The sequence below is a fragment of the Streptomyces sp. WM4235 genome, from assembly GCF_001279725.1.
Classification (GTDB): Bacteria; Actinomycetota; Actinomycetes; order Streptomycetales; family Streptomycetaceae; genus Streptomyces.
In genome coordinates this window covers 1-57,075 of sequence record NZ_LGDE01000304.1, presented here as the reverse complement: position 1 = coordinate 57,075, position 57,075 = coordinate 1, and the positions used below count along the sequence as shown (strand labels likewise).

Sequence of the window (57,075 nt, the reverse complement as noted above, 5' to 3'; positions counted from 1 at the left end):
GCTGTCCGGTGGGGGTCGCGTCGGTCAGCTCCAGGTGCCTGCCCGTCACCGACACTCGCCCCGCCATGACCAGTTCGAGCAGGATTCCGCCCGCGACCGCCCACCCCGCGGCCTCTCGCTGCTTCGCCGCCCCGGACTCGTCGTCCAGGGAGAGCAGCATGATCTCCTCGGCCAGTGTGATCGTCATGTCCCGTCCCCCCGATGGTCCGTCGTCAGATGGTCAGACGTCCGGCGACCACGGAGAGTTCCCGCCCGTGTGACGACCGAGCCGGCGAGACCCCGCGGCCGGCCCGTACCCGCGGTCAGTGCACCCGCGGTCAGCCCACCCGGGGCCCGGCGACCGCCGCGGGCCGGATGACGGTGATCCCGCTTCCCGGGGCGGTGCCCATCGCGGCGAGCGCGTCCGACGCCCCGTCCAGCGTGATCGTCGCCGTCACCAGCAGGTCCGGGCGCAGTGCGCCGGAGCGGACGAGTTCCATCATCGGAGGGTAGGCGTGGGCGGCCATGCCGTGACTGCCGAGGATCTCCAACTCCCAGCCGATCACCCGTTCCATCGGCAGGACCGTCCGTCCGGCCGCCGACGGCAGCAGCCCGACCTGCACGTGCCGTCCGCGCCTGCGCAGCCCGGCGACCGACGCGGCCGCCGTCGCGGGGGACCCCAGGGCGTCGAGCGAGAGGTGGGCCCCGCCGCCGGTCAGTTCACGGACGGCCTCCGCCGTGTCGAGCGAACGGGCGTCCACACCGTGGGCGGCCCCGAACCGCCGCGCCAGGTCCAGAGCTCCCGGAGCGGTGTCCACGGCGACGACCCGGGCGCCGGCCGCCACCGCGATCATCACCGCGGACAGCCCTACCCCGCCGCACCCGTGTACGGCGACCCACTCGCCCGGCGCCACCCTGCCCCGCGCGACCACCGCCCGGAACGCCGTCGCGAACCGGCAGCCCAGCCCGGCGGCGGTGTCGTACGACAGCTCGTCCGGAAGCGGCACCAGGTTCACGTCGGCATGGTCCAGGGCCACGTACTCGGCGAACGACCCCCAGTGCGTGAAACCGGGCTGCGTCTGTCGAGCACATACCTGGTGGTCGCCGGCCGCGCAGTCGGCGCAGTTGCCGCAGGCGCAGACGAACGGCACCGTGACCCGGTCACCGACCCCGCGGCGGGTGACCCCCGCGCCCACCGCCTCGACGACCCCGGCGAGTTCGTGCCCGGGCACGTGGGGCAGCACGACGTCCGGGTCGTGCCCCACCAGCCGTGCCAGTCGCTGCGGCACAGGCCGGTGGCCTCCACACGGACCACGACGCCGCCCGCCGCCGGGGTCGGGTCCGGCACCTCGCGTACCTCGGCCGGCTGACCGAACCGCTCGAACACCACCGCGCGCATGGAATCCGCCCTCCGCCCTCGCTCGACTGTCCCGCACGCTACCGGCCGGCCGCACCCGAGGCCCCGTTCCGCGCCCGCCCGGCCGTACCCGCGCGGCGCGGGCAGCCCTTGTCCGGCGCGGACCCCGGTGGGAGGCTGCGGGCGCCGCCGGGAATCCGGCGGGAGCGTCCGAACCACCAGGGGGAACCGTGAACCGCAAGCGTGCCGCAGCCACCGTGGCCGTCCTGCTCGCGTTCGTCGTCACCGCGCTCGGCGTGAGCGCCCAGGCCCACGCCGCCGCCGGGGACAAGAAGGTCGAGGTCATCAAGTAGCTTCGGCGGGCCGACTCGTGGCGGCGGGGCTCAGACCGTCCCGTCGCCGGTCCCTTCCCCACTGCCGGCGCCGGCCGCCTCATCGACCCCGGCCCCCTCCTCGTCCTCGCCCGACCGGGCCAGCGCCAGGATGCCGACCGCGATCAGTGCGATGCCCGCGAGTTGGGGGAGCAGCCACCAGCCGGACCGCAGGTGCTCCTCGTACACCAGGACGCCCAGCGCCACGCTGATGCCGGCGTCGCCCAAGGTCAGCGCGGGCTGCGAGGCGATCAGTGGGCCGCCCTGCATGGCGTGTTCGAGGAGCAGGAGGGCGCAGATGCCGGTGGCGCCGAAGGCGTACGTCTGCCACGCGGTGAGGAACGCGCCGATGCCGCCCTCGGTGAGGATGTGCATCGAGGACTTCATCAGGCCGGCGGTGAGCGCGTAGCAGACGGCGGTGGCCGCTCCGAGGCATCCGGCCCGGGCCCGTCCCGGCGGCCGGCGCAGTCCGGCGGCGGCCAGTCCGGCCACGGCGACGGCGCACGCGAGAAGAACGGGGAGCCAGCGGTCGAGCGCCACGTGGGTGCGGTTCCCGGCCGGTGCGGCGCCGGCGAGGGCCAGCCCCAGCCCGGCGACCACCGCCACCACGGCGATCCAGAGCGGTGAGGGGAGCCGTCGCCGCGTCAGCAGCGTGGCGATGAGCAGCGCGAGCGGAAGTTCCAGCACGAAGAGCGGTTGTACGAGGGCCAGCGGGCCCGTCGCCAGCGCGGCGGCCTGTCCCGCCCCGGCCAGGATCACGGCCAGGATCCCGGCGAGCCACAGGGGTCGTCTCAGCAGGTCGAGGACCAGCCCGGGCCGGAATCCGGAGCTCTGCGGCACGGTGAGCGCGGCCCGGCGTTGGAGCACGGTGGCGAGGGCGTTGCTGAGCGCCGCGAAGAGCGCGAAGAGGACCGGCAGGACGAAGCCCATCCCGCGATCCTCACCGCGATGCCCGACCGTGTTCGGCCGGGACACGGCGCCTTCCCCCGTCCGGCCCCGCGCACGGGCTTTCCGCGCGGTGCGTCAGCCGTTGCCGCGCACGGGCTTTCCGCGCGGTGCGTCAGCCGTTCCCGCGGGCCCTGCGCACGGCCAGGGCGGCCAGTGCCTCAGGGGCTCCCGCCTGGCCGCGGATGCCGGGGAAGGCGTTGACGTCCACGATCAGGGGGGTGCCCTCGCCGGTGTCGATGACGTCCACCCCGTACACGTCGAGGCCGAAGACCTCGCCGACCCGCAGGGTCAGCTCCGCCCACTCCGGACGGGGTTCCTCCGGGGCGTGCTCCGCGGAGCTTTCCCCGTCGGCGAGTTCGGAGCGGCGCAGCGCGGTGAAGACCCGGTTGCCGATCGCCCACAGTTTGTGGTCCCAGCCGTTGTTGGGGGCGAAGCCCTGGACCACGACCGGCTCCTGGCCCCAGCCGCCGGCCAGCTTCCGCAGCCGTGCCGCGTCGTCGACCCGTGCCACCAGGTCGCCCTTGCGGCTTCGCCGGCTCTTGACCACGACCGGCCAGGGCATTCCGGGCAGACCCGGTCCGGTGGAGTGCAGGGCCAGCTGACCCAGCGAGCCGAAGGTCCGCGTGGTGGCGAAGGGCAGCCCGGCGCGTCGGGCCAACTCCGCCATCTCGGTGCGGTCCTGGCAGCGTTCCGTGGCCTCGGCCGAGTTCACCACCCGGGCGCCCTGTCGCTCCAGTTCGCGCGCCAGTTCCAGCGCCCTCGGGGTGCGCGCCTTCAACAGGTACACGTCGGCCCGGTCGGTGGCCGCGCACGCCGCCGCCCCGGGATCCGCCGGGTCCAGTACGCGGACCTCGTGCTCGGCTCCCAGCATCTCCGCCGCCGTCGCCAGCAGCGGGTGCCCCGGGTCCGGTGTGATCAGACCGATTCTCATACGCCTTCTCCCGCTCGCGCCGAGACCTGTGCCCCGATGGTCGCCGTCAGCGGCGCCGGAGCCGCGTACGGTCGCTGCTGCGGCCAGGAGGGTCCGAGTCCGGCGGGGTCCTCCGCCCGGACACCGCCCACCCGCGCCAGGTCGAGTACCGCCCGTGCCACCCGGGCCGCCGCTTCCGGGACCTGACGGAAACTGGGGAAGTCGTTCACGTCGACCACCACCGGCCCCTCGGGACCCAGCAGCACGTCCAGTCCGTACAGATCCAGTCCGTACACCGCGCCGACCTGGGCCGCGATGGCCGCCACCTCGGCCGACAGCGGTACCTGACGTTCGTGTACCGCGCGGTCGGGGTGAAGCGGTGAACAGCGTTCGGTGGCGAACAGTTCCCCGCCGACGCAGTACACCTTGATGTCGGTGCCCGAGTTGGGCACGTACGGCTGGGCGATGAGCATGCCCTCGCCCGCCAGTTCGGGGAGCAGGGCGGCGAGCCGGTCCGGGGTGGACAGCAGGTGCACCGACCGTCCGGAGCTCCCGTCGGCGGGCTTGACGACCAGGGGGTACTCCGAGGTCGGGATCTCCGCCAGCAGCTCGGGCCGCGCCACGGCGTACGTCGGGGGCAACGGAAGCCCCCGCACCCGCCCGATGGCGGCGGCGAGGGCCTTGTCCCGCACGCCCCGGATGGACCGGGCGTCGTTGACCGTCGTCATCCCCGCCGCCGCGGCGGCTTCGAGCAGGGTCAGCCCGGGGCCGCCGGAGACGGTCTTGAGCACCCAGGCGTCATGGGCACCCGCATCCACCAGGTCCGTCATGCGCAGCAGCGAGCCGCCCGGCCGCAGGACGTCCACGTGGTGCCCCCAAGCCGTCAGTTGCCGGATCACCTCGTTCGGCATGCCGTCGTGGCGGTAGTGCTCCTCCACCAGGAAGCAGAGCCTCATGGACCTTCCCCATATTCCCCGGACGTCCGCCGCCGATCCCGTCCGGCGAGTTGTGACGTCACAGGATGCCATGGCCGCAATGTGATGATCGTCCCGCAGGGTGCCATTCTTCGCGCCTTCCTCGGATCGGATTCGGGAACGAACCGTCACGGTGCGCAGGCGCACGGTGCACTGACGGTACGGGAGTCTCCGATGGCGGGAGTCGGGCGAGGCGGGACGGACGGCGTTCCGCCGTGACGGCACGGGGTCGTGGCGCGCGGGGAGTCGTAGCCCGGGGAAACGAATTGTGACCGAGCCCAATCAGGTTCAAATCTGGGCACAGTGGAATCTATCGCCCACTACGCAGGGTGATAGTGGTCAGGAGCTATCCAAAGTGATCAACGGTTCTCCTATAGTTACGCCTCGTTGCCACAGGAACCCTCTCTTCCATTTTCGCCCCGGTTTGAGGCTTTGATTGATGACGGCGTCGCCTTCCCCCCTTCGCCCCTCCCTGCTCGCCCTGCTCGTCACCGCGGCGGCATCGGGGACGCTCTGCACGGCGGCGGTGGCCGCGGCCCCCACCGCCGTCCGGGTCCCACTCGGCTGGTTCTCCGTCACCGGCGTGCTGCTGTTGTCGGTTTCGGCGTTCTCCGTGACCTGGTACAGCCGCACCGCCCGACTCCTGCGCGCCAGGCTCTCCGGCCTCAACGCCGAAGTCGTCGCCCGTGACGGCCACATCGCCCGGCTGACCGCCGACGCGAACCGCGACGCGGCCGCCCACACCGCCGAACGCGGCCGTGTCACCCAGGCGCACGTCGAGGAGTTGGAACGGCTGACGACCGCGCACTCCACCGAACTCGACGACCTCACCGCCGCACAACTCGTCTCCCGCGAGAAGCTCGGCGCCGACCTGCGGCGCGCCGAGTCCGGACGGGCCGCGGCCATGGCCGCCGCCGCCAACGCGGCCGGCCGCATGCAGGCCCTCGCCACCGGAATGCTGGCCGACCTGCGGGACATGGAGCACCGGCACGCCGACGAGGACGTCCTCGGCGACCTCCTCCACCTCGACCACCGCACCGCGCAGGCCGGCCGCCTCGCCGACTCGATCGCCGTCCTCACCGGAGCCCGCTCCGGGCGCCGTTGGGCGAAGCCGATCGTCATGGAGTCGATCCTGCGCGGCGCCATGGGCCGAATCGCCGGCTACCAGCGCGTCCGCCCGCACTCCACCAGCGACGCGGCCATCGCCGGACACGCCGCCGAGGGCGTCATGCACGCCCTCGCCGAACTCCTCGACAACGCCGCGAGCTTCTCGCCGCCCACCGCCGAGGTCCACGTGTACGTGGAGGAGGTCCCCTCCGGGATCATCATCACCGTCGAGGACAGCGGCCTCGTCATGAGCGAGGTGCAACTGCGCCGCGCCGAACAGGCCGTGACCGCCGAGTCGCTGGACCTGGCCGGGCTCTCCGGAACCCGTCTCGGGCTCGCCGTCGTCGGCCGCCTCGCCCGCAAACACGGACTGACGGTGTCCTTCCGGCCCTCCGCGCGCGGTGGCACCGGCGCCCTGATGATGATCCCCCAGGACCTGATCAGCAGTACCCGGAACGAGACCGCGCCCGCCGCCACACCCGCCGCGACCACCACGACGGCCACCACCGGGCCCGACGCGCACGACCGGCCCCCGGCCGACGCCACCGGACCGGCGGACCCCGGGCGCGCGAAGGACCGTACGGATCACGAGACCGGCACCCCGGCCACCGTGCGCACCGCCGCCCCGGAAGACCCCGCGTCCACCGGGCAGGACCCGAGCCCCGGCGTCAACGCACTGCCCCGACGGCGACGCGGCAAGACGCTCGCCGCGGCCCACCCCGAAGGACCCGACGAGGGCCGCCCGGCCCCCGGCAAGGCCGCGCCCACCGGTGCCTCCCGGTCGGCCGCCCGCTTCGGCAGCTTCCGACAGGCCGTGCGCGGCGCGTCGGCCGCGCCGTCGAACGCAGAGAACCCCCCGCACCCGGAAGGCAACACGGAATGACCGGCTCCACCACCGACGAGACGCTCAACTGGCTCCTGGAAGGGCTCCTGGAACGCACTCCCGGCGCCCGACACGCGCTCGTGCTCTCCCGCGACGGCCTCAAGCTGTGCCGCACCCCCGAGCTGTCGGTCGACCAGGCCGACCAGCTCGCCGCGATCTCCGCCGGCATCCAGAGCCTCTCGCACGGCGCGTCCATCGAGTTCGGCGACGGCACCGGCGGCGTCCGGTCCGCCATGACCGAGTTCTACGGCGGCATCCTCTTCATCGTCGAGGCCGGCGAGGGTGCCCATCTCGCGCTCGTCGCCGCCGAGGACGCGGACGCCGGACTCGTCGGCCACAACATGTCCGAGCTGGTGGAGCAGTTGAGCGAGCATCTGATCGCCAGGCCCCGGGGATGAGCCGCGGCAGGCCGGGCCGGGACGACTCCCCGGACCGGCTCTACACCCTCACCGGTGGCCGCAGCCGCTCCGGTTCGGACGCGTTCGACCTGGTGACCCTGATCGTCGCCGAATGCGACCCGGTGCCCGGCATGCAGTCGGAGCACGCGGCCATCCTGCGGATGTGCCCGTACCCGACGGCCGTCGTGGAGATCGCCGCCGAGCTGGGCCTCCCGGTGTCCATCGTGCGGATCCTGCTCGCCGACCTGCTGGGCACCGGGCGGATCAGCGCCCGCCATCCCCGTTCGACGTACCGCCTTCCCGACCTCGACATCCTGGAGCAGGTGCTCGTTGGACTCCGCAATCTCTGACGCGTCCCCCGAACCGCGGCAGCCTCGCCAGACCCTCGACAGCACCGCCGACAACGGCCTGAAGATCGTCATTGTCGGCGGATTCGGCGTCGGCAAGACCACGATGGTCCGCTCGGTCAGCGAGATCCGTCCGCTGAACACCGAGGAGACGATGACCAAGGCCGGTGAGTCCGTCGACGACACCGCCGGCGTCGCCGCCAAGACGGCCACCACCGTCGCCTTCGACTTCGGCCGGATCACCCTCGACGCGCGCAACGTGCTGTACCTCTTCGGCGCCCCCGGCCAGGAACGGTTCTGGTTCCTGTGGGACCGGCTCTTCGCCGGCACCCTCGGCGCCGTCGTCCTCGTCGACACCCGACGGCTCGCGGACTCCTGGTACGCCATCGACCGACTCGAACACCACGGCACGCCCTTCGTGGTGGCCTGCAACGACTTCGGTGGACCCGTCCACACCCCCGAGGACATCAGGGAGGCCCTCGACCTGCCGGACGAGGTGCCGCTCGTGTTCTGCGACGCCCGCTCCCGCGAGTCCGGCAAGCACGTCCTGATCTCCCTCGTACAACACCTTCAGAAGGCCGTCATGGCCAAGACCCCGGAGCCCGCCCCGTGACCACCCCCGACGCCCGCGAGCCGCAGCCCGTCTACCTCGGCGGGCCCCGGTTCCAGACCGACCCCGTCGAGCTGTACCGCGAGATGCGGCGCGACCACGGCTCCGTCGCACCGGTCGTGCTCGACGGCGACGTGCCGGCCTGGCTGGTCCTCGGCTACCGCGAACTGCACCAGGTCACCAGTGACCCGCAGCTCTTCTCCCGCGACTCCGACCTGTGGAACCAGTGGGACCGCATCCCCGCCGACTGGCCGCTCCTTCCGATGATCGGCCGCAAGCAGCCCTCCATCCTGTACACCGTGGGCGAGCGCCACCGCGAGCGCGCGGCCGTCATCTCCGACGCGCTGGAGTCCGTCGACCCCTTCGAACTCAAGGGTCACGCCGAACGGTTCGCCGATGAGCTGATCGACCAGCTCTGCGGCAAGGGGGCGTGCGACATCGTCGGCGAGTACGCCATGCTGCTGCCCCTGCGCGTCCTCGCCCGCATCTACGGATTCTCCGACGCGCAGGGCCCCGGCCTCGTCACCGCCATGAACGACATGATCAACGGGCGGGAGGGCGCCCTGGAGGGCCAGCGTCACCTCGGCGAGTCCATGTACGCGCTGCTCGCCGCGAAGTCCGCCGCGCCCGGCCCCGACGTGGCCTCCCGGATGCTCGCCAACCAGGCCGGCTTCACCGTGGACGAGATCGCCCAGGACCTGATGGTCATGATGGCCGCCGGCCACCAGCCCACCGCCGACTGGATCGGCAATACCCTGCGCCTGATGCTCACCGACGACCGGTTCGCCGCCTCCCTCGCGGGCGGCCGGCACAGCGTCGGCGAAGCCATGAACGAGGTCCTCTGGGAGGACACCCCCACCCAGAACGTGGCCGGCCGCTGGGCCTCCAGGGACACCCACCTCGGAGGCCGGCGCATCGCGGAGGGCGACATGCTCCTGCTGGGCCTCGCCGCCGCCAACTCCGACCCGCACGTGCGCACCGACGCGGGCGCCCTCACCGGCGGCAACAACGCCTTCTTCTCCTTCGGCCACGGGGAACACCGCTGCCCCTTCCCGGCCCAGGAGGTCGCCGAGGCCATCGCGAGGACCGGCATCGAGGTGCTCCTCGACCGGCTCCCCGACGTGGACCTCGCCGTGCCCGCGAACGATCTCGCCCGGCGTCCGTCGCCCTGGCTGCGCGGACTGTCCGCACTCCCCGTGACCTACACACCGACCCCCGCCCTTGGAGCCCTCCGATGACGTGCCCGATCGACCACGCCGGCCCCGCCGCCATCACGCTCGACCCGTTCGTCACCGACCTCGCCGCCGAGAGCGCCGCGCTGCGCGCCGCCGGCCCGCTCGTACGCGTCGTCCTGCCCGGCGGTGTCGGCGTATACGCGGTCACGCACCACGCCGAGGCCCGAAAACTCCTCACCGACACCAGAGTGGTCAAGGACATCGACGTGTGGGGGGCCTGGCAGCGCGGCGAGATCCCCCCGGACTGGCCGCTGATCGGCCTCGCCAACCCCGGCCGTTCCATGCTCACCGTCGACGGCGACGAGCACCGGCGGCTGCGCACCCTGGTCGCCCAGGCCCTCACGGTCCGCCGGGTGGAGAAGCTCCGCGCCGGCATAGAGGCCCTCACCACCGGCATGCTCGACCGGCTGGCGGAACTGCCCGCGGGGGAGAGCGTCGACCTGAAGGCGGAGTTCGCCTACCCGCTCCCGATGAACGTCATCAGCGAGCTGATGGGCGTCGAGGCCGCCGAACACCCGCGCCTCAAGGCGCTGTTCGAGAAGTTCTTCTCCACCCAGACGCTTCCCGAGGAAGTCCCCCAGATGATGGCGGACCTCGGCGCGCTCTTCTCCCGCATCGTCGAGTCCAAGCGCTCGACCCCCGGCGACGACCTCACCAGCGCCCTGATCGCGGCCTCGGAGGACGGCGACCACCTCAGCACCGAGGAGATCACCAACACCCTCCAGTTGATGGTCGCCGCCGGCCACGAGACCACGATCAGCCTGATCGTCAACGCGGTCGTCGCCCTGGAGACCCACCCCCAGCAGCGCGCCCTCGTCCTCAAGGGCGAGGTGCCGTGGGAGAACGTCATCGAGGAGACCCTGCGCTGGTCCACCCCCACCTCACACGTCCTGATCCGCTTCGCGAGCGAGGACGTCGAGGTCGGCGACCGGATCCTGCCGCAGGGCGAGGGCCTGATCGTCTCCTTCGGCGCCCTCGGCCGTGACGAGGCCCAACACGGCGCGACAGCAGGCGAGTTCGACATCACCCGCACCCCCAACCGGCACATCTCCTTCGGACACGGGCCGCACGTCTGCCCCGGCGCGGCGCTCTCCCGGCTGGAGGCCCTGGTGGCCCTCCCGGCCCTGTACGCCCGCTTCCCCGACCTGAGCCTCGCCGTCGCGGCCGAGGAACTCCGGAACAAGCCGATCCTCACCCAGAACGACCTCTTCGACCTCCCGGTCCGCCTGGCCTGACCCACGCGCCCCGCGCCGATGCCCCGCCCCCGACCGCCCGGGGGCGGGGAAACACGCGTGCGCCCACGACGAGTCCGCTGCTAGGTTGATCGCGTGCCGAAGCTGAATCAGATAATCGCCGTGGAAAAGGGCGTCAAGTCCAAGTCGCTCCAGGAACTGACGCAAGCCCACCAGGACGTCCAGAAGCCCGCCTTGATGGCCGGCATCTCGCGGACGTACCAGCCCAAGGACGAAGAGGGCGAGCAACTGCCCCCGGAATCCACCCGGGTCCAGCTCAAGGCCGAGGACGTGCTGCGCGCGACCGCCGGTACCCTCACGCGACTGTTCGACGTGACGGCGACCAAGGACTGGGCGAACCGCACCGCGGCGGCGGACGTCGTCGTCGACGGCCAGGTCCTGCTGCCCCAGGTCCCCGTCCCGTACCTGCTGTTCCTGGAGAAGCAACTCACGGACCTGCACACCTTCGTGCGCAAGCTCCCCGTGCTGGACGCGTCGGAGGCCTGGAACCTGGACCCCTCGACGGACTCCTGGAAGACGGACCCCGTGCGCACCATCCGTACGAAGAAGGTCCCGCGCAACCACGTGAAGGCCGAGGCCACGGAGAAGCACCCGGCGCAGGTCGAGGTGTACTACGAGGACGTGCCGGTCGGCTACTGGACCACCGTGAAGTTCTCCGGAGCCCTGCCCGCGCGGCGCGTGAACGAGCTCCTCGACCGGGTCGAGAAGATCCAGCAGGCGGTCAAGTTCGCCCGCGAGGAGGCCAACAGCGCCGACGTCACCGACCAGCGGGTCGGCGACGCGGTGTTCGGCTACCTCTTCAGGTAGCCTCCACAACGCCCCCCCGTGCGAGCGAGGGGGTGCGCTGAAGAGCGCAAGCTGAAACTGAATGTCGAAGCTGAACACGGGGTGTCAGATGGGGGTTCGAATCCCTCTCCCCGCACCACGTGCGGGGGTGGCCCAAGCCGGTAGAGGCGGCCCCATGAATCTCAGATTCTCGCTCCAGTCTCAGTATTCGCCGCCGAACACCGGATCGACCGGGCGCGGGCGATCATCGACGGATGGGGGTTCAAGTCCCCCCGGCGCCTCTGCCGCGGCGCTGTAGTTCAAAGGCAGAACACGTCGATCTCAAAATGATCCGCGGCCCTTAAAAGCCGCCGGTGTGCGCAAATGGGTGGCAAGCAGGAGCCCGGGAGCTGGATATGCTCCCGGGCTCCGTCACGTGTGCCCGGCCCCGACTACGCCTTCGCGGGCACGGGTACCGACACGTAGGCCTTGCCCGACTCGTTCTCGACCAGGATCTCCTTCACGTCCGCCGGGTCGACGGCCGCCGAGCCGTCCAACGCGGCCCCCTTGCCCTCGCCGTGCTCCGCCGAGCCCACGACCCAACCGCCCGCGATGGTCCGCTTGCCGTTGCGGGAGACCACGATCAACCGGCACCGTTCACCCGCCGGGATGTCCGCCACGGCCGCGTGCACCCGCACCCACTGGGGGGCCGGCGTCACCCGTACGGTCATCCGCGCACCCGTGCGCCGATCCGTCGCGGAAGCCACCCGGGTTCCGGGCGGCGGCGGTGACGGCGTCGCCGTCACGGCCGGGGACGGCACCGGGGGCGCCGCCTCCACCTGGCCCGGGCCCGACTGGGTCCCGGCCCAGAACACGGCGGCCAGCGAGGCGGCCGCGGCCAGACCGGCCAGTCCCACACGGCGCCGGGACGCCGAGGCCCGCTCATTGCGCACCTGCCGCAGCGTGCGCTGCAGCAACAGATCACCGCCCTGGGGCGGTCCCTCCAGGAACGCCTCCTCGGGCACCTCGCCGAGCGCGGCTTCCATCTCGCGCAACGCGGTCACCTCCTCCCGGCACTGCACGCAGTCGCCGATGTGCTCCTCGACGCGTCGCACGTCCTGTTCGTCCAGGACTCCGAGAACATAGGGGCCGAGCAGTTCCTCCTCGTGCCGCTGCCGGTTCATGCCACCACCTCCCGCAATCCGCCGGGCTGCTGGGGCGGCCTGCCCGATCGTCTGTCCCTGTTGCCGTCCCTGGTGCCGTCCATGAAGGCTTCGCGCAACGCCTTGAGGGCGTAGTGCGCGCGTGATTTGACCGTTCCCGCCGGAATCCCGAGGCGATCGGCCGCCTCGGCGACGCTGAGCTGTCGGTAGTACAACTCCGTCAGCACGTCCCGGTGTTCCGGGGTCAGCTGGTCGAGAGCTCCCAATACGGTCATGGCGTTCACGACCGAGTCGGCGTGATCCGCCTCCACCGGGGGAGCGGCCGCCGAGCCGGAGACCTCCGGAGGCCGCGCCGCCTTGGCCCGGAACCGGTCGGTGACGATGTTGCGCGCCACCGTGAGCAGCCAGCCGCGCACCGAGCCCTTCCCGTTGACCAGGACCTCGGAGTGCCGCCAGGCCCGTATCAGGGTCTCCTGGACCACGTCCTCGGCGGCCGCCCGGTCCCCGGTCAGCCGGGTGGCGTACGCGAGCAGGGCGTGGCCGTGCTCCTCGTACACCGACTTGATCAGTGCCTCATCGGTCGAGCCCCGCCGAGTGCGGGGCCACAGTGGTCCGGCCATCTCACCCTCTCCGTCTTTCGTGCTTCGCGTGGTGCGGTCGGAACACGCCGCCGGGGGCGGTCGGGTTCATGTGACCTGCGTCACCAAGGCCGCCCCGCGGGTCACATCCGGCACGTACGCCCCGTGTTCAGGCAGTCGACGACCGCCCGCATCCGGCCCTCGGTCATCACGTTCACGAACATCGCGTGGTCCGTCCTCGGACTGTGCCGTTGTTCCGGGAAGGAGTCCAACGCGATCGGCGCACCGGCCGGCACCTCGTAGGCCAGCGAGACGCGCAACTGCGGCACCGCGAAGGCACCCTGCGGGCAGACCCCGTTGGCGGCCGGGAACACCAGATGCGAACGGTGCCCGGGGCTCTCGGTGTCCAAGCCGTTCCAGCAGCTGGGGAAGACCAGCGTCCGGGTCAGCCGCTCGCCCGCCGGGCAGCGCGGATAGCGGGTCGTGGACCGGTCGGGCGAACCGGAGCAGCCCCACCGGGCCCGGACGTCGGCGTCGTCGGCGGCCGTGTACGCGACGGCGTCGCCGGTCACGCCGCGCAGGAACCGGGGCATCGGCACGACCTCGCTCACCGGGTTGCCGCGGAACTCCACGCCCACCGTCGTCTCCGGCAGGATCTCACCGCTGTTCCCGTGCCCCGCGGAGCTCTCGTGGCCGTCCGTGCCCGCACGGTCCGTGCGGCGCAGCACGGGCCAGTAGTACGTCGACCGGTCACCGCCCGTACAACTCGTCGGGGCCGCGGCCAGCGAGGCATCGGTGGACATGGCGTCCGTGGACAGGTTTCCCACGTACGCGTGCGTGTGGTGCGCGCCCGCGCGCAAGCCGGGCGAGACGACCAGGTTGTCCTCGTTGTAGTGGCGTTCCCGGTTGCGCCCGCAGTCGACCACCACCGATCCGGTGGAGGCCCCGGGGCCCGCGGCCGGCGGCGCCGGCGTGGGCGCCACGTCGCGCATGTCGACGAAGTCCTCCGCGGCGACGCCCGTGCCCCGCGGCCCGGCGGCCCGTGAGGCCCCGAGCGCGGCAGCGGTCAGGCCGCCGCCCAACACCAGGCAGACCAGCAGCACGAGCAGGCGGTTTTCGTTCCCCATGGCGGTCACCGTTGCCGCTGTCCACCACCCCCGTCAACCTGGCATCCGTACCGTGGTCTCCCCGGGTGTCCTCCGGGCCCGGCCGGATCGAGCCCAGGGTCCTTGCCGGGCCGGACCGGGACCGCGCAGAGTACCCCTCATGACTCCCACGGAACTCCTCCGGGCCCTCGCCCGCACCCGCGCCTCCCTCGACGGCGAGGAGGTCACCTTCTGGTGGACCGGCGACGTCCACGCGTGGGCGCCCGGGGAGCCGTACCGGCGACTCTTCGGCTTCGAGGGCGTCAACGTGGCCCGCCTCGTGGTGGAGGAGGAGGGCTACCGACTCCTGACCCGCGAGGCCGCCTTCTACCTCGACCCGCAGAGCCGCGAGATCCTGGACACCTGGCAGGGCAAACCGGTCGTCCACGTGTGGAACGATCCGGCCAATCAGAAGTGGCGCCCCTTCCGGGTCCCCATGACCGAGCTCGGCGACCAGGTCTGCTTCAGTCTGGAGATCCCGCTGGCCTACCCCTCGCCGCTGCCCGTCGACCAGTACCCCACCCAGTCGGCCGACGACACCTACCGGGCGCTGGAACTGTTCCAGTTCTTCGCCCCCGCGTCCGTCCTCACCACCGACGCGCCCGGTGTCCCCGCCACCATGTCGTGGACCCGCATGTCCCCGTGGCTGCCCTGGATGGAACAGGGGCAGCGCCCCGGCGGCCTCACCTTCCACTGCCGCGGACGCAAGCTCTCCTCCTACGCCGAGGTCCCCGAACGCACCCGCGCCCACATCGCCGCCCACCACCCGGAGTACGCCCACGCCCCGGAGAAGTGGACCGAGCCGAACGAGACGAGCTGGACCTACTTCCGCCGGCTCAACCCGCCCGCGTAGCCCGTCTCCCCGGGGTCCCGGGCAGGGCCCTCGGCCCCCCGCAGGGGCCCGACAAGGGTTTTCCCCGTATCGCGTTCATCCCCGCGTTGCCTACTGTCTGCCCACCGGCGATCTTCCCCACCTCGAACAGCCCCCGCACCCACCCCACATGGTGCGAAGCCGTCCGCAGGCCGGGCCGATCGTCGGCGCACCGCCGTCGCCCTGCCCCGCCGTCGCGGCCGGGCGACGCGGCGCTGCGGTGTCCGGGACGGGTCTGACCAGCCCGTCCCCGATCCGCGGCCGCCGGTTCACCTCCCACACAGTTCAGACCGGCCGCTCCGGCCTGCCCGGAAACGGCCCGCGAAAGGGAACACCGTGCACGCAACCAGACGTCGGCTCATATCCGTGGTGGCCATGTCCGTCACCCTCCTGGCGGGTTCCGCCACCGCCTCGGTGGCCCTGACCGGCACCTCGGACCCCGCCGCCACCCTCCCGGCCGCCGCGGCCCCCGCCGGGGCCCCCGGCGCGGCGCCGGTCGAGAACCTCATCGTCGGATACAAGTCGACTGCCAGCGAGGCCAGTTCGAACTCCGCCGCCGCCGACGACGCCGCCGCCAAGGGGAAGAAGGCCGGCAAGAAGGCGACCTTCGACCGTCGCCTCGGCACCGGCGCCGCCCTCGTCAACCTCGGAGGCGCCACCGCGCCCACCGCGGCCGCCGACGTGATCGCCCAGTTCCGCGCCGACCCCGACGTCGCCTACGTCGAGCCGGACTCCCGCGCCTACGCGCTGGCCACCCCGAACGACACCGAGTACGCCAAGCAGTGGGACCTCTTCGAGCCCACCGCCGGCATGAACGTGCCCGCCGCCTGGGACAAGACCACCGGCTCCGGCGTCACCGTCGCCGTGATCGACACCGGCTACGTGGCCCACTCCGACGTCGCCTCCAACATCGTCGCCGGCTACGACTTCATCACCAGCTCCTCCGCCGCCCGCGACGGCAACGGCCGCGACAACAACCCCGCCGACCAGGGTGACTGGAGCGGGGCCGGCGAGTGCGGCACCGGTTCCAAGGCCAGTGACTCCTCCTGGCACGGCACCCACGTCGCGGGCACCATCGCCGCGGCCACCAACAACTCCAAGGGCGTCGCGGGCATCGCCTACAACGCCAAGATCCAGCCCGTCCGCGTGCTCGGCAAGTGCGGCGGCGCCACCTCGGACATCGTCGACGCCATCACCTGGGCATCGGGCGGCTCCGTCCCCGGCGTCCCGGCGAACGCCACCCCCGCCAAGGTCATCAACATGAGCCTCGGCGGCTCGGGCACCTGCGGCACCAGCTACCAGAACGCCATCAACGCGGCCGTCTCCCGCGGCACCACCGTCGTGGTCGCCGCCGGCAACAGCAACGCGGACGCGGCCGGCTTCACGCCCGCCAGCTGCAACAACGTGATCAACGTGGCCGCCAGCAACCGCACCGGCGACCGCTCGTTCTACTCCAATTTCGGCACGATCATCGACATCGCCGCCCCGGGCGGTGAGACCCGCCGCGCCACCGACACGCCCGGCACCGTCACCACCCCCGAGAACGGCATCCTCTCCACGCTCAACGGTGGCACCACCACCCCGGGCGCCGAGATCTACAAGCCGTACCAGGGCACCAGCATGGCCGCCCCGCACGTCGCGGGTCTCGCCGCACTGCTGGCCGCCGCCAAGCCCTCGCTGACCCCGGCGCAGATCGAGGCGGCCATCAAGACCAACGCCCGCCCGCTCGCCGGCACCTGCACCGGTGGCTGCGGCGCCGGTCTCGCCGACGCGGCCGCGACCGTGAACGCCGTCACCTCCACGCCCACCACCCCGACCTTCGAGAACACCACCGACGTCGCGATCCCGGACAACGGCGGCGCCGTCTCGTCCTCGATCGCCGTCACCGGCCGCACCGGCAACGCCCCGGCCGCGCTCAAGGTCTCGGTCGACATCAAGCACACCTACCGCGGTGACCTCGTCATCGACCTGGTCGCCCCGAACGGCACCGTCAAGCGGCTGAAGAGCTCCTCGAGCGACAGCACCGCCAACCTGGTCACCACCTACACCGTCGACGCCTCCGCCCTGCCCGCCAACGGCACCTGGCAGCTGAAGGTCCAGGACGTGGCCGCCTCCGACACCGGCTACATCAACTCCTGGAGCCTCGGCTTCTGAGCCCGCCCGGCACCCGGTCCCCAAGCCGGACGCCACCCGGTCCCCGAACCGGCCGTCGAAGTGGCGGGGAGCCCCCCAACTCCCGGCTGACGGGCCGATAGTACGGACCAACCCACCCCGGTGGACCTGCCGATACCACTCGTACCGGCAGGTCCGCCGGGCATTCCTGTCCACCCACTGATTTCTGCGTCACAAACGGGGTCCGCCCGGCGGCTGACCTCGTATTGTCGCGTCTCACAGGAAAGGCACAGGAGCAGGGGCGCGAAAGGCTGGTGGCTGGGCGTGGCGGCGACGGGGAGCGCTGACACGACCGTCGGACACGGTGAACTCATCGAGGCGGTGGACCGCGCGCTGACCACGCACGGCCGCGCCATCCTCACCGGACCGGCGGGCGCGGGCAAGACGGAAGTGGTCCGGGCCGTCGTGGCCGCGGCGGAGGGCCGACGGGAGAGCGTGCTCCACCTCGCCCCGGACGCCGCCGACCAGTGGATACCCGAAGCCTCGGCCGCCGCCCTGCTCGCCTCCGTGCCCCTCGCCGTACTGGACGGGCTCGCCGGCCCCCAGCGCGCCGCCATCGCCCTGCTCCGGCGCGAGACCGACGAGCCCGGCGCCGGCCGCGACCACGTCGCGCTGCGCCTCGCCGTCGTCGAGGTGCTGCGGACCCTGGCCGCCCCGGGACCCGTCCTGCTCGTCCTCGACAACGCGCAGTGGCTCGACGACGAGAGCACCGACCTCCTCCGCTTCGCCCTGCGCCTCACCCCACCCGGAGTCCGGGTCCTCGTGGCCGAATGCGTACAGGGCGGGGCCCCCGTCGCCGTGCCCCTCTGCGGCCCCGACACCCCCGCGATCCGTGTTCCCCCGCTCGGGGCGGAGCAGGTCGCCGAACTCCTCTGCCGACACGGCCTGCCCGCCCGGCTGGCCGGCCGCATCCACCAGGCCAGTGGCGGCAACCCCCGCCTCGCCCTGGCCCTCGGCCACTCCCTCGCCGAAGCCGCCGGATCCCGCGACGGAGGCGCCCACCACGCCGACACGCTGCCCGTCTCCGGGCAGGCCCGCGAGGTCGCCCGCCGGCTGCTCGCCGAAGCCCCCGCCCGAGCCCGCCGCACCCTGCTGCTCGCCGCCCTCGCGACCCGCCCCACCACCGCCCTGCTCCGCCGGGCCGGCCGCCCCGACGCGGACGCGGAACTCGCCGAGGCCGAACGCGCCGCACTGGTCACCGTCGGCGAGGACGGCGCGGTGCGGTTCACCGCGGGCGCCCTCCCGACCGCACTCGCCGCCGACGCGGGCTGGCCCGAGCGGGCCGCCGGGCACGCCGCGCTCGCCACCGCCGTGGACGACCCCGTCCAGGCCGTACGGCACCGCGCGCTGGCCGTGGACACCCCCGACGCCCGCCTCGCCGCCGAGATCACCGAGGCCGCCGCGTCCTGCCGGCGCCGGGGACAGCGCGCCCTCGCCGCGGAACTCGGCCTGCTCGCCGCCGAACGCACCCCCGCGGACCTGCCCCGGGACGAACTGGCCCGGCTCGTCTGCGCCGCCGAGGACGCGGGATGGGCGGGCCGCGCCGACCTCGCCCGCCGCGCCACCCGCGCCGTGCTCGCCCGCGACGCCTCGCCCGCCGACCGGGTACGGGCCCGACTCGCCGTGATCGACGCAGCCGGGCAGGCCCTCGCCGATCTCGACGAGACCTTCGCGTACGCCGTGGACGACGCCGCCGGCGACCCCTCGCTGCGCGCCGCCGTCCAACTCCGCATCGCCTGGAAGCACAACCTCAGCGACGGGGACCCCGTCCGCTCCCGCGACGCCGCCGCCGAGGCGGGCACCCTCGCCGCCCTCGGCGGCGACCAGGTCGCCGAGGCCATGGCCCTGACCGTGCGGGCCCGCATGGGCCGCATCCTCGGTGACCGCGACGCCGAGGACATCCTGGCCGAGGCGCTGGCCCTGCCCGCTCCCGAGATGCCGCTCGGCATGCGCAACGCGCCGCAGTACCTGGCCGTCCGGCACGCCCTCTTCGACGACCGGCTCGACGACGCCCGTGGCCGGCTGCTCGTCCTGCTGCCCGCCGTCCAACGCACCGGCTCCGCCGAGGACGTCTTCGAGGTGCTGCGCAGCCTCTCCGAGGTCGAGCTGCGCCGCGGGAACTGCGCCGCGGGCGCCGCGCACGCCCGCCACGCCCTGGAACTCACCATCGAGGCCGGTCTGTCACCCGGCCCCGCCTGGTACGTCGCCGCGATGGCCGAGGCCACCGCCGGCAGCTTCGCCCGCGCCGCCGGCTACGCCCGCCGGGGTGTCCAGGCCTCGGAGGAGGAACAGGACCAGGTCTTCCTGTCCCGGGGCCTGTACGCCCTCGGGCTGGTCGAACTGGCCACCGGGGAAGCCGCGAAGGCGGTGGCCACCCTGCGCAGGGTGGCCGAGCTGGAGGAGGCCCAGCAGGTGGTGGACCCCTCCGTCCTGCGCTGGCACGGGGAACTCGCCGAGGCCCTGGTGGCCGCCGACGCCCCCGAGGAGGCCGACGCCCTGCTGGAGTCGACCCGTACGGTCGCCGACGCCCTCGGCCGTACCGGTGTGCTCGCCGCCCTGGACCGGGCCCGGGGCCTGTGCCTGTCCGCGCGGGGCGAGGCGGAGCCCGCCGTTGCCCTGCTGGAGGCCACGGCCCGCCGGTTCGGCGCCCTCGGACTCCCGCTGGAACGGGCCAGGACCCTGCTCGCGTTGGCCCGCGTCGAACGGCGCCGTCGGCGGCGCGCTCCCGCCCGCGCCGCCCTCGGGGAGGCGGCCGACGTGTTCGACCGGGCCGGCGCGAAGCCCTGGCTGGACCTGGCCAGAGAGGCCGCCCCCGACCCGGCCGCCGGCGGGCAGCCGGGGCAGGCGGCCCTGACCGAGGCCGAGACCCGACTGGCCCTGCTCGTCGGTCAGGGCGCCAGCAACCAGGAGGCGGCAGCGAAGCTGTTCCTCAGCGTCAAGACCGTGGAGGCCCGGCTGACCCGGATCTACCAGAAGCTCGACGTGCGCTCCCGCGCGCAGCTGGCCACCGCCCTGAGGACGGGACGCCTCAGCAGCTGAGGTTGTTCCCCGGCGTCACACCGAGCAGCTGGGTGAAGCTCTGGTACTTGCTCACCCGGCTCTGGACCTGCCCCGGGTTGCCGCCGTTGCACTCCAGGGCCCCGTTGATGGAGCGGATCGTCTCGCCGAAGCCCGCGCCGTTGACCATGGCGGCGTGCGCGGTCATCGTGCCCGGACCGTTCTGCGTGTTCCAGTACCAGAGGGCCGTCTTCATGGCCACCGCCGGATCCTGCTCCACGAGGTACGGGTTGGCGAGGAGGTTGATGCCCAGGGCGTCACCGGCCGCCTTGTAGTTGAAGTTCCAGCTGAGCTGGATGGGGCCGCGCCCGTAGTACGCGGCCTGCCCCGCCGGACATCCGTAGGGCTGGGTGGCGTCGCAGTAGTGCGGGTAGTTGGCCGTGTTCTGCTCGACGATGTAGAAGAGCCCGCCCGTCTCGTGCGAGACGTTGGCGAGGAAGGCGGCCGCCTCGCGCCGCTTGACCGTGTCGTCGCCGGTGTTGGCGAAAGCGGGGTACGCGGAGAGCGCCGCCACCAGCCCGTTGTAGGTGTAGAAGGGGTTCCGGTTCGGGAACATCTGGTTGAACTGGGCCTCGCTGACGACGAATCCGCTCCCGTTCCCCGGGTCCGGGTCCTGGCCCCCGCCGCCACCGCAGGCGCCCTGGTCGGACCAGACCCCCCACTGCCCGGTGGTGCCGGGCGTCTCGCCCTGCGTCCACCACTTGGCCTGCCAGTTGTGTCCGTTGTACGAGGCGTTCGTGCCGCCCGTGTACACCGCCGAGGCGGACCAGGAACCGGCGCAGGCGGGGGCGGCCGCGGCGGGGGAGGCGGGCAGGGCCACGGCGAGACCGAGGGTCACGGCGGCGGCCGCGGCCAGCGAAAGGGCACGGCGACGAAGCGTACGTATCACGTGACTGCTCCTAGGGTGGGGGGAATTGCCGGGTGGGGACGGCAACTGACGCCACTGAACCGAAGATGGTCTGGACCTGTCAAGGTCTAGACCAAACCTTTCGGTGCGAAGCAGAACGGTCACGGGTGGAACGGCCGCGCCGGAAACGCCGAACCGGCGTGACGAGCGAGTCGTCACGCCGGTTCGGTTCGACCGGGTCAGCTGCCGGCGGAGAGGTTCCCGGAGAGGACCGGGATGTTGTCCACGATGTGCGACAGGGACTCGTCGCCCTTCGCCTGGGTGGAGTTCTCCGCGCACTGCTGGTTCTGCGGGTTCGACAGGACGTTGATGTCCTGGACGCCGACGTTGATCGCGGCGAGGATCGACTGGGCGTTGACCTTCGCGGGCAGGCCCACGCAGAGCTTGTTCAGCGAACCCTGGATGGCGCTGAGCTGGGGGCTCATGGCGCCTTCGGTCTCCTGGTTGCCGTAGATCTGCGAGGCGTTGTTGCCGTTGACCGTGTTCACGCCGTTGTCGTTGCCGATCGCCATAGCCGGGGTGGCCGCAACGGCGCCCGCGCCGATGACGGAGGCGGTGACTGCGGCGGTGGCCATGAACTTCTTGAGCATTGAGGATCCTTCTGTCGCATGAGCTGTCCCCGGCGGGACGCCCTGATCAACTGTCCTCACGGCATGTGGTTATCGCCCGTCACCCATGCGGCCCAATCATCCGTTCCGGGGGCCCTGCGACGACCCGCCCCCGCGGTCGGCGCGGTCGCCGCCCACGCCGCCGGGTGGAGCCTCCCGGCGGGGCAGCGGTCGGTCCGTGGTCAGCCGGTCTTGCGACGGACCTTCTTGTTCTTGCCGCCGGGGCCGCTGCTGGAACCCTGCACCTTCGCCCGGCTCTGGTGCGACTGCTGGGACTGGGCATTCGCGGCGTTGCGCTCCAGGGCCTCCCGGAACTTGCGCTTGGCCTCGTCGGCCGGGGACTCGTTCTGCGGGGTGTCTGTTTCGTCTGCCATCTTGTCCTCCTGGGGTGATCGAGCCGTTTCAGTCTGTCAGGTGGCCGTCCCCCTGACCAGCGAGTTCGCTCTGAGAGGCATCCCAGGAGGCGGGGTGGGTCGACCAGGAGCCCCGGGGTGGGGTCATCGGACGCGCCGGGGCCGTCGGACTCGCCGCGACCTCGGGATCCCCGCCCAGGTCACCGCCCCGTGACCGGTCCCCGGACCCTCGGGGCGGCGCGGCGGGCGACCGGGGGGTCAGCCGGACGGGACCTCGGCCCCGCCGCCGACACGGACGGCCGCGAGGGCCGCGCGGTGCAGGGCGTGCGGGTCTCCGTGCGGGAGGGGGCTGCCCGTGAGCGTGTACCACTCGTCGGCGTCCAGGTACTGGATGTCGAACCGGATCTTGCCATCGGCTCCCGCGACCGTGCGGAGCGTCAGCTCACCGGTGATCACGCCGACCTCGTCGGTCATGGCGCCGCCGGGGCCGGCCACGACCGTGTCCGTCCACTCTTGCGCCGCGTCGTGCCGGTCCGCCTCGGTCATGAGCCCGCGCAGGTGTCGATCATGGTGGTGAGCATGGCTTTCTCCGGTTCGGTGACGGTCAGCTCGTAGTGCGACTTCACGGTGGTCCAGGCGCGTCCGTACTGGCACCAGCTCGCCTTGTCCGGCGGCTGCCACAGGTCCGGGCTCTGGTCGCCCTTGGAACGGTTCGACGCGGCCGAGACCGCCAGCAGCTGGGGGCGGGTCAGGTCGTTCGCGAACGCCTTGCGCCGGGCCGCGTCCCAGTCGGCGGCGCCGGAGCGCCAGCCCTCGGCGAGCGGGACCATGTGGTCGATGTCCAGCTTCGACGCCTCGCTGAACTCCAGCCCGTCGTACAGGCTCTTCCACGCACCGGACGAGGCGCGGCACTCGGAGTCCTGGGCGACGTCCTTGCCGTCGCGCTTGAGGACGACCTCGCGGGTGTCGCACTTGTTGCCCTGCTCGGCCCAGTGCGTGAACTTGGCGCGGCTGTAGCCGGCCATCGTGCCGGGCTTGCCGATCTTCAACGCGGCCAGCTGTGTCCGGGCGACGGCCGCGCTGACCATGCCGGGCAGTACGTCGCCCCGGGTCGGCTTCGCGTCGCCCCCGGACGGCGCGGAGGGTGAGGCCGAGGTGCGCGGCGCCCGCGTGTCGCCCTTCCCGTCGGTGCTCCCACCGGCGCCGGTCTGGCTGCATCCGGTCACCCCGAGCAGCAGCGCGACGGTCACCGCGAGGCCGCGCGCCCCTGTCTGACGTTCCATGAATCCACCCTGGTTCGAACTCCCGCACGCTGTCCCGGGGGAGCCTACCCATACCCGGACATTCGATCCGTGCGTGTCGCGCGGAGTGTCACGGGCCGTCAGGGAGGCGTCCCGGGACGGTCCGGCGGGCCGGGCGCGGGCGACCGGGGCAACCGCGCGCCCACGGGGCACGGTTGCCCCGGTACCGGGGCTTTCCACACGCTTCGTGATGCTCCGTCCGCCGCCGTCGGGTGTGTCCGATCTCGCACGATCGGCGGGCTCCGGCGTCTCCCGCGCCGCCGGCGCCCACGCGGGAGACGACCGGCTCAGGACCAGGAAGCCGCCACCAACGAGCGTTCCGCCGCACCGAGGTGGGTGGCCGAGGCGAGCCAGGCCCAGGCGTAGCGGTCGGCCGAGGCGTCGGTGAGGCGGCCGAAGGCATCCCGGGGGCGCCGGTCCGCCTCGACGGCCAGGGCGGTGGCCAGATCCGCCGCCGCCCCGAAGCCCGAACGGCGCAGCGGGCCGCGCAGGCCGAGCGGCTCCGGCCCCCTGGCGGCCTCCGCCACGGCCCGGCGACCGCCCGCCACCCCGGTCTCCAGAAGCCTGCGCACCCGCCACAGCGGGGACCCGGCCAACGGATCCGCCTCGCCCCCGATCGGACCGGCGAGGGGCCCGCCGTCACCCTCCGGGAGCTCGGGCGCCCCGTCCGGAAGGTGGGAACCCTGGAGGCGGTCGTAGCCCAGGTCGGCCCGGCCGAGCCACTCCTCGGGCAACCGCAGCGTGTACCGAGCCCCCGGCACCGGACCGACGGCCAGCGCACCCAGGGTGGCCGCCCGGTCCGGATCCGGACGGCCCAGCACCCGGATCGCCAGGCCCGGACACCCCGCCAACCGGCGCAGGTTGGCCGTGTGCGGCAACTCGGGATGCGGATGCGCCGGGCGCAGCCGGAGCACGGGCGCGTCCGCGCGCACGGTCCCGTCGGACGACAGCTCCCGTACCAACAGGTGCTCGCCGGCCCCGCCGACGACCCGGACGTCGCAGCCCAGCAGCTCGGGCTCGCCCTCGGGGTCGGCGAGCAGGCCTGCCACCGCCTCCGCCGCCGGACGGGCGAACAGCGCGGCGGCGGGCTCGTCGGTCCAGGCGATCCCGCGCAGCGGAGTCGCCTGGACCCCGCGTCCCGCACCCAGACGCCCGTCCGCGGACACCGTCGCGCCGACGACGCGCAGACCCCCGCGCGCCAGCCCGGCGTGGTCGAGGACGGCCCCACCGAGGGCCACGGACGCGGACCCGGCGCCCCGGGCCCGGGCGAGCCCGCCGGGGCGGACGTCCGACACGGAGTAGCGGGAGCCGTCCGCGCCCACCAGATGGGTGACCACACCGCCGTAGCCGGTGGCGGACAACACGGGCTCGCGGCACAGCCCGTGCACCCGCAGGCTCCCGCCCGCCTCGTAGGCGCGGCGGCCGGTGCCCGTGAGCGCGAGCCCGCCGGCTCCGGAGGCCGTCAGCCCCGCGACGTGCAGCAGTTCGCGGAAGGCCTCGGTGAGGGCCCCGAGCCGCTGGGCGGCACTGCGCTCCCGCGCCGCCCGCAACCCCCGTACGACGCGCAGGGCGGCGGCCTCGCCGCGCGGCAGCCCGGCGAGGCGGGCACTGTGCGCGGCCCGCAGCAGCTCGGCCTGCACCACCGCACCGCCGGCCGCGACCCCGGCGGCCAGAGCGGCGGCCGCCGCCTCCCACAGCGCCGCCGAGGCCCGCAGTTGCGCGGCGGTCGGCGGCTCGGGTGCGGTCGGCGGCGGAGCCCCGGCGGAGGCCCCGGGTGTCGTGGCCCCGGGCACCGCAGGCGCTTGCGGACCGGCCCCCACCACCACACCGCTCTCGGGCGGCGTCCCCGCCTGGGCCGGATCCGGTTCGGCGTCGGCCGCCGGCCCGGCGGGGGCGAGCTGCTCGGGATCGGCGAGCGGGGCCGCCCCCAGCACGGCGGCCCGATGCAGGCAGCGCGGTGCCAGCAGGCAACCGCAGACGGCCTCGTCGGCCGCCGTGACCACCCCCGAAGGGCCCGGACGCAGGGTCACCACGGCATCCTCGCCGAAGCGGACGCTCACGCTCCCGTCCGGCCCGGCCACCGCCTCCGAGGCGCACGCCTCGATGGCCGCGTCCAACTTCTTGCGCAGCCGCGCGGTGAGGTTCTCCACCGCCTCCGCGAGGACCTCGGGGACGACGGGCGGCAACAGATCGGTACTCAACGGACATCTCCACGGAGGCGTTCGCCCACCCAGCGGGCGAGAGCGAGGGGACTGAGAGCGGCCACCGGCATGCCGGCCGCGACGAGTTGCCGTGCGATGGCCGCCGAGTACCGGGGCGCGCCCGCGTCGTCGAGCGCGGCGCAACCCAACAGGTGCGCGCCGGAAGCGACCAGCGCACGCACCTCGCCGAGCAGCCCGCCGAGCGGCGCCCCCTCCTCGAAGTCGCTCACCACGACGACCAGGGTGCGGCTCGGAACGGTGATCAGCGACCGGGCGTGCGCGAGCCCGGCGGCGATGTGCGTACCGCCGCCGACCCGTACCTCCAACAGCAACGACAGCGGATCGTCGACGCGGTCCGTGAGGTCGACGACCTGGGTCGAGAACGCCAGGAAGTGGGTGGACAGGGTGGGAACCCCGCCCAGCACGGCCGCCGTCAGGGCCGACCAGACCACCGAGGCCTCCATCGAACCGGAGACGTCGACCACCAGGATCAGCCGCCAGTCGGCCTCCCGGCTCGCCCGCGTACTGAACACGGGCCGCTCCGGGACGACCACCACCCGCCCGTCCGCCGATCGCCGGGTGTGCGCCAGGTTGGCCCGCAGCGTCCTGGCCAGGTCCAGCTTCCCGCCGGGGCGTCGGGTCGGGCGCGGCGTCGCCAACCCCGACAGTGTCGGGCGCAGTCGGGTGGCCAGCTCCCGGGCCAGCTCGTCGACCAGACGCCGCACCAGGGGTCGCAGCCGCGCCAACTGCTGTTCGGGCATCCCGCCGGCCAGCGAGAGCACCGAGGTCAACAGCTCCATCGAGGGACGCACCGAGGTGGGGTCCAACTGGGCCAGCACATCGACCCGGCCCGCGTCCGCGGCGTCGGCCAACACCTCCTCCCGCACATCGGCGCCGAACAGGGCCTCCAACTCCTCGGACCACTCCCGGGCCGTGGGGAACGAGGCTTCCAGACCCCCGCCCGAGCCGCGGCCGTCGTCCAGATCGGCGGAGCCCTCGCCGCGCCCGGCGCCGTACAGCTCGTCGAGCGCCCGCGCGTAGCCCCGCGCACCGGACGGCAGCCGGTCGCGCTGCCGCCCGAGCAGCAGCCGCCACCGGTCGGCGGGGGACAGGCGCCGCGACCCGGGATCGACGGGCCGCGGGGCGGCCGTGCCCTCCGGGACGTCGGGCGCTTCGGTGTCCGCGGCGGGCAGCGGCAGGTCCTTGAGGGCGGCGAGGCCCGCCGCGTCCGCCGCCGCCCAGAGGGCGAGCAGCCCGGGCGGTGCGTCCAGCGAGAGGTCCAGGCGGTCCCCGAGCCGTTCGGTGACGGTGTCCAGCAGCCGGTCGCGGGCGGCGGGGGAGAGCGCGTCGAAGCCGCCGCGCAGCGCCGGCAGCCGGTCCAGGAACCGATCGTCCGCGAGGTCGTCCACCCGGTCCAGCAGGGGGGTGAGTACGGTCGGGGAGGAGCCGAGCAGCGGGCCGGCGGCCGTGAGCAGACCGGTCAGCCGGCGGGTCAGGGCACGCCGGGCGTCCGGCGTGCCGGCGCCGTCGACCCAACCCGCCGCGCGCTCGCCGAGCCCGTGCGCCGGATCCAGGTCCAGCAGGACCCGTACGGCCAGGGCCGCGCCCTGCATCAACGGGGACGCGGAGGAAGCCAGTTCCGCCAGGGCGGAATCCAGCCGCAGCCCCAGGTGCCGGCCGGCGGCCCGGTCGGCGAGGGCCACCAGGGCGCCCGCGTCGGCGGGGTCCTCGCTGCCGGCGAGCCCGGGCAGGGATCGTACGGAGGCCTCCACCAACTCCTCCGAGAGTGCCTCGGCGCGCACCCGCGCCCCCTCCGACGTCCCGGGGAGGTGGCCCCGGCCCAGTCCCTCCAACAGGTCCAGCGATTCGAGGAGTTCCGGCAGTCCGGCGGTCTCCGGGAGGATCGCGGCGGCCTCCTCCAGCCGTACGTCGACCAGCGCGGGCAGATCACACCGCGCGGCCGCGCGCAGCCCGGTCAGGATCTGCGCCGGGGTCGGGCCCCCCTCCTCGGCCGCGCGGCGCGCGACGTCACGCAGCGTCCCGGCGGCCGCCTGGGCGGCGGTCACGCCGCGGACGCCGACCAGGTCCAGCCGGGCGGGCACGGACGGGGTCCAGGACAGCCGCCACTTGCTCCCGAGCGCGGTGCCGTCGCCGGTGGCGGCCACGGCGACGGGCTCCCCGTACCCGGCGCCGCACACCAGCAGCCGTTGCAACATGACCTCGCGGCGGCCGTCCAGCTCGGAACGCAACGGATCCAGCCGGACTTCCCGGGGAGCGGGATCACGCGGCGACGGCAGTCGCAGCGCCGTCAACTCCTCCTCGACGGCGGGACCGAGCCCCGAACGCGGGGCGTGCGGGGTGATCCTGCCGCGCCCCGCCCCGATCAGCACGGCCTCCAGGGCGCGGGCCAACGCCCGCCCCCGACCCAGCGGTTCGCCCTGTCCGAGGACGGTCATGACCGCCTCCAGCAGTTCCCCGCGCCCGGGCGCGGTCAGCCCGCGCAGCATCGCCAGGTCGCAGGCGAGCCGCAGCGTCTCCGCCGCCTCCCCGGTGCCCGCCGTGTGCCCGGCCCGGCGCAGCTCCCGACAGACCCCGGTCACGGCGACCGAGGCCGCGTCCCGGACCCGCACCGGGTCCCCGCCGGCCTCGAACACGGCCTGCTGCCACAGCGGGTCCCGGATGCCGGCCGGATAACCGGAGCGGGAGTCGAGGAGGTCGAAGGAGTACGGCACGAACGAGGCCACCACGACGTCGTCGGCAGCCACCGCGGCATCGTCGCGGAAGCGCGCGCCGGCGGCGTCCGACCTCGACACGCCGGTGTCCTGCGTCGCCGCGCCGGTGTCCTTGCCGGCGCCCACCGCGACGTCGGCCACCGCGGCGTCGGTCGGCAGGAGGGCCGGGGCGTGGAAGGCGCCGATCAGCGCGGCGACCCGGCGCCCCCCGGCGGACGCGGCGGCGATGACGGCCCGCATGTGCGCCTCGCGGGCCAGGTCCCGCGCGGGCACGTCGCCGTCCGCGCGCAGCGCCCAGCCCACGCCGAGCGCCGCCCGACGCACGGCCTCGGGGGAGCAGCCCGGGGCCTGTACCTCGACCGCGCGGTCCCAGAGGTCGTCGCCCTCGCGCCCCGTGCCGGACGCGGCGAGCGCCTCGGCGAAGGAACGTCGGCCCGAGACCGGCCCGTCGCCCGACGGGACCACGGCGTCCGGGGCAGGCCCGTCGGGCGTGCCCGACGCCGGCACCGGCCGGTCCGGGCCCACCGGCAGCAGGCCCGCCGGCGCGTCCGGAAGGGACCATCCGCCATCGGCCAACGGCAGGTCACAGCAGACCACTTCCACACCGCGCTCCCGCGCCCAGCGGATCGCCGCCAGCTCGGGGGAGAAGTCGGCGAACGGGTAGAACGCCAGGCGCCCGTCCCGCCCCTGGCCCGCCAGCGCGACCGGGGCCACCGTCTCGGGATCCGCGACGTACTCCCACCACGATTGGAACTCGGCGGGAAGCTCCACGCAGAGCACCTCCGCGCCCGCCGCGTCCAGCAGCGCCGGCACCATCGCCGCGAGGGCCGGACTGTGATGCCGCACCCCCAGCAGGTACGGCTCCCGGCACGCGGCGAGCGCCTCCACGGCGTCCCTCGGATCGACCATCGTCACCGCAGGCTCCCGCGCAGGTCCCACAGCCGGCGCCACATCGCCGAACCGTCCTCGGCACGGCGGCGGACCGGGCCGTCCCAATACCCCAACAACCGGCCGTGGTCGGCGGGGTCGTCCTTGCGCACGACACCCAACAGGTGCCCCGGCAGCAGATCGAGGACGTCGCCGCCCGGCAGGTAGGCGGCGGCCACCCCCAGCGAGGCCGCCACCTGCACGGCCTCGGCGGTGGACATGACCGTACCGGGCCGCTCGACGTCCCAGCCCTCGGCGCTGCGCCCCGAGCGCAGGTCCCGGAAGACGGTGACGAGGGCGTCCAGCACCGCGTCGTCGACACCGAACGCGGCTCCGGCGCGCTGCACCGCGGCGACGGCCTGGCGCCGGATCAACGTGGCCTCGGCGTCGGCGTCCGCGATCGGCGCGACCGTCTCGAAGTTGAACCGCCGCTTCAGGGCGGCCGACATCTCGGAGACACCGCGGTCGCGGAGGTTGGCGGTGGCGATGACGGTGAAGCCGGGGGCGGCGGACACCACCGCGTCCTCGGTCGAGGTCAGTTCGGGCACGCTCACCCGACGGTCGGACAGGATCGACACCAGGGCGTCCTGTACCTCCGGCAGGCAGCGGGTGATCTCCTCGACCCGCACCACCCGGCCCGTGCGCATCGCGGCGAGTACGGGGGAGTCGACCAGGGCCTGCGAGGTGGGGCCCTGGGCCAGCAGCAGGGCGTAGTTCCAGCCGTACCGGAAGGCGTCCTCGGTGGTGCCCGCCGTGCCCTGCACGGTGAGGGCGCTGGTGCCGGACACGGCCGCGGCGAGCAGCTCGGACAGCATCGACTTGGCGGTGCCGGGCTCGCCGGTGAGCAGCAGACCCCGTTCGCCGGCGAGGGTGACCACGCACCGTTCGACCAGGGCGCGTTCGCCGACGAACTTCGACGCGATCACCAGCTTGGTGGGCAGTCCGGCGCGCCGCTTGGGCAGGGTCAGTTCGGCGCCCTCGCTGCCGCAGACGAACGTGACGACGGCGCGCGGGGTGAGGGCCCAGCCGGGCGGGCGCGGCCCGGTGTCGTGCGCGGCCAGGAAGGCGAGTTCGGCGGCGTGGCGTTCCTCCGCGGGCATGACCTGCCGGGCGGGGGCGGACGGTTCGGTGACGGTCATCGGGGTCCTCCGGGTGATACGGGAAGGAAGTGGGGCGCGGGGTGCCTCACGGCACCTCGCGCGGGTCGGGGCGCGCCGGGTGGGCTGCTCCCCGGGGCGGTCCGCCGGCAAGCGGCCGACGGTGGGCCGGTCCGGGCCGGGGCGAAGTGCCCCGGCCCGGACCGTTCAGGAGGGCGTCACCTCCGGCGTCGCGTCGTGCGCTTCACCTTCAGTTCCTCGAAGCGCGGCGTGTCGCCCTCGCGAACCCGTTCCCACGCGCGCCGGTACAGATCCGCGACCGGTTCGGTGGGCACGAGCACTCCCAGGACCGGGTTGCGTCCCGCGGCCGTTCCGTACATGGGCAGCTTCCACAGCTCCACCGGCAGCGTCGGGGAGGAGACGTCCGCCCACCCGCCCGGCAGGAACAGGGAGCGTCCGGCGCGGCTGCGGCTCGCCGTCACCACCAGGTCGGTCGCGCCCAGCTCCGCGCGGGCCGCCGTCAACCGGGCCGGCTTCCAGCCCGTCCAGCGCGCCGTGTTGCGGTCGGTGGGGTCCGGCATGGCGAGCAGCGCGAGGTAGAGGACGGCGGCGTCCGCACCCAGGCCGTACGTGTCGCTCACCTCCGCCACCAGGTCCGGCACCGAACGGCCCGCGTCCTGCGGCCACCAGGTCCCGTCCTTGTCCACCGATCCCGCGGCCGGCGCCCCCGGATCGGCGAGGAGCCGCGCGAAGCCCGGGTCCCGCGCGAGCCGCAGCGCCGTCTCCACGGCGAACGGCTGCTGCTCGGGGCCGCGCAGCGCCGGCAGGTACGGGTCGGAACCGGTGGAGTCCAGCAGCGCGGGCCGCAGCGCCGGATACGACCAGTGCGTACTCGTGCCGGGCAGCACCACCGCGCCGTAGCGCTCGTAGCCCTCGCCCGTCTCGGTCGGCGTGCCCGCCGCCTTACGGAACTCCGCGGGGTTGTGGTAGACGTCGATGCCGAGCAGCAACTCGGGCGCGGACAGCCGCCGGCGCAACGCCGTGAGCGCGGGGGGCAGCACGGCCCGGACCGGGTCGCCCGCCGGCAGCCGGTGCGCCAGCCACCCCGTGAGGGCGACCGCCCGGGTCAGCACCGCGGAGGTGAACGGGGCAGCCGCGGGCTCGCGGGGCGAGATCTGGTTCTCCCGCACCTCCCACGCCACATCGGTGTTCAGCTCCGGTGTCGCCGCCGGGTCGAGGAGCGCGGGCAGCGCCTTGTGCACCGACCACCGGTGGCCGTGGCTCGTCCCCGCGCCGACGGCGCGGGTCGCCTCCACGAGCAGCCAGTCCGGTACGGGCGTGCGTCGACCCACGCGCCGGTTCCACACCTCGGCGGCGGCCGTCACGTCCGGGCCCTCGCTCCACAGCCGCGCCGGCTCGGCGGGCAGCAGCGCCGCCACGAGCTCCCGTCGGACCTCGACGTCGAGGTCGCGCAGGTCGTCGCGGGCGTACGCCGAGTCCGTGGCCTTGACCCCGATGGCCGCACGGAGTTCGGCCGGCAGGAAGTTGCGGTCCCAGGTGTCGATGTCCGGGAGGCCGGCGAGCACCAGCCGGGCCGCGGGCCCGGAGACCCCGGTCAGGCGGGCGAACTCCTCGGCGGCCTCCGTGAACCACGGCGCCGCGCCGTGCTCGGCCGCCGCGGCGAGGAACGCGGCGAGCCAACCGGCCCCGCGCCCCCGGTCCCCGAGCGGGGCGTGACCGCGCGAGGTGTACGGCTGCGGCACCGCGAGCCGACCGCTGGGGTCGTGCAGCAGGGCCGTGAACTCGCGGCCCTCGTCGGTGGAGTCGCCGTGCTCGCCGGTGATCGCGAGCAGGGCGCCGCCACCGTACGGCAACACGGTCGAATGCCACTTCCCGCGGTCGCGGCCGTCCGGCTGCGTCGTGTGGTTGCGACCGAGGTGGACCAGTACGCGCAGCCACCGGCCGGCGGACGTCTCGGTGGAGTCCAGGCCCAGCGCGACCACCTGTTCGAGCATCGTGCACAGTGCCGCACGTCGCGCGTCGTCGGCGCCGGTGACCACCGCGCGGTAGGCGACGGCGGCGGCCCCGTCGAGGAACAGCTCCGTCCAGGGCATCGTCCGCGTCAGCCCCGGCACGTCGAAGTGCAGCCGTCCGGGCACCTCCCGCGCGTCGGTGTCGGCGGAGACGGACACCAGCTCCCGCAGGAACCGGTACGCGGCGTCGGAGTCCCCGCCGAACCGGCGGTGCCGGCCGGCGACGAGCCCTTCCAGCGCCTCGCCGACCAGCCTGTCGGACGGGCCCCGCTCGACCCGCGGCGCGGGCTCGCGTTCCGGGGTCGGGTTCAGGGCGGCGGCCACCTTGTCGAGCGCCGTCCGCTGCCGCAGGGCGTCCCGCAGCTTGTCGACCACGCCCCCGATCAGCTCGGGCGAGGTGATCCGGGGCAGAGCCGCGCTCACGATGGCGGGCAGCTCGTCCCGGTCGGCGGCTCCGGCCGCCTTCAGCAGCGCACCGCAGGTCTCCGCGTCGGCGGTCCGCAGCGCGGCCGAGCCCTCGGTGTCCCGGGCCCGCAGGCAGTACCAGTAGGGGAGCGGCGGGAGATCCACGGCGGGCGTGGAGTAGGCCGGGTTGTCGTGGTCGGAGCTGACCTGGGAGGTGACGACCCCGTCGTGGTCGCTGAGCGTCAGCGTGCGCCAGTCGCTGGACAGCACGCGCAGCCGGTCGTCACCGGGCAGGCGTAGCGCCCCCTGGGGCATGCGGCCTTCGGCCGCGGTCACCGAGCGACCGGCGGTGTCCGAGCCGTGCCAGCCCCGATCGGGAACGTGCACGACACGCCAGCCGAGCAGGCCGTCCACGGGCGCGCCGAACACCGAACCCTCCACGGTGGGCGTCGGCCGCAGCCAGTTGGCGCCCGCGTGCTGCGGCAGGCTGCTGCCCTCCGGGTGCCCGCGCAGGGCGTCGGCGAGGAAGGCGGGCTGCGAACGCCGTCCCAGGGCGCCGCTCGCGGGGTCGTACTCGTACCATCCTGCCGCGCCGGGCTCGCTCCCCGAGTCCCACACCCAGTACGAGGTGCCGTCGGACAGGACCGGGCGCTCGGTCGGGAGCTCGGTGTCGCCCGCGTGCAGGACACCGTGGCCGGTGAACCGGCCGCCGCCGGGCAGCGGCAGGGTGACCTGCTCGTTGCGGATCGACCAGTAGGAGCCCGGGTGGTCGAGGGTGAGGACGTCGTTCGGGGCGCTCAGCCAGTAGCCCTCCACGGCGCCGCCGTACGAGACCCAGAACACCAGCAGGTCGCCGTCCACGTGGTGGAAGCCGAGGCGGTAGTGATCGCCGCGCGGGACCCGCAGGTCGTGGGTGAGCACCGTCGAGTCGGCGTCGACGACGCGGACCTGCGTGGAGTTGGCCACGATCAGGTGGGGCCAGGCGTCCATGACGACGAGCCCGCGGTCGCGCCGCCCCCCGCGCGCCTTGGCGTTCGGCCGCAGCTCGGACACCGCCGTCTCCCAGGCGGGCCAGGTCAGTTCCTCGAACAGTCCGCCGCGCAGCGTCCGCGCGAGGATCCCGCCCACGTCGAGCGCCGCCGCCTTCGCGACGTCCTCGGGGGCCAGGGCCAGCGCCTCGGCCGGCAGCCAGGTCAGCCAGCGGATCGCCGCGGGCAGCGCCGGCAGTGCGGACGCCGTGGAGGAGGCGGCCACCTCGCGGACCCAGTCGGCGAGCAGCGCGCTGCTCCCGGGGGACAGGGCGAGTGCGCGGACGGCGCCCCGTCCGGTGGCCCGGCTCCCCAGCTCGTTCAGGGAACGGAACATCACCGGGCGGAAACGCTCGTCGGCGCACAGCGCGCGCAGTTCCCGGCGGGCGGTGTGGTCGCCCCAGGCCTGGAGTCCCAGCGTCCGGTTGTCCTTGGGGTCCGGGTCGGCGAGCGGCAGGTCCAGGGACAGCACCAGATCGAGGAGGTCCACGTCCTCGAAGCCGAGGCGCAGCCCCGTCTCGCGCTCCGGTGCGGCGAGCTCCGCGCGCAGCCGGTCCGCGGACCGCTCGACGAGTTCGAGCAGGTTCGGTAGTGCGGGGGGAGTGCCCCAACCGCTGTACCGGGCGGTCTGGAAGCGCTCCAGCCAGCCGGACGCGCCGTCGGAGCAGCGCTCCTCGGCCGGCGCGTCGGCGGCGGACAGCCCGACGGTGGCGCCCGAGTCGACGAGCAGCTCCAGCCACATCGCGGCCATGGCGCCCGCGTCGCCGCCGCTGGGCGGGGTCAGTCCGAGCAGGGTGCCCCGTACGGAGGGCACGCGCCGGGCGAGCGCGAGCAACGCCGGGCGGTGGGCCTTCCACCAGCCGGCGGCGGCGCGCAGGGTGGCGGGCAGCGGCAACAGCTCGGCGAGATAGTCCTGCTCGGGTTCGGTGCCGGTGAGGCCGGCGGCGCGGGCCAGTCGGCGCAGTTCGACGGCGACCTGCGCGGACGGCGGCAGCCCGCCCGCGGTGCGGCGCACGCACAGCCGGCGGAACCGGTCGAAGGCCTCGGCGGGGGAGACCCGCAGCGCCAGCGCCTTGCCGTACCCGGTCAGCACCTTCACCGGCAGGGCGCCGGCCAGGGCGAATTCGAGGAAGACGGCGTCCAGCCGGTCCTCGTCCACGGGCAGGCCGAACTCCGCCTCGCTCGCGCGGGCCTTGCCGAACAGCTGCGCGGCGTACGTGGTGTTCTCGACGGCGAGGAAGAGCCGTGCGGCCTGCTCGTGGAAGACCGGCAGGAAGTGCGGGACGGACACGGCGAGCCGGCCGGCCAGTTCCATACAGGCGTCGAGGGCGGCCTTCGGCTTGGTCTTCGCCTGACGGGCGGCCCGGTCCAACTCCGGTACGACGGCCAGCGCGTGGTGCCCGTCCTCGGGGTGGTGCACCAGGACCCACTCGGGGAAGCCGAGGGCCTGTCGCCGGCCGAGACCCACCACGGCCGGTTCGCCGTCGGGTTCGAGGCCCAGGAATCCGGCGGCGAGGTCCTCCGCGGCGCCCAGTTCGGCCGCGGCGAGCCGGATCACGACCCGGTCGTCCCCGAGGGCCGGGTGGCGGTAGGCCCGTGCGGTCAGTTCGACGGCTTCGTCGCCCGCCCCGGTGGTGTCGGCGGGCAGCACGGCGCCCGCGTCGAGCAGCGCCCGGGCCCCGCCGGTGTCGGTGGTCTTGGTGTTCACGCGTTCCCGCCCTCCTCGATCTTGCGCCCGGCGTACAGCGCCGCGGCCATCCGCATCCCCTCGGACCAGGCCACCGGTCCGACCTCGGCGAGCCGCACGGCCCGACCCTCCGCGTCGTGCCAGTTCAGCCCGCCGGTGCTCGACTCGTCCTCCCAGTACGGTTCGCCGATCCACACGGCCGCCTCCACGGCACCGCCGGCGTCGCGCACCTTGCAGGTGGCGTAGCCGCCGGAGACCCGGTAGCCGAGGCCGGTGGCCCGTGCCGCGAGGCTGAACCGGGAGGGGAACACCCCGCCCGCGTAGTCCCGTACCTCGGTCGCGTTCGCGGCGAGCCCGGCCGGCTTCTGCCAGGTCGCGCGGTGGATCTGCTCGACCTGCTGGGTGATGCCGAGTTCGGCGGCGAAGTCCCGTACGTCGTCCAGGTCGGGCAGCAGCACCGGGTGCGGCAGGGTCACGGTGCGCGGGGAGAGCCGTATGGTCTCGCCGTCGAGGTTGACCACCTTCAACTCGCCCGTCTCGGTGGCGTCGCGCAGGAAGCCCACCTCGTCGGGGTCGTCGTCGGCGACGATCGCCAGGTCGCGCAGGGCGCCCTGCCAGGCCTCGTCGGGCCAGACCCGGGCCAGCAGCGTGGTCGGCACCGGAAGCGAGGACACCATCCAGGCGTCCACCTGGGCGACACACGCGACCACGTGCCGATCGAGCCACTCCGAGAGCCGGCGCAGCCGGTCCACCTCGGGGTGGTCGCGCAGCGCCTTCGGCAATGTCTTCAACTGCCGTTTCGTCGATCCCCGGGCCACGACCCGCCCCTCCACGAGGGCGATCTCATAGCCCTCACCCGCCGCCAGCCAAGCCATCAGCCGTGCCTGCCCCTCTGTCGTACCCGCCCGATTCCGCGCAGCCCGAAGGAAGGCGCCAACGCCCTGTGAGCTGCGGTATGTCGGGAGACTAGCGAGGCCCACTGACAACGCGACGGTCAGGACCGGTGGGTGAGCGGGCCCTCCCGGATATTCGAGACAGTTGGCCTGAATTCGATGTTGTGGCGAGCCGGATGCCGGTCCGGGAAAGCAGTCGCGCCGTACGGGAACACGAAGAACCGCCCCCGGTCGCGAAGGACCGGAGGCGGTTGGGGTGGGGCGGGCGAGGGGTCAGACGGCGTCGGCCGTCTCCACCGCCTTCAGCAGCGGGGCCTCGCTCGACGGGACGGGCTCCTCCACCCGGGGGCCGTGGCCCGAGCGCAGGCCGAGCCAACTGATCAGCGCGACCAGGGCGAAGGCGACGGCCCCGATCCCGAAGGTGAGGGTGAAGCCGGACTCGGCGGGCAGCGCGGGAACGCCGGCCGGAAGGTGCTCGATGGTCTTCGAGGCCAGGATGGTGGTGACGATGGCGCTGCCGATCGCACTGCCGGTGGAGCGGGAGATCGAGTTGATGCCGTTGGCGATGCCGCTCTGGTGGTGCGGAACGCTCGACATGATCACGGCCGGCATGGCCGCGTACCCGAAGCTGACCGCCGCGCCGACGACGAGACCGGCGCCGATCACCGAGAAGGTGTGCGCGTGGTCCAGTGCCAACCAGCCGAAGCCGACGGCGCCGAGCACGGCGGCCAGACCCAGCGCGACGCGGGGCCCGCGGTGGCGCACCAGCTGCCCGCCGACGGGGGAGGCCAGCAGAGAGACGATCGCACCGGGGAGCAGGAACTGGACGGAGGCCCGCAGGATGGACGCGTCGAAGCCGTACCCGGTGAGGGCCTTCGGCATCTGCACCAGGTAGGAGACGCCCAGGAAGTTCGCGAACATGCCGAAGCCCACGAGGATGCCCGCCAGGTTGGCCATCAGGACGGGGCGGTGGACGAACATCCGCATGTCCACCAGGGGTTCGCGCACCTTGCGCTCCACCAGGACCCACACGGCCGTCATGACGGCGGCGCCGGCGAAGCTGCCCAGCGTCCGAGCGGAGGCCCAACCCCACTCGTGTCCCTGCGAGATGGGCAGCAGGAGCAGCAGGAGGGCGATGCCCAGGGTCAGCGCGCCGAGGAAGTCCGTCCGGCCGCCGGTCTTGTGGCGGGTGGCCGGGACCAGGAAGACGACGGCCAGTAGGGCCAGGGTCGCGAAGCCGGTCGCCATCCAGAAGGCGTTGCGGTAGTCGGCGTCGGAGCCGGAGGTCAGCAGGCCGGTGGCGACGAGCGCGAGACCGCTGCCGAACGCGAGCGTGCCGCTGACCAGCGCCATGGCGCCCGGCAGCTTCTGGGGCCGGACCTCTTCGCGCAGGACGGACAGGGCCAACGGGAAGATCGCGGTGGCCGCGCCCTGGAGGACCCGGCCGAGGATCAGCAGCGGAAGCGAGGTCGCGAGCGCGGCGATGACGGATCCCGCGACCATGACGCCGAGAACGGCCACCAGCGTGGGCTTCTTGCCGTGCTGGTCGCCGAAGCGGCCGAGCAGCGGGGTGAAGACGGCGGCGGACAGCAGGGTCGCGGTGGTGACCCAGCTGACGTTGGCGGTCGAGGTGCCGAGGTCGGTGCGGATCAGACCCAGGATCGGAACGGGCAGGGTCTGCATCATCGACACGACCATGGCGGCGAGGCTGAGGGCGAAGACGATGACCGTCTCGTTCCGGGGCCTGGCGGCGGCGGGGGCGGATGCGGCGGTGCTCATGGTTGGCGGGACCTTCTCAATGCTTCAGATCACAGATGTTTGATGTCCTCAAGTACTTGGATGAAGGTAGACGGCAATAGTTAAGGTGGTCAAGTAAAAGGTTGATAATATGAAGCTTGTGGGCGTACGCTCGCGCCATGAGCGCCACCGCCGCGGCCACCTCGCAGGGCCCCACCAAACTGCGACTGCTGGAACTGTTGGCTGCCATCGGCACCGCCCAATGGCGCGACTTCGCCACCGCCGCCGCCCGGCACGGGCTCACGTCCACGCAGGCCAAGGTCCTGGCCCAACTGGAGGGGCCGGTGCCGATGCGCGGCCTTGCCACCCTGCTCGCCTGCGACGCGTCCAACGTCACCGGCATCGTGGATCGGCTGGAGGCGCGGGAGCTGGTGCGGCGCGAGCCGTCCCCGGCGGACCGCCGGGTCAAGAACGTGGTGGCGACCGACGCGGGTCGCGAGACCATCCGCCGTGTGCGCGAGGAGATGCAGGCCACGCACGGAGCGCTGGACGCGCTGGACCAGGCGGAGAGCGCGACGCTCTACGCGCTGCTGGAGCGCCTGCGCCCCACGCTGGAGAAGGACGCCTGATCGAACGGGTCCGACCCGACGGCCGGGCCCGAGCCGACGCCCCGAGTGCTCACGCGCCCGGGGCGTCCGTGTTGCCGGTGGTCCCGGTGGTTCCGGCGTTCGTGGTGTCCGCGCCGTGCCCGACGTGCGCCGCCCCGTCGGCGATCGTGTCGCTCGCGGCCGCCGTGTCGAGCGCCTCGGTCAGTCGGCTCAGCCGCGCCTGGAGGTCACGGATCTCGCCGAGCTCGAACCCGGTGGCGGCGGCGATCCGGCGAGGTACCGCCACCGCCCGGGCGCGCAGAGCGGTGCCCTCGTCGGTGAGTACCGCGTGCACGGAGCGCTCGTCCTCGGTGCTCCGCTCGCGTCGGATCAGGCCGGCCGCCTCCAGCCGCTTGAGCAGCGGCGACAGGGTGCCGGAGTCGAGCCGCAGGTGCTCCCCGAGCTGCTTGACGGGCGTCGTGCCGTGTTCCCAGAGGACGAGCATCACGAGGTACTGCGGGTAGGTCAGGCCCAGGTCCTTCAGGACGACCCGGTACAGGCCGCCGAACGCGCGGCTCGCGGCGTTGAGCGCGAAGCAGATCTGCCCGTCCAGGCGGAGGAAGTCCGGCTCGGTGAGGGTCTCAGGCTGCTGCTCGGTCATGTCGGCCAGTGTACCCGGGAACTCTTGTCAGCGATTCAGTTGTGCACAATCAAGTTGCACACAACTCAAGCGTGTGCTTTATTGGTGGAGCGGTCGGACGACGGCCGCACCGATCCACCCCTCCGAGAGGAACCCCCGATGGACGCGCTGTACACCGCTGTCGCCACCGCCAACGGCCGTGAGGGCCGCGCCGTCAGCTCCGACGGTCAGATCGACCTCGCGCTGGCCATGCCCCCGGCGCTCGGTGGCAACGGCCAGGGCACCAACCCCGAGCAGCTCTTCGCCGCCGGCTACGCCGCCTGCTTCGCCAGCGCCCTCGGTCTCGTCGGTCGCCAGGCCAAGGTCGACACCAGCGAGGTGTCCGTGACCGCGGAGACCTCCATCGGCAAGGACACCGACGGCGGCTTCGCCCTCGCCGTCACCCTGCGCGTCGAACTCCCCGAGTCCCTCGCCGGTGCGACCGGCGCCGCGCTGGTCGAGCAGGCCCACCAGGTCTGCCCCTACTCCAAGGCCACCCGCGGCAACATCCCCGTCGAGCTCGTCGTCGAGTAGTCCGACCGGCGGCGCCGCACGCGCCGCCCGACCGCCCGCGGCGCCCCTTCCGAGGGGCGCCGCGGGCGTGTGCGCTCACGCCCCTCACTCACGCCCCTCACTCACGCCCCTCACTCACGCCCCTCACTCACGCCCCCCGCTCACGCCGGCCGACGAATCGCCACGACCGCGCAGACCGCGGCCAGCGGCAGTTCCGCCACCGCGGCGAGCGCCAGTGCCATCCCCTGGCCGCTCGTGCCGGCCGAGGTGGTGACGTCGAACCATGCGTCCATCACCAGCAGGGCGGCCGTCGCCCCCGCCACCGCCGACACCCGGGGGTCGCCCCTGCGCAGCAGCGCACCCGTACCGGCCAGACCGGCCACCAGCATCGCGTCGAGCCCGATCCACGCGGTGGACCAGTACGACACCTCGGTCGTGTGCGGCACCGACTTCGCCAACACCACCATCCACGGCACCAGCGCCAGCCCGGCGCCCGAGAGCACCGTCGAAAGGCGCGGGACGCGGACGTCGGCCCGGCGGCCCCGACCTGCCGCCGCCCGTCCGGTCGAGGGACGGGGTGCGACGCGCTGCGGGGAGACGAGGGCCATGGGTGCGGAACTCCTTCCGACCCGACGGTCCGTCCGCCGGGCACTCCACGACTCTCGTGCCCGGAGCGCGGAAGATCAGTAGCTCCAACGACCGAACCGGGGGTGGTGCCAGGTACACCCCGGGGCGGGCACCAGGGTGGTCGAACACCCCCTGACATGCGATTAACGTACGACGCATGGCATTTCGCGGCGCGTTGAGGCGTACGTACACCTGGATCGCCGCGCACGCACCGTGGTCGGCGTGGGCCCGCCGCAACACCGCCTTCTGCGCGGCCGCGATCCCACCCGCCCTGCCCGTCCTGCTCGGCGTGGTCTTCCTGTGGGCGTGGCCACGCAGCACCGTCCCGCTCCTCCTCGCCCTCGCCTGCGGTCCGCTCCTCACCAGGCTCCAACGCAGCCGCTTCCGGACGTTGGCGGACCGGGACGTGCCGGAGGTCGCCCGCACACACCCCCGGCACACCGCGCGCGGCATCGCCGAACGGCTGACCTCCGAGTCGACCTGGCGCCAGTACGGCTACCACCTGCTGGCCGGGCCGGCCGCGGCCCTCGGGGGAGCCGTGCTGGTCCTCCTCTGGATCGGCGGCTTCGCAGGCGCCTCCGTGTACGCCTGGTCCTGGATGCTGCCCACCGACGACCCGGAATTCGGGCAGGGCGGGTCGAGTTCGTACGACGTCCTCACGGTCGCGGGCGTCCTGCTGCTGCTCGCCGCCCCGTGGTGGGCGGCACTCGTCACCCGACTGGACACGCGCGCGGGCGCCGCCCTGCTCGGGCCCAGCCGGGCGGGCGAGTTGCTGCGCAGGGTCGAGGACCTGGCCGAGAGCCGGGCGGGTGTCCTGGACGCCGCCGACCTCGAACGTCGGCGCATCGAGAGGGACCTGCACGACGGAGCCCAACAGCGCCTGGTTTCCCTCGCCATGAACCTCGGCATCGCCCGCGCCACCCTGACCGATCTGCCGCCCGAGGTCAGGGCCGTCATCGACGAGGCGCACCGCGAGGCGAAGGAGGCCATCGAGGAACTCAACAACCTGGTACGGGGCCTTCACCCGGCCGTACTGGAGGACCGCGGGCTCGACGCCGCGCTCTCCGGGATCGCGGCCCGCGCCCCGCTCCCCGTCGAACTGGCGGTGGACATCGCCGTGCGCCCCGGCTCGACCATCGAGGCCGTCGCCTACTTCGTGGTGTCGGAGACGCTCGCCAACGTCGCCAAGCACGCCCGTGCCGGCCACTGTTCCGTGCGGATCCGCCGGATCCCCGGGCGCCGGGGAGACCTGCTGCGCGTCGTCGTCACCGACGACGGGGTGGGCGGAGCCGACCCGGCGGGCGGGACCGGCCTGACCGGACTGCGCAAACGCATAGGGTCCGTCGAGGGAACCATCATGATCGAAAGCCCTCCCGGGGGCCCGACCGTCATCACCGTGGAGCTGCCGTGCGTGCTGTGATCGCCGAGGACTCCGTCCTTCTTCGCATAGGACTCGTCAAACTCCTCGGCATGGCCGGATTCGAGGTCGCGGCCGAGGTCGACGACGGAGAGGCCCTGCTCGCGGCCGTCGAGGAACACAAGCCGGACCTCGCCCTCGTCGACGTGCGGATGCCGCCCGACTTCACCGACGAAGGCGTCCGGGCCGCGCTCGTGATCCGCCGCCGATACCCCGAGACCGCCGTGCTGCTCCTCTCCCAGTACGTCGAGGAACGCTACGCGGCAGAACTGCTGACCACCCAGGGCGGCGCGGGCCTCGGCTACCTCCTCAAGCAACGCGTCGCCGATGTGGAGGAGTTCGTCGCCGCGCTGCGCCGGGTCGCGGCGGGCGGCACGGCACTCGACCCGCAGGTCGTCGCCCAACTCCTGCTCCGCCGCGGCGGCGGCAAGGACCCGCTGGAGCGGCTCACCCCCCGCGAGCGGGACGTCCTGGCCCTGATGGCGGAGGGGAAGTCCAACGCCGGGACAGCCGCCGAACTCGTGGTGAGCGAGAGCGCGGTGGCCAAACACATCAACAACATCTTCGCCAAGCTCGACCTGCCGCCGGCCGACGGCGCCCACCGCCGAGTCCTCGCCGTCCTGCGCTTCCTGGACGGCACGTCGTGACCGGCAGCGCCGAGACCGGGACGGCCGCGCCGCGGGCGCGCCACCGCACGGCTTGGCTCGCCGCCGCGTGGCTCGGCGCCGTGCTCGTGGTGATTCCCGCCGCCTGGCAGGCGTGGGCGTACGGAAACACGCGGCAGGGGAGTGCGTCCGGGGGGAGCGCCGGTCGGCCGGTGGCCGCGCTGGAGATCGTGGCGGGCGGCTCCGACGTCACCGTCACCCCGCGCGCGGACCGGCAGGTCTCCTACCGGGCGGACCTCGGCTGGTCGTTCCGACGGCCCACCATCGAGGAGAGCCGACTCGGCGATGCGCTGCGGCTCACCCCGCACTGTCCCGGCGGCACCGGCGACTCGGGCCTTCCCGGCCTGCGCTGCTCCGTGCGGCTGTTCGTGACCGTGCCCGCCGACATCCCGATCAAAGTGACCGCGGGCTCCGGCCGGGTGGACATCGGCGGCCTGGGCGGCGCCGTCGACGCGGACGTCGACTCCGGCGCCCTCCACCTCACCGGGCTGCGCGGCCCGGTGCGCGCCCGCGTCGGATCCGGGCAACTGGACGCCGGCGTCCTCACCTCCCCCCAGGCCGAGTTCCGGGTGGGCTCCGGCCGCGCCACGGCCGCCTTCCTGACCCCGCCGGAGCAGGTGACCGCCCGCACCGGCTCCGGCCGGCTGGACCTCACCTTCCCGACCGCCACCCGCTTCCGGGTCGACTGCGAGGCGGGCGCGGGCCGCTGCGAAGTGGACGGGGCCCTGCGCGATCCGGCCGCCCCCGGCACCCTGACGCTGTCCGCCGCATCGGGCCGGGCCCACGCCGGGTACGCCAACCCTTCGGTGCCTTCGACACCGGAGAATCCCTCGACTCCGGGCCGGTGACCAAGTGCGCGTCCCCGGTGCTTCGTTGCCGACCCGCCGGGGGATCAGGCCGAGGCGCGGTGCACGAGGACGGTCGGGGTGATCACCGGGCGCGGGGGTTCGGGAGCCGTCCCGGCCCGGTTCAGGGTGTCGAGCAGGAGACGGGCCATCAGCCGGCCCATTCCCTCCACGTCCTGGCGCACCGTGGTGAGCGGCGGATCGGCCGCCTCCGCCACCAACTCGGTGTCGTCGAAGCCCACGAGCGCCACGTCCCCGGGCACCGACCGGCCGTTCTCGCGCAGCACGGCGAGTGCCCCCGTGGCCATGAGGTCGTTCGCCGCGAACACCGCGTCGAGCGCCGGACGGCGGTCCAACAACTGCCGCATCGCACGGGCCCCGCCCGCCGAGGTGAAGTCCCCCTCGGCGGTCAGCGCGGGGTCGGCGTCGCGCAGTACGTCCCGATAGCCGTCGAGCCGGTCGGCCGCCGACGTCTGGTCGAGGGGGCCCGCGATGTGCGCGATGTGACGCCGACCCTGGGAGAGCAGGTGGCGTACGGCCTCCCGCGCGCCCCCGCGGTTGTCGGCGTCGACGTAGACGACGCCGAGGTCCCCGGATCCGGCCGTCCAGCCCGGCCGCCCACCGTAGACCGTGGGCATGCCGATGCGCCGGGTGATGTCGGGGAGCGGGTCGTCGGTGTGCAGGGAGAAGGCCAGGGCGCCGTCGACGTGCCCGCCGGCCAGGTACCGCTCGATCCGGTCGTAGTCCCCCCGATCCTCCACCAGGAGCAGGACCAACTGCTTGTCCTGTTCCGTGAGTTCCTTGCTGATCCCGCGCACCTGGCGGGAGAAGAAGGGGTCGGAGAAGATCCGGACCTCCGGTTCGGCGATGATCACGGCCACCGCACCGGTCCGGCGGGTGACCAGCGTGCGCGCCGCCGGGTTGGGGACGTAGCCCAGTTCGAGGACGGCCTTGCGGACCCGGTCCACCAGGTGCGAGCGGACTCCGTCCCCGCCGTTGACGACGCGCGACGCGGTGGCTCTGGACACCCCCGCCCGCGCGGCCACTACCTCCAGAGTCGGTCGGTTGACGGGAACGCGATGCTGTTCGGGCACGTACGCTCCCTCATGCGTGACCGCGGGCGGTTGCCTCGCCGGGCAGCAGGCTAACCCGTACCGCCGGGAGCGCGAGGGCGCTCCCGGCGAATTCAGGTCGTGCGGGGCGGTGCCGTGGCGGCGTCGCAGGAGGATGGTGTCCGGCCGTTCGGGACGCGGGCCCCGGTTGGTCGGTGGGGAGGGCGCGGGAGCCGCTGGTGCCCCCGGGCTCCGCTATGGGCGCACTGCCGCCGCTACTGGCAGAACTTCGAATTCAGCGCGGCCGTCACGCCCGCGTTGAAGCCCTTCTCGAAGTTCGGGTCGACAGCCTGGAGGTTCTGGTTCGCGTTCGGCTTCTTGCACAGGTCCTTCGTGGCAGCGAAGCCCTGGGTGAAGCCCTTGCGGAACTGGTCTTGGGTGTCCTTCTGTTCGGCCTGCTGGACGGTGCCGCACGGGGTCCTGCCCTTGCTCCCTTCCTTCACGGAGAACGAGCTGCCGCCCTTCTGGGCGATCAGCTTGAACGTGCCGTCCGCGTTGGTCCGGATCTGCTTGTTGCCGCTCTTGGACAACACGAGGACGTCGACGGCCGGTTTGAACCCGTTTCCCTTGACGTCCACCCGCTTGCCATCGACGGTGTTGGCCGTCACGGTACAGGTGGCGGAAGGCACCGCCGCCTGCGCCGGGGCGGCCACGAGCGCCGCCGACCCCAACGCCAGCAAGGACACCCCCACCGGGGCGACCACGGCCATTCGCATACGCCGATTCATCGTTTCTCCTCTCGTCGAGGAGACCACGGGCGGCCCGGCAGCCGAGTGTCGCCGAGCCCGGAGAGGCGGGCCCGCCGAGCGGACCTCTTCGAGCGGGATCCTGGCCCCGACCCGCACCCTCGCTCGGCCGACACCGCTCCGGTGCCGACCCGGGTGATCTCACGAGATGTCTCCATCGTCCCGCCGTCCGCCCGCCGTGTCGACCGGGGCGACCCCCGGCGCGGGCGACCGCCCGGCCGGCCGGGCGGCGCCCCCCGGGCGCCGGTCGCCAGGACCCCGATGCGCGTGCCGCATTCGTTCAGGCGTGGTAGAGCGCCCGCGCCCGGTCCAGGTCGACCGACCCGTCCCCGGGCAGCGCGAGGAAGTGCTCCAGCTGCCATGCCCGGGTGCGTTCGGCCTGTCGACTGGTCGGCACCGCCCACGGCGGATAGACGCGAAATCCCCGCTTCCCGCCGACGCCGTCCCGGGACACGACGTCCCGCGCGCGGAGCACGGACCACGGGAAGACGAACTGCCCGTGGTCCGCCCCGTCCCGGCTGTCGATGACGAACAGGTCGACCCCGTCGCCCGTGTCGAAGGGCCGGATCGGGCCCTCCTCGGACCGTTGCCACACGGTGACGAACTGGCCCACCTTGGTCGGTGTCGTCCTGGCGGCCCGGAACCTGACCGAGCGCCCGTTCACGCAGAGCGCGTACGCCTCGTAGTCCGCGCTCTCCTCCTCGGCGACGGGCAACGGGCAGTCGAACCCGCACGGGTCGAAGACCAGGGACTTCGCCGCGGCGAGTCCCTCCGGCACGGGGCCGGTGGCCGGGTCGTCCCAGGGCTGTGCGGGTGTTTCGTGGTGAGCGGTCATGACCCGATCCTTGCACCCGTCGGTGACACGGGCCCGGGACGGGCCTCGGCCGGGGGCGGGTCACACGGCGCAGGCCTACGCGTAGGCCCACCCTCAGCTCCCCCAGATCCCCTGAAGGTGGCTGACCAGCGCTTTCCCGGCCGGCAGGGCGATGCGGTCCCCCAGGTAGCCGTCCGGTCGCACCACGAACAGCGTCGACTCGCGGGCCCCGTAGAGCCGGGCGAACTCACCCCGGTCGTCGCGGTAGGCCGGCAGGGGGGCGTCGTCGGCCGGGACGCCGTCCGCGAGCACGGGGCAGGCAGCCGACCGGCCTGTCGGGAAGTCCGCGGCGAGGGCGGCGAGTTCGGTCATCGCGTCGGTGTCCGGGCCCGTGAGGTACAGGACGCACACGTGGTCCCGGTCCCTCAGCAGGTCGTACAGCCGCAGCGGGTAGGCGGCGATGGCCGAGGTGAGGCCGCCGCAGTCCGGTGCCCGGTCGCCCGGCTGCGGGCCGGCCGTCCCGTCGCGCTCCGTTCGTCCCACGATGGGGCTGCCGCGGTAGTCGACGAGCAGCTGGGCCTGGCGCATCATCACCGTCGCCGGGTCGCCCGGATCGGCCTGCACACCCTCGGCGGCGTGCCGCACGGTACGGTCGACGACCTCCGTGCCCACCGGCCGCCGCTCCGCGTCGTAGCTGTCCAACAGCAGCGGAGGGGCGGCGCCCCCGACGGCCAGGGCGAGTTTCCACGCCAGGTTCCACGCGTCCTGGATGCCGGTGTTCATGCCCTGCGCGCCGGTCGGCGGATGGATGTGCGCGGCGTCGCCGGCGACGAAGACCCGCCCGTCGGAGTATCGGTCGACGATCCGGTGACTGATGCGGAACACCGAGGACCACCGCATGGTCGACGCCACGGTCGGCTGCGGCGACATGCGGTCCAACACCGCCTGGATGTGGGAGAGTTCCGGCGCCCGGCCGCCCTCCAGCCCGTGCGCGATCCCGTCGCCGGTCTGCCCGGCCGCGGACGAGAGCTCGGCCGGCACCGACATCGAGACGCGGTAGCGGCGGACCCCGGGAAGCGGGATGCACACCAGTACGTCGTCCACGGCGCCCCCGTCGGCACGGTGCATGGCCCGCACCCCGTAGCCGCGGGGAAGGTCCCAGTCGACCTCGACGTCGGCCAACATGTACTCCTCGGGGAACGCGCCACCCGCGAAGCCGAGCCCGAGCCCCTTGCGGACGACGCTGTGCGCCCCGTCGCAGCCCACCAGGAACCGGGAGCGGACCTCCTCCTCGGCGCCGGTCACGACGTCCACCAGTCGACTGGTGACCCCGTCGGCGTCCCGGGTGAACGACACCAGCTCCTTGTTCCGCTCGATGCCGGTCCCGAACCGGTTCAGGAACTCCTCGAGGATCCGCTCGGTCTCGTTCTGGGGGAGCGCGGCGAACCCGTACGGCACCTCGGGCGGCAGCTTCAGGTCGAGGCGTGGCTGCTCGACGCCGTTGACGTACGTGAGCTGCCCGCGCATCGGGACGGCCGCCTCCAGCACGGCGCGGACGAGGCCCGCCCGGTCCCAGAGTTCCAGGGTGCGGGGCTGGATGCCGACCGCCTTCGCGTACGGCAGCCTCGCCGGGAGCCGGTCCACGAGACGGCACCCCACCCCGCGCCGCCGCAGCTCCGCGGCCGCGGTCAGACCCACCGGGCCCGCGCCCACGACCAGTACGTCCGTGTGTCCGTCGTTGTGTGCCACTGGTCACTCCCCGGCCGAGTCCCCGTAAGGAAGCAGGTCCCCTCCATGGTGGCCCGACGGTCGGACCCCGGCCACCGCTCCCGGGGCCCGTACCGTGAGCGAACCCCGGGCCCGCACGGGGGGTGCGCCCGCCCGTCAGTCGGTGTTCGTGGCGGCGGCCGCCTGACGCTGCCGCTTGCTCAAGGGAGCCAGGGTCATGTCCTGGGCGTGGGTCCTGAAGTGCTTGAAGGCGTATCCGCGCTCGGACAGCCAGGCCTCGGCGGCCAGCTCGGCGCGTGCGGTCGCGTCCACGATGTCCTCTTCGGCGTCGCCCGACTCCAGGAAGCGGAACGTGTAGGAGTCCCGCGCCGTGATCTCGTAGGTGAGGTGTCCCTCGGGGGTGAAGCCCGCGCGCAGCAGGTCGTGCTCCGGGGCGGCGGCAAGCAGCGCCGCGCGCTGCTCGTCGGTGAGCCGGACGAAGGAGCCGCGGACGGTGATGCGGAAGGTTCGGGTGGTCATCGCGTCAGCCTAGGCGGGGGACGCTGCGGGCGCACCGGGGTTTCGGATCCAGGGGTGGCCCAGGGAGCGGGCCACTCCGGGGATTCCCGGGGTGGGGGGCCGCGTGGAGGGGCCACTGAACCAGTCGGGGGCCGTATGGAGGGGGACCGCCGACCCGCCCCGCCCTCCGAACCACCCCCGGACCCGTTCCGCGCGGGCCTGTCGCGGGGAACGGGACAATCGGCGCATCGGCGTCCGTTCGTCCCGGCGGCAGCCGATTCGGCCGGCCCGACCCGTCCGCAACGCCCTCGCCGATCGATCGCGGGCCGTCCTGCGACGTCGGCGCGCGATCCGCCGACACGAACGAGCCGGCCGCGCCGTGCCCGGCGGATCGTCTCCGGGCGCCGGGAACTTGCCGGCGGCACCTGCGCGCCCTCGACCACCCCACATGACGCCTTGTTGAGTCATGTCGCGCTTCAGGGCGATTCGCGTACTGAACGCGCTCTCAATGTGGTTGAGGAGAATCCATGCGCATGATCCGAACGGCTCTCGCACTCGGCGCCACCGCACTCGTGGTGACGGCCGTCGGCGTGAACCCGGCCGCCGCCGCGGAGCGGTCGCCGGCCCCGAAGGCTCCCACGTACTGCACCCTCGTCGTCGACACGGGCGAGGGCGGCTGTTTCGCGACCAAGGCCGAGGCCGCCCAACTGGGCGGCCAGGCCGAGTACAAGGACCTCGGCAGGATATGGAGCGACGCCAACTCGGGCGGCAGCGAGTTCACCTTCCGCGGCAGTGTCGGTTGCAACTGGCGCTACCCGGAGTTCAACGACCTCGGCAAGTGGGGTTGGAACGACACCGTCAGCTCGGCCCAGGGCATCACCTGCCCGATCACCCTGTGGGAGCACCGGGACTTCCGGGGCGCCAGTCAGACCTACCACGGCTACAACGCGTACGTCGGTGACGGCATGAACGACAAGGCCACGTCGGTCAGTTTCGACCTGCGCTGATCCGACGGGGCCCGGCGACCCGCACCGCCGCCGGGCCCCGTTCGCGCGATGTCCGCGCCGCGTTCCGTCCGTGCAGTGCCGTTTCAGCAGTGAACTCCACCACTCGAACAGGTGAGTTCGGGTGTGGCGCCGCGTCGTGCGGGGGGTTCTGGGGACTAGACCCATGGGTGATCACCTTTCCCGCGGGCACCCGGGGCGACGTCCCCGTGTTCCCGTGCTTTCCCTTGTCTCCGACCATGAGAAGGCCCCTCGTGAACACCACCCCGCGCCGCATCGCCGCCACGTTCGCCGTGACCGCCGCCCTCGCGTTCCTGACCGCCACACCCTCCGACGCCGCCGCCGCCCGGCGGGTCGATTCGCAGTGCGGTACCTACATCTGCGTCCACACCGCGCACCACAACCGATTCGTCCAGGACATCACCGTGCAGACCAAGGACGGGGTGTCCGGCACCCTGCGCGCCTACTGGGGCAACTACCACAGCTCCCGGGTGAACGCCGCCTCCCGGCGTTGGGAGGTCGGCTACGAGCAGGCCGGCGCGAGCCTCGTGTGCGGCGGCCTCGAACGCGACGGCCGGAGCATCGAGGACGGCATCTGCGTGACCATCTGACCGACGCGCGACCGAACCGGCTCCGGGACCGATCCCGCCGCACCGTCCTGGCGGCGGGATCGCACCCGGAAACGGCCCGCCGTCACGCCGGCGCCGCGGCGTGCTCCCGGTAGCGGCCCGGAGTCGTGCCGAACTCCCGGTTGAAGGCGTGCGAGAAGGCGTACGGAGTTCCGTACCCCACCCGGCGCGCGATGGCCGCCAACGAGTCCGGGGTGTCGCGGAGCAGGGCGGCGGCGGAGGTCAGCCGCCACCAGGTCAGGTAGGCCATCGGCGGTCGTCCCACCAGGGCGGTGAACCTGCGGGCCAGCGTGGGGCGCGAGACCCCGGCCTCGGCGGCCAGGCTCTCGTTGGTCCACGGGGCGGCCGGGTCCGCGTGCAGGGCCCGCAGCGCGACGGCCGTCACCGGGTCGCCGAGCGCCGCCGACCACACCCCCGTACCGTCCTCGACCATCCACGAGCGGATCATGTAGACGAGCAGCAGGTCGAGCAGACTGGGTACGGCGATCCCCGCGCCCGGCCGTCGGCCACCCAACTCGCCCCCCAACAAGTCGATGGCGGACCGGAGTTCGGGATGACGGCCCACCCGGTTCGGCAGGTGCACCACGGTCGGCAGCTCCCGCATGAGGGGGTGGACCCGGCTGCGGTCCAACCGGTACTTGCCGCACAGCAACTCCACCGCCCCGGCCTCGGAGGACGGGTGGGGCGCCGGGGTGTCATCCGTCCGCCAGTCCTCGAAGGGCACCGCCCGCTCCAGGCTCGCCGCGTCGGCCCGGACGTCGGCGATGAGGTGCCCCGTGCCGTGCGGCAGCAGGACCGCGTCACCCGTTCCCAGCCGCACGCGTTCCCCGCCCTCCGGGAGCAGGAGGCACGCCCCCTCCAGGACGACGTGGAAGCCGGCGCCCTCGTAGGGAGCCAGGCGGGTCGCCCAACCACCGTTCACCCGAACCCGGTTGGAGGAGGGCCGCCCCGTCCGGACGGTCGAGATCGCGTCGCTCACCACATCCATGACGCCAGCGTAGTCCGCGCATCAGCGGTGAGAGTCCCGCGTATCCACATGAGCGCGAAGAGCATTGAGCGGCTCACCGAGCACTCCTAGAATCGTGATCATGAAGAGTGAGAGCGAGCAGGGCATCGTACTGGGCGACGTCGAGGTCATCCGGGTCGTCGAATGGCAAGGGGCCTTCGCGTCCGCCCTCGACGTCGTCCCGGACTCCGGGACCGAGGTGTGGAAGGAGAACGCGCACTGGCTGTCCCCGGACCACTGGGACCCGCGGACCGACCGGGTCACGGTCGCGCTCCAGACCTGGGTCCTGCGCAGCGCCGGACGGACCATCCTGGTCGACACCGGCGTGGGAAGCATGCGCGAGCGACCCGGCGCGCCCGCGTTCCACCACCGGCAGGACGACTTCCTCGGCGCACTGGCCCGGGCCGGTGTCCGGCCGCAGGACGTGGACCTCGTCGTCAACACCCACGTGCACGCCGACCACGTGGGCGGCAACACCGTCGACGCCGCGGGGGAGTGGGCCCCGGCCTTCCCCAACGCGCGGTACCTCGTCCCGGCGGCCGACGACTTCCACTTCGGCCCCGACAACGGTTACGCCCGGGGTCTGCGGGCGGACGACCGGCTCATCTACGAGGACAGCATCGCGCCCCTCCACCGGTCGGGCCAGGCCGTCCTCTGGGAAGGCTCCCACCGCATCGACGAGAACCTCGTGCTGGAGCCCGCGCCCGGTCACACCCCCGGCTCCTCCGTCCTGCGGCTGACCTCGGGAGGGGACAGGGCGGTCTTCGTCGGGGACCTCCTGCACAGCCCCGTGCAGATCCTGGAACCCTCCTGGAACAGCTGCTTCTGCATGGACGCCGGGCAGGCCGCGGCCAGCCGCCGCCGGATCCTCGAACGAGCCGCGGACCGAAACGAGTTGGTCGTGCCCGCCCACTTCGGCGGTGGTGGCGCGGTGGAGGTGCGACGCCAGGGCGCCGGGTTCACCCTGGGCGCGTGGGCGGATTTCGAGTGAGGCCGCCGGCGGGTGCCGGTCGGTGTTGTCAGTCCCCGGACCTAGCGTTTCGCCCATGACCCTCCCGATGAACGACGTCCTCGACGCGGTGCGCGCAGGTCGCACCGAGCGCCTCCCCGCACTGCTGGGGCCCCTCACCCCGGCCGAGCGCCGTACCGTCCTCGGCGAACTCACCGCGTTGCGTCGGGAGGTCCGGGGATGGGGCTGGGACCGGGGCTCCGAGCGCGACCGGATTCGCGGCGGACTGCTCGTCGCGGGAGCCGGCTGCCACACCGGAGCCGCCGCCGCGGCTGCCTGGATCGGCTCCCGGGAGCTGCGCGACTGGCGGGAGCTCCCCGCCGCGCTGATCCTCGAACTGCTCGCCGACCGGGACCCGGGGTGGCTGGGCGACGTCGCCCACCGCCTCGCGGCCCGCGCCGCGACGGCCGAGGCCGACTACCCGCTGATCCGGGAACTGGTCCGGCTCGCCGGCTGCCCCGTCCCCACCAACGACGCGTTCGTGTCCGGCTGGGTCCGGTCCCTGGTGCCGCAGGGACCGGGCGGCACCCGCCTCCCGCTGTCGGCGGCCCTGCGCCGGGATCCGTTCGTGCGCGACCTCGTGCCCCGCCTCTTCGAGACGGCCGAGCCCCCCAACGCCCTGCTCTGGTACTCCCACCCGCGGTCCCCGAACCACTGGCCGACCGAGCTGGCCGCCCTGGCGGAGGAGGGAATCGTCGAGCGCCGGGAGCTGATCGACGGATGCGTCTCGCGGCTCCTGCGCGGCGGCCGCCCGAACCAACTGCGCTTCTACCTGGCCCTCCTGGAACGACTCGCCCTCACCCCGGACGAGGAACGCACCCGGACCGCAGACTGGATCGCCATGGCCGCCGACGGGCCGTCCGCCCTCGCCGGACACGCGCAGCAGGTGCTCGCGCGCGTGACCGTGGCGGGCGAACTGCCGGCCGAGAGGCTCGCGGAGATGTCGGCCGCGGTGCTCTTCCGCCCGGAGAAGAAGCTGGCCCGTGCCCAACTCATCCTGCTGGGGAAGGCACTGCGCCGCGCGCCCGACGACCGCCACCGGCTGCTGCCGGCCGTCGCCCACGCCTTCGGGCACGAGGACACCGCCCTCCAGGAGCGGGCGCTCGGGCTCGTCGCCGCGCACCTGCGCCCGCACGACGACGAACTCCGTGCCGAACTCGCCTCGCACAGTGCGCTGTTGAGCCCCGGCAACCGGCTCGTCGCCGCAGGACACCTCGGGGTCGCCGCGGCGGCCGAGGAGGAGCCGTACGAGGAGATCCTGCCCCCGCCGCCCGTCCGTCGCCGCGCGGCGGCCACCGGGCGGACCGTCGCCGAGACCGTCGAGCTGGTCGCCGCGCTGATCGGCTCCCGAAGGCCGGACGCCGCCGAGTTCGAGACGGCGTTGGACGGTCTCGTCCGCCACGCCCACCGGGACCGGGCGGCCCTGGTCGAGGCTCTCGCACCGGTCCTGGCCGGCCGCGGTGCGCCGTCCGACCCGAGGGTCGAGGAGGGCGGCCCGCACGGGGTGGAGCTGGTGGCCGCGGCGGTCCTGGGGCGGTTCACCCCGGAGGAACTGCTGCCGGGCACGCGCCCGCAGTCCCGCGGGTTCCACGACCCCTGCGTGCACGCCGCCCTGCGGGCGGTGATCGCCGCCCGACTCAGGGAGGTCGCCCACCGCATGGTGACCGCCCCCCTGCCGTTCCTGCTCGCCACGCCCACCTGGGAGACCGGAACGATCGAACCGGACGAACTGGTGAAGCGGCTCGGCGCGTACCGCCGGCTTGGCTTGGAGCCCGCGGAGGCCGACTTCGCCCAGGCGCTGTTCCGGGTCCGCCGCGACCCCGCCGTCGCGGCGGCCGCGACCGCCCTCGGAACCCGTCCCGGCGAGCGCCTCGCCGCATGGCTCACCACTGCCGGCGAGCCCCCGAGGCTGCTGCGCCGCACGCAGGGACCCGACCCCAAGGCCGCCCACCCCTGGTGGGGACGGACGTGCGGGGCGGTGCGCAGGATCGTCATCGACACCCGCGAACGACTCGTCCTGCAGAAGGAGTTCCCGCCCGCGTTCCGCAGGCTCGGCCGCCCGGTCGACGACCACGGACGCCGCTGTTGGCACTGGCACGGCGACACGCAGGCGGAGCGCATGGTGCTGCCGGAGGACCGCGAGACCCAGGCCGCCTGGCTGCTCCCCGACCTCACGGCCGGCGCCACCGGCGAGGAACGCGGCCCCGGCGCGCTGCTCCCGGGCCTCGCCGAGCTGGGCGGCCCGGCCGGCCCCGTACTGCACCTCGCCGTGGCCACCGGACTCGGCTCCCGCCATGCCGAGGACCGGCTCGGGGCCGTCGACGCCCTGCTCGTCCTCGCGGCGCGGGGTGAGTTGGACGTCCCGCTGATGGGCCGGGACCTGGCCGAACTCGTCGGCCTGGGGACCGTGAAGGCGAACCGGCTCGCCGACTCCGCGCGCACGGCCGCCGCGACCGGTGCGTACGCCACCACCTGGACCCTGCTCGCGGGGGCGATCCCCGCCCTCCTGGCGCAGGATCCGGCCCCGCCCGGCACCGGCGAACTGCTGGCCGTCGCCGCCGACTGCGTGGAACGCTGCAAGGTGGCCTCCCCGGACCCCGAGGGTCTGGCCGCGCAGGCCTCCCGCCCCGGTTCCTCCCGGCTGGTCGCGCAGGCCCGTCGCCTGCGCACGGCCCTGGCCGTGGCCGCCGCGTAGGCGACCTTCGTGCGGGGGCACGGGGGGACTCTCTCGACCGATGGGCCATATGAAGCTATCTTCATTGGCACCATGTTGCTGAGGCTGAACATCTCCGACAGTCGCCCCCTGCACGAACAGGTGGCGGGCGCGATCCGGCGGGCCGTGGCCGAGGGCGAGTGCGCCCCGGGGGATCGGCTCCCGCCGGCGCGCGAGCTCGCGCAGGCGCTCGGGGTCAACGCGAACACCGTCCTGCGCGGCCTGCGATCCCTGCGCGACGAAGGGGTGCTGGAGTTCCGGCGCGGCCGCGGGGTGACCGTGGCCGCCGGCGCGGACCACCGCTCCGCGCTGGTGGATCGGGTCCGTGAACTCGTGCTGGAGGCGGCCCGGTTGGGGTACGGCAAGGCCGAACTCACCCAGATGATCAGGGAGGTCCCGTGAAAGACCACAAGGACCACGAAGACCGCGAGGACCGCGAGGGCCGTGAGGTTCACGCGGCGGGCGCCACCCGCCCCGGCCGCGGCAGGGCCACCTCCTGGGGCGCCGCCGCCTGGGCCTCGGGCGTCGGAATCCTGCTGGTGGCCATGCCACTGGCCGCCCGGGGACGACTTCCGGACCGGCTCGCCACGCACTGGGGCGCCGGCGCGGCGCCCGACGGTTCGCTGCCGCTGTGGGCGGCGGCCGCGTTACCGGCGGTGGCCTGGGCGTTGCTCGTGTCGGCGGTGGCGCTCGCCTCCCGCCGGGGATCGGGGGTACGGGGATGGGCCGGAGCGACGCTGCTCTCGGTGGGGGTGGGCCTGATCGGGGCCCAGGCGGTGATCGTGCGGGCCAACCTGGACCGATCGGACTGGCATCAGGCGCGGTCCGCGACGCTCTGGTTCGTCGTCTTGATCGCAGGAGCCGTGACGGCGGCCCTCATCGGGGTGCTGCTCGACCGTCGTGCGACAGCCTCGGCGCCGCCCACGCCGGTGACACCCGGCGACCCCGCTCTGGAGATCCCCGAGGGGGAACGTTTCGTCTGGCTCTCGCGGGTGACGAACCCCTGGTTCCAACTCAGCGCCGCCGCCGGCGGCCTGGTGGCCGTCGCGGGTGCGCTCGCCGGGGCGGCGGGTCTGGTCGGCAACCCGTGGCCGCTGATCGCCCCGTTCGCCTTCGTCTCGGTCGGGATGACGGCCTTCTCCACCGTGCGGGCCCGGGTCACCGAAAGGGGGCTGGAGGTCGGCTTCGGTCCGCTGGGGTGGCCGACGAGACGCTGGGCCGTCGGCGACATCGAATCGGCACGCGTCGAACGACGCACCCCCGCCCAGGTGGGCGGATGGGGGTACCGGCTCAGTGGTCTGGGCACGACGGTGATGCTGCGCGCCGGCGATTGCCTCGTCGTCCGGGCCCGCGGCAAGGACTTCGCGGTCAGTGTCGACGACGCCGGCCGGGCCGCCGCCCTCCTGAACTCGTCCCGCGTACGCACCTGACCGGCCCGACCGGCCGGCGCCCCTACCGCGCGTCGGTGGCAGGGCGCTCCTCGGGGAGGTGCGGCCCCCGCTCCCAGGTGTCCGTCAGCGCGTGGGAGGCGAGCCGGCACACGGCCCGTTGCTCGTCGGGGGCCAGCCCTAGACGGTTGAAGAGCAGATGCAGGTGCGAGGCCCAGAGCGAGGCGCGTACGGCGGTCCACACCGAGGCGCGGCCCGCCGCCCACACGGCCGAACCGTCCGCGCCGTCGTCCTCCGCCGCACGCCCGGCCGCCTCCTCCAGGCGGGCGTCGGCCTCCCGCAGCCCCGCCGCCCAACGGGCCACCGGCCCGACGCCGACGCCGTTCGCCACCCCGTGCCGGACGGCGTCGGCGCGCCGCATCAGTTCCTCGCGACCGGGTCCGCCGCCCGGGTCGACGCGAGGGGAGGGCACGGGGGCCGGGGTGTGCAGGACGTCCTCGGACCAACGCCACCCGGTCGTCTGCCACCGCAACCACCGCGCCGCCTCGTAGCGGTCCATCCCGAGCGCCGCCGCCGTGGCCTGCGCGAGGTCCCCGGCCAGGGCGAGGCGCTCGCCGCCGCGTCCGGTGCGCGCGAGCCCGTCCAGGGCCACCCGGGTGGACAGTGCGAAGACGTCCTCCGTCACGGGCAGGGCGGTCGGACCGCCGAATCGTTCGGTGTCGGGTACGTACGGCGCCTCGTGGATCTCCGCTCCCTCGCCGAGACGTTCCTTCACGAGGAGCGTCGTCTCGGCGTACAGCGCCGCCACCCCGGCCGGGGTGAGGTCGCGTACCCGGACGCGCAGGTGGGGGCCGTCCACGTCGACGTGACGGAGGTAGAACCACGAGGTCGCCCTGCGGTCGGAGACCAGCCCGTCCAGCAGCGGGGCGAGATCCTCGACGAGGAACGCGTCGGTGTCCTCACCGGTCGGGCGGGCGAAGCGGGGGAAGAGGTGCAGGCTGAACCAGCGTCCGCCGGTCGCGTCGATTGCCTCGGTCACTTCGGCTCCTCTGGGGAAGAAGGG

49 protein-coding genes and 1 pseudogene (1 of these 50 only partly in view) are annotated in these 57,075 nt (G+C 73.7%); 22 read left to right on the top strand and 28 right to left on the bottom strand.

The genetic code is table 11. The features are described 5' to 3' along the window. Positions 1-187, bottom strand: partial view of a GOLPH3/VPS74 family protein gene (locus ADK55_RS20260; RefSeq protein ID WP_053680700.1) — the 5' portion only. It extends 473 nt beyond the left edge of the window; the window shows 187 of its 660 coding nt (coding positions 1-187); its start codon is at positions 185-187; its stop codon lies beyond the left edge, outside the window. A gap of 130 nt (positions 188-317) precedes the next feature. Further along, positions 318-1,378, bottom strand: a pseudogene (locus tag ADK55_RS20255) (zinc-dependent alcohol dehydrogenase family protein). 188 nt (positions 1,379-1,566) lie between these two features. Here ADK55_RS20255 and ADK55_RS40495 point away from each other — a divergent pair. Then, positions 1,567-1,689 (top strand): hypothetical protein, encoded by a 123-nt coding sequence (locus ADK55_RS40495; protein ID WP_267887352.1) that lies wholly within the window; start codon positions 1,567-1,569, stop codon positions 1,687-1,689. Positions 1,690-1,719: 30 nt separating this feature from the next. On the opposite strand, the gene ADK55_RS20250 is transcribed toward ADK55_RS40495, so the two are convergent. From ADK55_RS20250 to ADK55_RS20240, 3 genes are all read right to left on the bottom strand, one after another. Next, entirely contained in the window at positions 1,720-2,637 is a 918-nt protein-coding gene (locus ADK55_RS20250) for a DMT family transporter (protein ID WP_053680698.1), read from the bottom strand. Between the two features lie 130 nt (positions 2,638-2,767). Then, on the bottom strand, positions 2,768-3,586 hold the full coding sequence (locus tag ADK55_RS20245) for an ATP-grasp domain-containing protein (RefSeq protein ID WP_053680696.1): 819 nt from the start codon (positions 3,584-3,586) through the stop codon (positions 2,768-2,770). After that, a complete protein-coding gene (locus ADK55_RS20240) occupies positions 3,583-4,521 on the bottom strand; it encodes an ATP-grasp domain-containing protein (RefSeq protein WP_053680695.1) in 939 nt (312 codons plus the stop codon). Before ADK55_RS20240 ends, ADK55_RS20245 begins: the two co-directional genes overlap by 4 nt. 457 nt (positions 4,522-4,978) lie before the next feature. On the opposite strand from ADK55_RS20240, the gene ADK55_RS20235 reads away from it, so the two are divergent. From ADK55_RS20235 to ADK55_RS20205, 7 genes are all read left to right on the top strand, one after another. Then, positions 4,979-6,529: a sensor histidine kinase gene (locus tag ADK55_RS20235; RefSeq protein WP_053680693.1), complete on the top strand. Its 1,551-nt coding sequence runs from the start codon at positions 4,979-4,981 to the stop codon at positions 6,527-6,529. Next, positions 6,526-6,927 (top strand): roadblock/LC7 domain-containing protein, encoded by a 402-nt coding sequence (locus ADK55_RS20230; protein WP_053680690.1) that lies wholly within the window; start codon positions 6,526-6,528, stop codon positions 6,925-6,927. Before ADK55_RS20235 ends, ADK55_RS20230 begins: the two co-directional genes overlap by 4 nt. Beyond that, positions 6,924-7,277 carry a DUF742 domain-containing protein gene (locus ADK55_RS20225; protein WP_053680688.1) on the top strand — a complete coding sequence of 118 codons (354 nt, stop codon included), beginning with the start codon at positions 6,924-6,926 and terminating at the stop codon, positions 7,275-7,277. The genes ADK55_RS20230 and ADK55_RS20225 overlap by 4 nt, the downstream gene beginning before the upstream one ends. Further along, entirely contained in the window at positions 7,258-7,887 is a 630-nt protein-coding gene (locus ADK55_RS20220) for a GTP-binding protein (RefSeq protein ID WP_053680685.1), read from the top strand. Before ADK55_RS20225 ends, ADK55_RS20220 begins: the two co-directional genes overlap by 20 nt. Next, positions 7,884-9,122 carry a cytochrome P450 gene (locus ADK55_RS20215; RefSeq protein ID WP_053680684.1) on the top strand — a complete coding sequence of 413 codons (1,239 nt, stop codon included), beginning with the start codon at positions 7,884-7,886 and terminating at the stop codon, positions 9,120-9,122. The genes ADK55_RS20220 and ADK55_RS20215 overlap by 4 nt, the downstream gene beginning before the upstream one ends. Further along, a complete protein-coding gene (locus ADK55_RS20210) occupies positions 9,119-10,354 on the top strand; it encodes a cytochrome P450 family protein (protein WP_053680681.1) in 1,236 nt (411 codons plus the stop codon). Before ADK55_RS20215 ends, ADK55_RS20210 begins: the two co-directional genes overlap by 4 nt. Positions 10,355-10,447: 93 nt before the next feature. Beyond that, the gene (locus ADK55_RS20205) at positions 10,448-11,179 is read left to right on the top strand and encodes a hypothetical protein (protein ID WP_053680679.1); all 732 of its coding nucleotides are present in this window, start codon (positions 10,448-10,450) and stop codon (positions 11,177-11,179) included. A gap of 410 nt (positions 11,180-11,589) precedes the next feature. Here ADK55_RS20205 and ADK55_RS20200 read toward each other — a convergent pair whose 3' ends face one another. The 3 genes from ADK55_RS20200 to ADK55_RS20190 all read right to left on the bottom strand — a co-directional run bounded on the left by ADK55_RS20200 (position 11,590) and on the right by ADK55_RS20190 (position 14,005). After that, positions 11,590-12,321 carry an anti-sigma factor family protein gene (locus ADK55_RS20200; RefSeq protein WP_053680677.1) on the bottom strand — a complete coding sequence of 244 codons (732 nt, stop codon included), beginning with the start codon at positions 12,319-12,321 and terminating at the stop codon, positions 11,590-11,592. Further along, positions 12,318-12,920, bottom strand: a complete 603-nt coding sequence (locus tag ADK55_RS20195; RefSeq protein WP_053680675.1) for a sigma-70 family RNA polymerase sigma factor — start codon at positions 12,918-12,920, stop codon at positions 12,318-12,320. Before ADK55_RS20195 ends, ADK55_RS20200 begins: the two co-directional genes overlap by 4 nt. Positions 12,921-13,021: 101 nt before the next feature. After that, complete coding sequence (locus tag ADK55_RS20190; RefSeq protein WP_053680751.1) at positions 13,022-14,005, bottom strand: DUF1996 domain-containing protein; 984 nt, start codon at positions 14,003-14,005, stop codon at positions 13,022-13,024. Between the two features lie 139 nt (positions 14,006-14,144). Here ADK55_RS20190 and ADK55_RS20185 point away from each other — a divergent pair, with 139 nt between their 5' ends. The 3 genes from ADK55_RS20185 (at position 14,145) to ADK55_RS20175 (ending at position 20,105) form a co-directional block, all read left to right on the top strand. Then, positions 14,145-14,876 (top strand): DUF1838 family protein, encoded by a 732-nt coding sequence (locus ADK55_RS20185; RefSeq protein WP_053680673.1) that lies wholly within the window; start codon positions 14,145-14,147, stop codon positions 14,874-14,876. A 393-nt stretch (positions 14,877-15,269) separates the two neighbouring features. After that, positions 15,270-17,048, top strand: coding sequence for a S8 family peptidase (locus tag ADK55_RS20180; RefSeq protein ID WP_053680749.1), 1,779 nt, complete (start codon positions 15,270-15,272; stop codon positions 17,046-17,048). A 282-nt stretch (positions 17,049-17,330) separates the two neighbouring features. Beyond that, a complete protein-coding gene (locus tag ADK55_RS20175; RefSeq protein WP_199826580.1) occupies positions 17,331-20,105 on the top strand; it encodes a helix-turn-helix transcriptional regulator in 2,775 nt (924 codons plus the stop codon). Here the strand turns inward: ADK55_RS20175 and ADK55_RS20170 are convergent. From ADK55_RS20170 to ADK55_RS20120, 11 genes are all read right to left on the bottom strand, one after another. Next, positions 20,095-21,012 (bottom strand): glycoside hydrolase family 19 protein, encoded by a 918-nt coding sequence (locus ADK55_RS20170; protein WP_053680671.1) that lies wholly within the window; start codon positions 21,010-21,012, stop codon positions 20,095-20,097. The two genes, ADK55_RS20175 and ADK55_RS20170, sit on opposite strands and share 11 nt — an antisense overlap. Before the next feature lie 197 nt (positions 21,013-21,209). Then, positions 21,210-21,620, bottom strand: a complete 411-nt coding sequence (locus ADK55_RS20165; protein ID WP_053680669.1) for a rodlin — start codon at positions 21,618-21,620, stop codon at positions 21,210-21,212. Between the two features lie 200 nt (positions 21,621-21,820). Then, positions 21,821-22,012, bottom strand: coding sequence for a DUF5302 domain-containing protein (locus ADK55_RS20160; RefSeq protein WP_053680668.1), 192 nt, complete (start codon positions 22,010-22,012; stop codon positions 21,821-21,823). 237 nt (positions 22,013-22,249) lie between these two features. Beyond that, the gene (locus tag ADK55_RS20155; protein ID WP_053680666.1) at positions 22,250-22,537 is read right to left on the bottom strand and encodes a hypothetical protein; all 288 of its coding nucleotides are present in this window, start codon (positions 22,535-22,537) and stop codon (positions 22,250-22,252) included. Next, complete coding sequence (locus tag ADK55_RS20150; RefSeq protein WP_053680664.1) at positions 22,534-23,274, bottom strand: GmrSD restriction endonuclease domain-containing protein; 741 nt, start codon at positions 23,272-23,274, stop codon at positions 22,534-22,536. Before ADK55_RS20150 ends, ADK55_RS20155 begins: the two co-directional genes overlap by 4 nt. Positions 23,275-23,579: 305 nt before the next feature. Next, a complete protein-coding gene (locus ADK55_RS20145; RefSeq protein ID WP_053680663.1) occupies positions 23,580-25,493 on the bottom strand; it encodes a hypothetical protein in 1,914 nt (637 codons plus the stop codon). Beyond that, positions 25,490-29,134 carry a vWA domain-containing protein gene (locus ADK55_RS20140; protein ID WP_053680661.1) on the bottom strand — a complete coding sequence of 1,215 codons (3,645 nt, stop codon included), beginning with the start codon at positions 29,132-29,134 and terminating at the stop codon, positions 25,490-25,492. The genes ADK55_RS20145 and ADK55_RS20140 overlap by 4 nt, the downstream gene beginning before the upstream one ends. A 2-nt stretch (positions 29,135-29,136) precedes the next feature. Continuing rightward, complete coding sequence (locus ADK55_RS20135; RefSeq protein WP_053680659.1) at positions 29,137-30,291, bottom strand: ATP-binding protein; 1,155 nt, start codon at positions 30,289-30,291, stop codon at positions 29,137-29,139. Positions 30,292-30,467: 176 nt separating this feature from the next. Further along, positions 30,468-35,423 carry a DNA-binding protein gene (locus tag ADK55_RS20130; protein ID WP_199826579.1) on the bottom strand — a complete coding sequence of 1,652 codons (4,956 nt, stop codon included), beginning with the start codon at positions 35,421-35,423 and terminating at the stop codon, positions 30,468-30,470. Continuing rightward, positions 35,420-36,277 (bottom strand): DUF4132 domain-containing protein, encoded by an 858-nt coding sequence (locus tag ADK55_RS20125; protein WP_053680657.1) that lies wholly within the window; start codon positions 36,275-36,277, stop codon positions 35,420-35,422. Before ADK55_RS20125 ends, ADK55_RS20130 begins: the two co-directional genes overlap by 4 nt. Before the next feature lie 291 nt (positions 36,278-36,568). Then, positions 36,569-38,074: an MFS transporter gene (locus ADK55_RS20120; RefSeq protein WP_053680655.1), complete on the bottom strand. Its 1,506-nt coding sequence runs from the start codon at positions 38,072-38,074 to the stop codon at positions 36,569-36,571. A gap of 137 nt (positions 38,075-38,211) precedes the next feature. Here ADK55_RS20120 and ADK55_RS20115 point away from each other — a divergent pair, with 137 nt between their 5' ends. Next, the gene (locus tag ADK55_RS20115; protein WP_053680653.1) at positions 38,212-38,661 is read left to right on the top strand and encodes a MarR family winged helix-turn-helix transcriptional regulator; all 450 of its coding nucleotides are present in this window, start codon (positions 38,212-38,214) and stop codon (positions 38,659-38,661) included. A gap of 49 nt (positions 38,662-38,710) precedes the next feature. Here the strand turns inward: ADK55_RS20115 and ADK55_RS20110 are convergent, their stop codons facing one another. Then, the gene (locus ADK55_RS20110; protein WP_078999182.1) at positions 38,711-39,280 is read right to left on the bottom strand and encodes a MarR family winged helix-turn-helix transcriptional regulator; all 570 of its coding nucleotides are present in this window, start codon (positions 39,278-39,280) and stop codon (positions 38,711-38,713) included. Positions 39,281-39,418: 138 nt separating this feature from the next. On the opposite strand from ADK55_RS20110, the gene ADK55_RS20105 reads away from it, so the two are divergent. Then, complete coding sequence (locus ADK55_RS20105; protein ID WP_053680651.1) at positions 39,419-39,832, top strand: organic hydroperoxide resistance protein; 414 nt, start codon at positions 39,419-39,421, stop codon at positions 39,830-39,832. 140 nt (positions 39,833-39,972) lie between these two features. On the opposite strand, the gene ADK55_RS20100 is transcribed toward ADK55_RS20105, so the two are convergent. Further along, entirely contained in the window at positions 39,973-40,419 is a 447-nt protein-coding gene (locus ADK55_RS20100) for a hypothetical protein (RefSeq protein ID WP_053680649.1), read from the bottom strand. Between the two features lie 176 nt (positions 40,420-40,595). Here ADK55_RS20100 and ADK55_RS20095 point away from each other — a divergent pair, with 176 nt between their 5' ends. Genes ADK55_RS20095 through ADK55_RS20085 form a run of 3 tightly spaced genes read left to right on the top strand, consistent with a single transcriptional unit; the run spans position 40,596 to position 43,368 of the window. After that, entirely contained in the window at positions 40,596-41,858 is a 1,263-nt protein-coding gene (locus ADK55_RS20095) for a sensor histidine kinase (protein WP_053680646.1), read from the top strand. Next, positions 41,846-42,502 carry a response regulator gene (locus ADK55_RS20090; protein WP_234350164.1) on the top strand — a complete coding sequence of 219 codons (657 nt, stop codon included), beginning with the start codon at positions 41,846-41,848 and terminating at the stop codon, positions 42,500-42,502. The genes ADK55_RS20095 and ADK55_RS20090 overlap by 13 nt, the downstream gene beginning before the upstream one ends. Further along, a complete protein-coding gene (locus ADK55_RS20085) occupies positions 42,499-43,368 on the top strand; it encodes a hypothetical protein (RefSeq protein WP_053680643.1) in 870 nt (289 codons plus the stop codon). The genes ADK55_RS20090 and ADK55_RS20085 overlap by 4 nt, the downstream gene beginning before the upstream one ends. A gap of 44 nt (positions 43,369-43,412) precedes the next feature. On the opposite strand, the gene ADK55_RS20080 is transcribed toward ADK55_RS20085, so the two are convergent. From ADK55_RS20080 to ADK55_RS20060, 5 genes are all read right to left on the bottom strand, one after another. Then, positions 43,413-44,459 carry a LacI family DNA-binding transcriptional regulator gene (locus tag ADK55_RS20080; RefSeq protein ID WP_053680641.1) on the bottom strand — a complete coding sequence of 349 codons (1,047 nt, stop codon included), beginning with the start codon at positions 44,457-44,459 and terminating at the stop codon, positions 43,413-43,415. A gap of 233 nt (positions 44,460-44,692) precedes the next feature. Next, positions 44,693-45,205 carry a hypothetical protein gene (locus tag ADK55_RS20075; protein ID WP_159041488.1) on the bottom strand — a complete coding sequence of 171 codons (513 nt, stop codon included), beginning with the start codon at positions 45,203-45,205 and terminating at the stop codon, positions 44,693-44,695. Between the two features lie 298 nt (positions 45,206-45,503). Continuing rightward, entirely contained in the window at positions 45,504-46,058 is a 555-nt protein-coding gene (locus ADK55_RS20070; RefSeq protein WP_078999180.1) for a MepB family protein, read from the bottom strand. A gap of 93 nt (positions 46,059-46,151) precedes the next feature. Next, a complete protein-coding gene (locus tag ADK55_RS20065) occupies positions 46,152-47,786 on the bottom strand; it encodes an FAD-dependent monooxygenase (protein WP_053680637.1) in 1,635 nt (544 codons plus the stop codon). A 135-nt stretch (positions 47,787-47,921) separates the two neighbouring features. Beyond that, positions 47,922-48,284: a DUF6204 family protein gene (locus ADK55_RS20060; protein WP_053680635.1), complete on the bottom strand. Its 363-nt coding sequence runs from the start codon at positions 48,282-48,284 to the stop codon at positions 47,922-47,924. 506 nt (positions 48,285-48,790) lie between these two features. On the opposite strand from ADK55_RS20060, the gene ADK55_RS20055 reads away from it, so the two are divergent. Both ADK55_RS20055 and ADK55_RS20050 read left to right on the top strand, forming a co-directional pair. Continuing rightward, positions 48,791-49,270, top strand: a complete 480-nt coding sequence (locus tag ADK55_RS20055) for a hypothetical protein (protein WP_053680633.1) — start codon at positions 48,791-48,793, stop codon at positions 49,268-49,270. 251 nt (positions 49,271-49,521) lie between these two features. Beyond that, positions 49,522-49,878 (top strand): hypothetical protein, encoded by a 357-nt coding sequence (locus ADK55_RS20050; RefSeq protein WP_053680631.1) that lies wholly within the window; start codon positions 49,522-49,524, stop codon positions 49,876-49,878. Between the two features lie 82 nt (positions 49,879-49,960). Here ADK55_RS20050 and ADK55_RS20045 read toward each other — a convergent pair whose 3' ends face one another. Further along, complete coding sequence (locus ADK55_RS20045) at positions 49,961-50,884, bottom strand: AraC family transcriptional regulator (protein WP_053680629.1); 924 nt, start codon at positions 50,882-50,884, stop codon at positions 49,961-49,963. A gap of 100 nt (positions 50,885-50,984) precedes the next feature. Between ADK55_RS20045 and ADK55_RS20040 the strand changes: the two genes are divergently transcribed. The 4 genes from ADK55_RS20040 to ADK55_RS20025 all read left to right on the top strand — a co-directional run bounded on the left by ADK55_RS20040 (position 50,985) and on the right by ADK55_RS20025 (position 56,054). Then, entirely contained in the window at positions 50,985-51,893 is a 909-nt protein-coding gene (locus ADK55_RS20040) for an MBL fold metallo-hydrolase (RefSeq protein ID WP_078999192.1), read from the top strand. 55 nt (positions 51,894-51,948) lie between these two features. Beyond that, entirely contained in the window at positions 51,949-54,606 is a 2,658-nt protein-coding gene (locus ADK55_RS20035; RefSeq protein ID WP_078999172.1) for a DUF6493 family protein, read from the top strand. 72 nt (positions 54,607-54,678) lie between these two features. After that, positions 54,679-55,026: a GntR family transcriptional regulator gene (locus ADK55_RS20030; RefSeq protein ID WP_053680625.1), complete on the top strand. Its 348-nt coding sequence runs from the start codon at positions 54,679-54,681 to the stop codon at positions 55,024-55,026. Further along, positions 55,023-56,054 carry a DUF1648 domain-containing protein gene (locus tag ADK55_RS20025; protein WP_234350163.1) on the top strand — a complete coding sequence of 344 codons (1,032 nt, stop codon included), beginning with the start codon at positions 55,023-55,025 and terminating at the stop codon, positions 56,052-56,054. Before ADK55_RS20030 ends, ADK55_RS20025 begins: the two co-directional genes overlap by 4 nt. Before the next feature lie 22 nt (positions 56,055-56,076). Here the strand turns inward: ADK55_RS20025 and ADK55_RS20020 are convergent, their stop codons facing one another. Further along, the gene (locus tag ADK55_RS20020) at positions 56,077-57,051 is read right to left on the bottom strand and encodes a thiopeptide-type bacteriocin biosynthesis protein (RefSeq protein WP_053680623.1); all 975 of its coding nucleotides are present in this window, start codon (positions 57,049-57,051) and stop codon (positions 56,077-56,079) included. Positions 57,052-57,075: the final 24 nt, after the last annotated feature.

What these genes read in the sequence shown, in the direction of transcription:
- ADK55_RS20250 (WP_053680698.1), bottom strand. Translation starts at nt 2,637, where the DNA reads ATGGGCTTCGTCCTGCCGGTCCTCTTCGCGCTCTTCGCGGCGCTCAGC.
- ADK55_RS20245 (WP_053680696.1), bottom strand. Translation starts at nt 3,586, where the DNA reads ATGAGAATCGGTCTGATCACACCGGACCCGGGGCACCCGCTGCTGGCG.
- ADK55_RS20240 (WP_053680695.1), bottom strand. Translation starts at nt 4,521, where the DNA reads ATGAGGCTCTGCTTCCTGGTGGAGGAGCACTACCGCCACGACGGCATG.
- ADK55_RS20235 (WP_053680693.1), top strand. Translation starts at nt 4,979, where the DNA reads ATGACGGCGTCGCCTTCCCCCCTTCGCCCCTCCCTGCTCGCCCTGCTC.
- ADK55_RS20230 (WP_053680690.1), top strand. Translation starts at nt 6,526, where the DNA reads ATGACCGGCTCCACCACCGACGAGACGCTCAACTGGCTCCTGGAAGGG.
- ADK55_RS20225 (WP_053680688.1), top strand. Translation starts at nt 6,924, where the DNA reads ATGAGCCGCGGCAGGCCGGGCCGGGACGACTCCCCGGACCGGCTCTAC.
- ADK55_RS20210 (WP_053680681.1), top strand. Translation starts at nt 9,119, where the DNA reads ATGACGTGCCCGATCGACCACGCCGGCCCCGCCGCCATCACGCTCGAC.
- ADK55_RS20200 (WP_053680677.1), bottom strand. Translation starts at nt 12,321, where the DNA reads ATGAACCGGCAGCGGCACGAGGAGGAACTGCTCGGCCCCTATGTTCTC.
- ADK55_RS20195 (WP_053680675.1), bottom strand. Translation starts at nt 12,920, where the DNA reads ATGGCCGGACCACTGTGGCCCCGCACTCGGCGGGGCTCGACCGATGAG.
- ADK55_RS20190 (WP_053680751.1), bottom strand. Translation starts at nt 14,005, where the DNA reads ATGGGGAACGAAAACCGCCTGCTCGTGCTGCTGGTCTGCCTGGTGTTG.
- ADK55_RS20185 (WP_053680673.1), top strand. Translation starts at nt 14,145, where the DNA reads ATGACTCCCACGGAACTCCTCCGGGCCCTCGCCCGCACCCGCGCCTCC.
- ADK55_RS20180 (WP_053680749.1), top strand. Translation starts at nt 15,270, where the DNA reads ATGTCCGTCACCCTCCTGGCGGGTTCCGCCACCGCCTCGGTGGCCCTG.
- ADK55_RS20165 (WP_053680669.1), bottom strand. Translation starts at nt 21,620, where the DNA reads ATGCTCAAGAAGTTCATGGCCACCGCCGCAGTCACCGCCTCCGTCATC.
- ADK55_RS20160 (WP_053680668.1), bottom strand. Translation starts at nt 22,012, where the DNA reads ATGGCAGACGAAACAGACACCCCGCAGAACGAGTCCCCGGCCGACGAG.
- ADK55_RS20155 (WP_053680666.1), bottom strand. Translation starts at nt 22,537, where the DNA reads ATGACCGAGGCGGACCGGCACGACGCGGCGCAAGAGTGGACGGACACG.
- ADK55_RS20150 (WP_053680664.1), bottom strand. Translation starts at nt 23,274, where the DNA reads ATGGAACGTCAGACAGGGGCGCGCGGCCTCGCGGTGACCGTCGCGCTG.
- ADK55_RS20140 (WP_053680661.1), bottom strand. Translation starts at nt 29,134, where the DNA reads ATGGTCGATCCGAGGGACGCCGTGGAGGCGCTCGCCGCGTGCCGGGAG.
- ADK55_RS20135 (WP_053680659.1), bottom strand. Translation starts at nt 30,291, where the DNA reads ATGACCGTCACCGAACCGTCCGCCCCCGCCCGGCAGGTCATGCCCGCG.
- ADK55_RS20125 (WP_053680657.1), bottom strand. Translation starts at nt 36,277, where the DNA reads ATGGCTTGGCTGGCGGCGGGTGAGGGCTATGAGATCGCCCTCGTGGAG.
- ADK55_RS20120 (WP_053680655.1), bottom strand. Translation starts at nt 38,074, where the DNA reads ATGAGCACCGCCGCATCCGCCCCCGCCGCCGCCAGGCCCCGGAACGAG.
- ADK55_RS20115 (WP_053680653.1), top strand. Translation starts at nt 38,212, where the DNA reads ATGAGCGCCACCGCCGCGGCCACCTCGCAGGGCCCCACCAAACTGCGA.
- ADK55_RS20110 (WP_078999182.1), bottom strand. Translation starts at nt 39,280, where the DNA reads ATGACCGAGCAGCAGCCTGAGACCCTCACCGAGCCGGACTTCCTCCGC.
- ADK55_RS20105 (WP_053680651.1), top strand. Translation starts at nt 39,419, where the DNA reads ATGGACGCGCTGTACACCGCTGTCGCCACCGCCAACGGCCGTGAGGGC.
- ADK55_RS20100 (WP_053680649.1), bottom strand. Translation starts at nt 40,419, where the DNA reads ATGGCCCTCGTCTCCCCGCAGCGCGTCGCACCCCGTCCCTCGACCGGA.
- ADK55_RS20095 (WP_053680646.1), top strand. Translation starts at nt 40,596, where the DNA reads ATGGCATTTCGCGGCGCGTTGAGGCGTACGTACACCTGGATCGCCGCG.
- ADK55_RS20075 (WP_159041488.1), bottom strand. Translation starts at nt 45,205, where the DNA reads ATGAATCGGCGTATGCGAATGGCCGTGGTCGCCCCGGTGGGGGTGTCC.
- ADK55_RS20070 (WP_078999180.1), bottom strand. Translation starts at nt 46,058, where the DNA reads ATGACCGCTCACCACGAAACACCCGCACAGCCCTGGGACGACCCGGCC.
- ADK55_RS20060 (WP_053680635.1), bottom strand. Translation starts at nt 48,284, where the DNA reads ATGACCACCCGAACCTTCCGCATCACCGTCCGCGGCTCCTTCGTCCGG.
- ADK55_RS20055 (WP_053680633.1), top strand. Translation starts at nt 48,791, where the DNA reads ATGCGCATGATCCGAACGGCTCTCGCACTCGGCGCCACCGCACTCGTG.
- ADK55_RS20045 (WP_053680629.1), bottom strand. Translation starts at nt 50,884, where the DNA reads ATGGATGTGGTGAGCGACGCGATCTCGACCGTCCGGACGGGGCGGCCC.
- ADK55_RS20040 (WP_078999192.1), top strand. Translation starts at nt 50,985, where the DNA reads ATGAAGAGTGAGAGCGAGCAGGGCATCGTACTGGGCGACGTCGAGGTC.
- ADK55_RS20035 (WP_078999172.1), top strand. Translation starts at nt 51,949, where the DNA reads ATGACCCTCCCGATGAACGACGTCCTCGACGCGGTGCGCGCAGGTCGC.
- ADK55_RS20030 (WP_053680625.1), top strand. Translation starts at nt 54,679, where the DNA reads ATGTTGCTGAGGCTGAACATCTCCGACAGTCGCCCCCTGCACGAACAG.